General features: G+C 51.9%; 49 protein-coding genes (2 of these 49 only partly in view). 22 read left to right on the top strand and 27 right to left on the bottom strand.

Annotation, left to right across the window (positions count from 1 at the left end):
- From CA13_RS00865 to CA13_RS00855, 3 genes are all read right to left on the bottom strand, one after another.
- Positions 1 to 1,221: the beginning of a LamG-like jellyroll fold domain-containing protein gene (locus tag CA13_RS00865; protein ID WP_146393921.1), read on the bottom strand. 2,361 nt of this gene lie to the left of the window's left edge; 1,221 of the gene's 3,582 nt are visible here — the first part of the coding sequence; it begins with the start codon at positions 1,219 to 1,221; the stop codon falls past the left edge of the window.
- Between the two features lie 91 nt (positions 1,222 to 1,312).
- Positions 1,313 to 1,582: a hypothetical protein gene (locus tag CA13_RS00860; protein ID WP_146393919.1), complete on the bottom strand. Its 270-nt coding sequence runs from the start codon at positions 1,580 to 1,582 to the stop codon at positions 1,313 to 1,315.
- A 62-nt stretch (positions 1,583 to 1,644) separates the two neighbouring features.
- The gene (locus CA13_RS00855) at positions 1,645 to 2,946 is read right to left on the bottom strand and encodes a hypothetical protein (RefSeq protein WP_419193780.1); all 1,302 of its coding nucleotides are present in this window, start codon (positions 2,944 to 2,946) and stop codon (positions 1,645 to 1,647) included.
- A 370-nt stretch (positions 2,947 to 3,316) separates the two neighbouring features.
- Between CA13_RS00855 and CA13_RS00850 the strand changes: the two genes are divergently transcribed.
- The 3 genes from CA13_RS00850 to CA13_RS00840 all read left to right on the top strand — a co-directional run bounded on the left by CA13_RS00850 (position 3,317) and on the right by CA13_RS00840 (position 9,134).
- Positions 3,317 to 5,548 carry a GH92 family glycosyl hydrolase gene (locus CA13_RS00850; protein WP_146403274.1) on the top strand — a complete coding sequence of 744 codons (2,232 nt, stop codon included), beginning with the start codon at positions 3,317 to 3,319 and terminating at the stop codon, positions 5,546 to 5,548.
- A gap of 208 nt (positions 5,549 to 5,756) precedes the next feature.
- Entirely contained in the window at positions 5,757 to 6,473 is a 717-nt protein-coding gene (locus CA13_RS00845) for a carboxylesterase family protein (RefSeq protein WP_146403272.1), read from the top strand.
- A 54-nt stretch (positions 6,474 to 6,527) separates the two neighbouring features.
- Positions 6,528 to 9,134: a glycoside hydrolase family 38 C-terminal domain-containing protein gene (locus CA13_RS00840; protein ID WP_146393918.1), complete on the top strand. Its 2,607-nt coding sequence runs from the start codon at positions 6,528 to 6,530 to the stop codon at positions 9,132 to 9,134.
- A gap of 94 nt (positions 9,135 to 9,228) precedes the next feature.
- Here the strand turns inward: CA13_RS00840 and CA13_RS00835 are convergent, their stop codons facing one another.
- The 4 genes from CA13_RS00835 to CA13_RS00820 form a co-directional block, all read right to left on the bottom strand.
- On the bottom strand, positions 9,229 to 10,035 hold the full coding sequence (locus tag CA13_RS00835) for a DUF4198 domain-containing protein (RefSeq protein ID WP_146393916.1): 807 nt from the start codon (positions 10,033 to 10,035) through the stop codon (positions 9,229 to 9,231).
- A 109-nt stretch (positions 10,036 to 10,144) separates the two neighbouring features.
- Positions 10,145 to 10,669, bottom strand: a complete 525-nt coding sequence (locus CA13_RS00830) for a DUF2271 domain-containing protein (RefSeq protein WP_419193779.1) — start codon at positions 10,667 to 10,669, stop codon at positions 10,145 to 10,147.
- Positions 10,670 to 10,702: 33 nt separating this feature from the next.
- The gene (locus CA13_RS00825) at positions 10,703 to 11,359 is read right to left on the bottom strand and encodes a PepSY-associated TM helix domain-containing protein (protein WP_146393914.1); all 657 of its coding nucleotides are present in this window, start codon (positions 11,357 to 11,359) and stop codon (positions 10,703 to 10,705) included.
- Positions 11,360 to 11,383: 24 nt separating this feature from the next.
- Complete coding sequence (locus CA13_RS00820) at positions 11,384 to 12,529, bottom strand: DUF1559 domain-containing protein (RefSeq protein WP_146393912.1); 1,146 nt, start codon at positions 12,527 to 12,529, stop codon at positions 11,384 to 11,386.
- Positions 12,530 to 12,791: 262 nt separating this feature from the next.
- Between CA13_RS00820 and hemP the strand changes: the two genes are divergently transcribed.
- Positions 12,792 to 12,992 (top strand): hemin uptake protein HemP, encoded by a 201-nt coding sequence (gene hemP / locus CA13_RS00815; RefSeq protein ID WP_146393910.1) that lies wholly within the window; start codon positions 12,792 to 12,794, stop codon positions 12,990 to 12,992.
- 327 nt (positions 12,993 to 13,319) lie between these two features.
- On the opposite strand, the gene CA13_RS00810 is transcribed toward hemP, so the two are convergent.
- Positions 13,320 to 13,754, bottom strand: coding sequence for a DUF2752 domain-containing protein (locus CA13_RS00810; RefSeq protein ID WP_146393908.1), 435 nt, complete (start codon positions 13,752 to 13,754; stop codon positions 13,320 to 13,322).
- A 422-nt stretch (positions 13,755 to 14,176) separates the two neighbouring features.
- On the opposite strand from CA13_RS00810, the gene CA13_RS00805 reads away from it, so the two are divergent.
- Together CA13_RS00805 and CA13_RS00800 are read left to right on the top strand one after the other, a co-directional pair.
- The gene (locus tag CA13_RS00805) at positions 14,177 to 14,452 is read left to right on the top strand and encodes an endo-1,4-beta-xylanase (RefSeq protein ID WP_419193778.1); all 276 of its coding nucleotides are present in this window, start codon (positions 14,177 to 14,179) and stop codon (positions 14,450 to 14,452) included.
- A gap of 136 nt (positions 14,453 to 14,588) precedes the next feature.
- Complete coding sequence (locus CA13_RS00800; RefSeq protein WP_146393904.1) at positions 14,589 to 16,151, top strand: PQQ-binding-like beta-propeller repeat protein; 1,563 nt, start codon at positions 14,589 to 14,591, stop codon at positions 16,149 to 16,151.
- 920 nt (positions 16,152 to 17,071) lie between these two features.
- Here CA13_RS00800 and CA13_RS00795 read toward each other — a convergent pair.
- A complete protein-coding gene (locus CA13_RS00795) occupies positions 17,072 to 19,093 on the bottom strand; it encodes a sulfatase-like hydrolase/transferase (protein ID WP_419193777.1) in 2,022 nt (673 codons plus the stop codon).
- A gap of 459 nt (positions 19,094 to 19,552) precedes the next feature.
- Here CA13_RS00795 and CA13_RS00790 point away from each other — a divergent pair, with 459 nt between their 5' ends.
- Positions 19,553 to 21,121 carry a sulfatase family protein gene (locus CA13_RS00790; RefSeq protein WP_146393900.1) on the top strand — a complete coding sequence of 523 codons (1,569 nt, stop codon included), beginning with the start codon at positions 19,553 to 19,555 and terminating at the stop codon, positions 21,119 to 21,121.
- 82 nt (positions 21,122 to 21,203) lie between these two features.
- Positions 21,204 to 21,380 carry a hypothetical protein gene (locus tag CA13_RS34460; protein WP_419193776.1) on the top strand — a complete coding sequence of 59 codons (177 nt, stop codon included), beginning with the start codon at positions 21,204 to 21,206 and terminating at the stop codon, positions 21,378 to 21,380.
- Between the two features lie 548 nt (positions 21,381 to 21,928).
- Here CA13_RS34460 and CA13_RS00785 read toward each other — a convergent pair.
- Complete coding sequence (locus CA13_RS00785) at positions 21,929 to 23,968, bottom strand: alpha/beta hydrolase (protein WP_419193775.1); 2,040 nt, start codon at positions 23,966 to 23,968, stop codon at positions 21,929 to 21,931.
- Positions 23,969 to 24,178: 210 nt separating this feature from the next.
- Between CA13_RS00785 and CA13_RS00780 the strand changes: the two genes are divergently transcribed.
- A complete protein-coding gene (locus tag CA13_RS00780; RefSeq protein WP_146393896.1) occupies positions 24,179 to 24,400 on the top strand; it encodes a helix-turn-helix domain-containing protein in 222 nt (73 codons plus the stop codon).
- Positions 24,401 to 24,512: 112 nt separating this feature from the next.
- Here CA13_RS00780 and CA13_RS00775 read toward each other — a convergent pair whose 3' ends face one another.
- Positions 24,513 to 24,983, bottom strand: a complete 471-nt coding sequence (locus tag CA13_RS00775; protein WP_419195072.1) for an AAA family ATPase — start codon at positions 24,981 to 24,983, stop codon at positions 24,513 to 24,515.
- Positions 24,923 to 25,360 carry a hypothetical protein gene (locus CA13_RS34455; protein WP_419195179.1) on the bottom strand — a complete coding sequence of 146 codons (438 nt, stop codon included), beginning with the start codon at positions 25,358 to 25,360 and terminating at the stop codon, positions 24,923 to 24,925. The genes CA13_RS00775 and CA13_RS34455 overlap by 61 nt, the downstream gene beginning before the upstream one ends.
- Before the next feature lie 571 nt (positions 25,361 to 25,931).
- Here CA13_RS34455 and CA13_RS00770 point away from each other — a divergent pair.
- On the top strand, positions 25,932 to 26,780 hold the full coding sequence (locus CA13_RS00770) for a hypothetical protein (RefSeq protein WP_146393892.1): 849 nt from the start codon (positions 25,932 to 25,934) through the stop codon (positions 26,778 to 26,780).
- Positions 26,781 to 26,992: 212 nt separating this feature from the next.
- Positions 26,993 to 27,904, top strand: a complete 912-nt coding sequence (locus tag CA13_RS00765) for an HNH endonuclease (protein WP_146393890.1) — start codon at positions 26,993 to 26,995, stop codon at positions 27,902 to 27,904.
- A gap of 35 nt (positions 27,905 to 27,939) precedes the next feature.
- On the opposite strand, the gene CA13_RS00760 is transcribed toward CA13_RS00765, so the two are convergent.
- On the bottom strand, positions 27,940 to 28,143 hold the full coding sequence (locus CA13_RS00760) for a hypothetical protein (protein ID WP_146393888.1): 204 nt from the start codon (positions 28,141 to 28,143) through the stop codon (positions 27,940 to 27,942).
- A 90-nt stretch (positions 28,144 to 28,233) separates the two neighbouring features.
- Between CA13_RS00760 and CA13_RS00755 the strand changes: the two genes are divergently transcribed.
- Positions 28,234 to 28,842: a hypothetical protein gene (locus CA13_RS00755; RefSeq protein ID WP_146393886.1), complete on the top strand. Its 609-nt coding sequence runs from the start codon at positions 28,234 to 28,236 to the stop codon at positions 28,840 to 28,842.
- A gap of 143 nt (positions 28,843 to 28,985) precedes the next feature.
- Here CA13_RS00755 and CA13_RS34450 read toward each other — a convergent pair whose 3' ends face one another.
- Together CA13_RS34450 and CA13_RS36100 are read right to left on the bottom strand one after the other, a co-directional pair.
- Entirely contained in the window at positions 28,986 to 29,117 is a 132-nt protein-coding gene (locus CA13_RS34450; protein WP_419193774.1) for a hypothetical protein, read from the bottom strand.
- A 414-nt stretch (positions 29,118 to 29,531) separates the two neighbouring features.
- Positions 29,532 to 30,005 carry a DUF4357 domain-containing protein gene (locus CA13_RS36100; RefSeq protein WP_473087431.1) on the bottom strand — a complete coding sequence of 158 codons (474 nt, stop codon included), beginning with the start codon at positions 30,003 to 30,005 and terminating at the stop codon, positions 29,532 to 29,534.
- Here CA13_RS36100 and CA13_RS00745 point away from each other — a divergent pair.
- The gene (locus CA13_RS00745) at positions 29,964 to 30,569 is read left to right on the top strand and encodes a type I restriction endonuclease subunit R, EcoR124 family (protein ID WP_146393884.1); all 606 of its coding nucleotides are present in this window, start codon (positions 29,964 to 29,966) and stop codon (positions 30,567 to 30,569) included. The two genes, CA13_RS36100 and CA13_RS00745, sit on opposite strands and share 42 nt — an antisense overlap.
- A 113-nt stretch (positions 30,570 to 30,682) precedes the next feature.
- On the opposite strand, the gene CA13_RS00740 is transcribed toward CA13_RS00745, so the two are convergent.
- The 4 genes from CA13_RS00740 to CA13_RS00725 form a co-directional block, all read right to left on the bottom strand.
- On the bottom strand, positions 30,683 to 32,131 hold the full coding sequence (locus CA13_RS00740; protein WP_146393882.1) for a sulfatase family protein: 1,449 nt from the start codon (positions 32,129 to 32,131) through the stop codon (positions 30,683 to 30,685).
- 495 nt (positions 32,132 to 32,626) lie between these two features.
- Positions 32,627 to 33,754: a glycoside hydrolase family 117 protein gene (locus CA13_RS00735; RefSeq protein ID WP_419193772.1), complete on the bottom strand. Its 1,128-nt coding sequence runs from the start codon at positions 33,752 to 33,754 to the stop codon at positions 32,627 to 32,629.
- A gap of 119 nt (positions 33,755 to 33,873) precedes the next feature.
- Complete coding sequence (locus CA13_RS00730) at positions 33,874 to 35,118, bottom strand: family 16 glycosylhydrolase (protein WP_419193771.1); 1,245 nt, start codon at positions 35,116 to 35,118, stop codon at positions 33,874 to 33,876.
- 317 nt (positions 35,119 to 35,435) lie between these two features.
- Positions 35,436 to 37,277 carry a sulfatase-like hydrolase/transferase gene (locus CA13_RS00725; RefSeq protein ID WP_473087430.1) on the bottom strand — a complete coding sequence of 614 codons (1,842 nt, stop codon included), beginning with the start codon at positions 37,275 to 37,277 and terminating at the stop codon, positions 35,436 to 35,438.
- Between the two features lie 717 nt (positions 37,278 to 37,994).
- On the opposite strand from CA13_RS00725, the gene CA13_RS00720 reads away from it, so the two are divergent.
- A complete protein-coding gene (locus CA13_RS00720; protein WP_146393875.1) occupies positions 37,995 to 39,401 on the top strand; it encodes a Gfo/Idh/MocA family oxidoreductase in 1,407 nt (468 codons plus the stop codon).
- 142 nt (positions 39,402 to 39,543) lie between these two features.
- Here the strand turns inward: CA13_RS00720 and CA13_RS00715 are convergent, their stop codons facing one another.
- Positions 39,544 to 39,768 (bottom strand): hypothetical protein, encoded by a 225-nt coding sequence (locus tag CA13_RS00715; RefSeq protein WP_146393873.1) that lies wholly within the window; start codon positions 39,766 to 39,768, stop codon positions 39,544 to 39,546.
- 322 nt (positions 39,769 to 40,090) lie between these two features.
- On the opposite strand from CA13_RS00715, the gene CA13_RS00710 reads away from it, so the two are divergent.
- The 3 genes from CA13_RS00710 to CA13_RS00700 all read left to right on the top strand — a co-directional run bounded on the left by CA13_RS00710 (position 40,091) and on the right by CA13_RS00700 (position 42,747).
- Positions 40,091 to 41,065, top strand: a complete 975-nt coding sequence (locus CA13_RS00710) for an endonuclease/exonuclease/phosphatase family protein (protein WP_146393871.1) — start codon at positions 40,091 to 40,093, stop codon at positions 41,063 to 41,065.
- Between the two features lie 417 nt (positions 41,066 to 41,482).
- Complete coding sequence (locus tag CA13_RS00705; protein WP_146393869.1) at positions 41,483 to 42,133, top strand: hypothetical protein; 651 nt, start codon at positions 41,483 to 41,485, stop codon at positions 42,131 to 42,133.
- On the top strand, positions 42,130 to 42,747 hold the full coding sequence (locus CA13_RS00700; RefSeq protein WP_146393867.1) for a DedA family protein: 618 nt from the start codon (positions 42,130 to 42,132) through the stop codon (positions 42,745 to 42,747). Before CA13_RS00705 ends, CA13_RS00700 begins: the two co-directional genes overlap by 4 nt.
- Before the next feature lie 349 nt (positions 42,748 to 43,096).
- Here CA13_RS00700 and arsB read toward each other — a convergent pair whose 3' ends face one another.
- Positions 43,097 to 44,338: an ACR3 family arsenite efflux transporter gene (arsB, locus tag CA13_RS00695; protein ID WP_146393865.1), complete on the bottom strand. Its 1,242-nt coding sequence runs from the start codon at positions 44,336 to 44,338 to the stop codon at positions 43,097 to 43,099.
- 71 nt (positions 44,339 to 44,409) lie between these two features.
- Positions 44,410 to 44,694 carry an ArsR/SmtB family transcription factor gene (locus CA13_RS00690; RefSeq protein WP_146403250.1) on the bottom strand — a complete coding sequence of 95 codons (285 nt, stop codon included), beginning with the start codon at positions 44,692 to 44,694 and terminating at the stop codon, positions 44,410 to 44,412.
- Between the two features lie 443 nt (positions 44,695 to 45,137).
- On the opposite strand from CA13_RS00690, the gene CA13_RS00685 reads away from it, so the two are divergent.
- Together CA13_RS00685 and CA13_RS00680 are read left to right on the top strand one after the other, a co-directional pair.
- Positions 45,138 to 45,914, top strand: a complete 777-nt coding sequence (locus tag CA13_RS00685) for a C-GCAxxG-C-C family protein (protein WP_146393863.1) — start codon at positions 45,138 to 45,140, stop codon at positions 45,912 to 45,914.
- Between the two features lie 352 nt (positions 45,915 to 46,266).
- A complete protein-coding gene (locus CA13_RS00680; RefSeq protein ID WP_146393861.1) occupies positions 46,267 to 47,883 on the top strand; it encodes a beta-galactosidase in 1,617 nt (538 codons plus the stop codon).
- Positions 47,884 to 48,064: 181 nt separating this feature from the next.
- On the opposite strand, the gene CA13_RS00675 is transcribed toward CA13_RS00680, so the two are convergent.
- A complete protein-coding gene (locus tag CA13_RS00675; protein WP_146393859.1) occupies positions 48,065 to 49,531 on the bottom strand; it encodes an ISNCY family transposase in 1,467 nt (488 codons plus the stop codon).
- Positions 49,532 to 49,977: 446 nt separating this feature from the next.
- Here CA13_RS00675 and CA13_RS34445 point away from each other — a divergent pair, with 446 nt between their 5' ends.
- Complete coding sequence (locus CA13_RS34445; protein WP_419193770.1) at positions 49,978 to 50,136, top strand: hypothetical protein; 159 nt, start codon at positions 49,978 to 49,980, stop codon at positions 50,134 to 50,136.
- A 57-nt stretch (positions 50,137 to 50,193) separates the two neighbouring features.
- Here CA13_RS34445 and CA13_RS00670 read toward each other — a convergent pair whose 3' ends face one another.
- Complete coding sequence (locus CA13_RS00670; RefSeq protein WP_146393856.1) at positions 50,194 to 50,970, bottom strand: SGNH/GDSL hydrolase family protein; 777 nt, start codon at positions 50,968 to 50,970, stop codon at positions 50,194 to 50,196.
- A 10-nt stretch (positions 50,971 to 50,980) separates the two neighbouring features.
- The gene (locus CA13_RS00665) at positions 50,981 to 52,831 is read right to left on the bottom strand and encodes an arylsulfatase (protein ID WP_146393854.1); all 1,851 of its coding nucleotides are present in this window, start codon (positions 52,829 to 52,831) and stop codon (positions 50,981 to 50,983) included.
- A gap of 300 nt (positions 52,832 to 53,131) precedes the next feature.
- Here CA13_RS00665 and CA13_RS00660 point away from each other — a divergent pair, with 300 nt between their 5' ends.
- Positions 53,132 to 53,989 (top strand): alpha/beta hydrolase, encoded by an 858-nt coding sequence (locus tag CA13_RS00660; RefSeq protein ID WP_419193769.1) that lies wholly within the window; start codon positions 53,132 to 53,134, stop codon positions 53,987 to 53,989.
- Positions 53,990 to 54,434: 445 nt separating this feature from the next.
- On the opposite strand, the gene CA13_RS00655 is transcribed toward CA13_RS00660, so the two are convergent.
- A complete protein-coding gene (locus tag CA13_RS00655; protein WP_146393852.1) occupies positions 54,435 to 55,985 on the bottom strand; it encodes a sulfatase family protein in 1,551 nt (516 codons plus the stop codon).
- A gap of 372 nt (positions 55,986 to 56,357) precedes the next feature.
- Here CA13_RS00655 and CA13_RS00650 point away from each other — a divergent pair, with 372 nt between their 5' ends.
- Positions 56,358 to 57,575 carry an FG-GAP repeat domain-containing protein gene (locus CA13_RS00650; protein ID WP_146393850.1) on the top strand — a complete coding sequence of 406 codons (1,218 nt, stop codon included), beginning with the start codon at positions 56,358 to 56,360 and terminating at the stop codon, positions 57,573 to 57,575.
- A gap of 28 nt (positions 57,576 to 57,603) precedes the next feature.
- Here the strand turns inward: CA13_RS00650 and CA13_RS00645 are convergent, their stop codons facing one another.
- A protein-coding gene (locus tag CA13_RS00645) for a HEAT repeat domain-containing protein (RefSeq protein WP_419193768.1) crosses the window boundary here: on the bottom strand, positions 57,604 to 57,671 show its end. It continues 1,903 nt past the right edge of the window; 68 of the gene's 1,971 nt are visible here — the last part of the coding sequence; its start codon lies off the right edge, out of view — the gene reads right to left on this strand; its stop codon occupies positions 57,604 to 57,606.

The following is a 57,671-nucleotide window of genomic DNA, read 5'->3' as shown; positions in this document are numbered from 1 at the left end:
CTGGATATCGGTGCCACTGCCCAGCAGACGTATGCAACCGGGTTCCGCATCGATGCTTTCGTGCGAGACCCAGTAGGGCGCGGCAGTCAAGTTCCAATAAGTATTGGTGAAGCGGAAAGTAAGCCCCCTAATATGCACGTGGCTCATGCCTGGGCTATCTATCATGCGGATGCGCCGAGCCACTTCGACGCGGGTTTGGTTAGGGTCCTGATCACCGGGAAGGCGAAGGTACAGCCGGCCGCCGCCAGCCTTCTTGTCGAACCAGAACTCGCCGGGACTATCGAGATACTGCGGTTTGTCTTCTAGGTAGAAGCGGCAGCCGCGAATGACTTTATAGGAAGGTCCGCCACCCCATTGTCCAGGGAACGCGAGCGATCCCTTTTCACGGTCGACCGCCAAAACCCTGGCCGGAAAGGGGCTCCCCATGACCCATCCTTTGGTGGTCCAGACAATTGCCCCCTCGTAATAATCTTGTGGGTTGTTTTTGTTAATGTCGTCCTTGTCGAAGGCCAAATGCCGTTTTTGGCCGTTGATGGTCGCGTAGTTGTCGAAGGGTTTGTCGGGGTTCTTCCACGTCCACCATTGACTCTTGATGTCGTCCCGATCAGTGATAGTCCAGTTCGGTGTGCGGGCCAGAGCGATGCGGGTTACAGCGTCGTCTTTGCCGACCATCCATACGTTGCGTGGTGCCCAATCGAGGTCTACGTACCAAACGTTTTCAGACTCTGGTATCAGTTCGTTGTCGGCGTTTTTCTTCCACCCCCTCACGTCCTCCGAACCGCAAATGACGGCGGGCCCCTCGCCCCAGGACGGATCCCGAGTCAAGATTACAGGATCGTCCGAAGTGCCCGATTCGTCCGCGTTCATCTCGCCGCGGTAGTCCACACCCTGCTTGAAGATGTAGGTTCGCACCCCGTTACAGGCCATCGCCTTGCTGCTGGAATCGGGGTCCCAAGGGTGATGCTTCCACGGCGTCTGTTTCGAGAGACCGTCGTTCTCATCGTTGCCAGACTCGAAGTCAATGTAGCGGATCGATTTGCCTGTTTTGAGTTCGAACGGCTTTGGCGCCCACTCCAAATCGCCCGTCGGCATCGCCTTTGCCTGCGGCTCCTGCCACGACCACCGAGTTGTGTCCTGGGCATCCGACACGCTGTGCACCGCAAACAACAAAGCCAACGTGGCAATACAACTTTGCTTTCGATCAATTACGAGTAAACTCATGGTAGGTCTTGCCTCCCTGGCAAGAAAAGGCGGGATCGATCGGCACGATGTGCAAACCAGACCGAGTTTTGATTTTCAAGTATTTTGGTCATCAATGATCGGCGGGATCGCCGTATTGTTGATTTGTTGGTCGGGGCGAAGGTGTGATAGCGAGAGAAACTTTGCTCATCAAATCGTCATAGCGATCAAACTCCTCGTGCCAGCTCGTCTTTTCAACTTCGAACGAAACGTAGTCGCCAGCACTCAATGATTCGGCGGCGTGACAATCAACAGTGGTAAGCACGGCCAAGATAACAGCAACAACATGCAAACGCGTGCTGTGCCAGCGATTGAATTGGGATCGCGATATTGTCCGCGGCATTTGACTCCTCTTGGTACATGACGTGTTGAAGTGTATCAAAAAAACGAAGTGGCATTCACAATCTATTGACTCAGAAACAATGTCTTGATCGTTTCTTCCTGTGAGTAACCGACTGGACATTCTGCACTGCGTGTATTCGCCCGATAATTTCCACCCGACTGATTGGGACAGGTAATCATCCTGCTGACAGGCATCTGCAAATGGCCATTCGGATCCGTCTCGCGAATCCAATTGCGTGCATCGATAAGCCACTTGTTGCGGTCATCTTCACCTTGTTGCGCAAACCAGGATATTTCATCCCATCCCCAAACAAAAACCGAATTCAAATCCAACACATTGGGCGTCCTGCTGCGACCAAAATTATCAAATTCGACAAGGTAAGGAAGGCTCTCACAACTCCACCCGCTGGGCGATCGACAGCCTTTGCTGCGTCGATAAATCCCGTCAAGATGGCCAACCTGCAGCTCCCCTTCCAAAGGTCTTCCTTCGATCTCTTTGACCCGAAGTGGAAAGGAGTTGAAGTCCAATAGGCTTACACCATTGACCACCATGCCACCCGTTGGAACATGTGCGTCCAACAATACCATGTGCCGTCTCGCATGAATTTTTGCGTACTTGCGAATTCGAGAAACCAATGTCGACCATTCCGTTAAGTCCGGATCGTGCATTCCCATTAACTGCACTTGGCCAAGATGAAGCGCTTCGCAGCCGAGATGGATGTATCCGCCCGCCAAATAGAAGAACCAAAGTTGGGTTTCAAGTCGCGTAATGTCGGGCACGCTACTGCGTCCCCAATGGTTCACGAATTTTCCCTTTTGACTCAGCATGTCTTCGTACAAGAAGGTTCTCTCTTCCGGACGTAACCCGAACTCTTCGAAAACCCAACCCGGTATGGAAACATGATTGACATCAGGGCTGATCGTCTCAAATAGGCAACCTTGAAAGATGACTTCATCATCATGTGCATGGACGCGTGCAATCAGTTCCTCGGCTTCGCTCCAAAAATCAGAATCGTTTAGTCGCGATTCGCCGTTCCACCGATAGATTGCGCGGCCAATGAATTTGGGCTGGATATTATTTATCATCCGTAAGTCGTCCTCGCGGTAGTCATACTCCCGATTGCCTTCCGTTTTACCGGTTACGAGGAAGTAGGCCATCGTTACGCTGCGATCAAGATAGTTCTCAAGCACTTCGCGAGAAATTTTACCGTCGAAAGCAAATTCCTGTTTCGTTTGCTTGTCTTCCAAAGCAGACTGTGCAGCACTTGTCGCTGCCAGAACAATCCCAGCCACAAAAATCAAGTTCGCTGCAACAAGCCATGGGCGCTGAAGTCTGCGAATATCAAACTTGTTGTTTGTCAACATTTTCTTATCTGGGACAATCGCCACGAATCCTAAAATCAAGTACCAACATCATGACAAGACATGTTATACCTGCGTTGCATCCTGAGAAGCAATCATGCGCAACCGAAACGCAAACCCCCTGCACGCATCGACGAAGGAGTCGATTCAAAGCGTGTTATAAAGCGGACGAATTTTTCCTTCGCTCGCGAGCGTTCGATTTTGCTGTTATAGTCTGATCTTCGAAATCAAACGAGCGACTGCTACGCTTGCCTACCCCTCTGCCATACCGTCCCCCCACCGCAGTGACGTTCTGATCGCTCAAAACCAACCAATGAAAAAGTCAAACCTATCTAGTAGGACCCTCTTGGTAATACTCGCGTTGTTGTTCAAAATGCCAAGCCTCGTTGGTGTGGCAAACGAATCCGCTGAAGCTCCAAGCAAAGAAACGGTCGATTACATCAACCCCATGATCGGTGCGATCACGCTTGGTGGTTATGGTGGACACGGCTTGGGGAAAACTTTTCCTGGTCCGACGACTCCACTCGGAATGGTTCAGCTCAGTCCTGATACGATCACCGGCGGTGACAATGGCCCTGGGTACTCGTCTCACCATGAAACCATCGAAGGCTTCAGCTTTACGCACATGAGTGGAATTGGATGGTACGGTGAGCTTGGAAATTTCCAGGTCATGCCGACCACGGGCCCTCGCCAATTGAACCGTGATCTTGCTAAGTCAGCCTACTCGCACGACCGCGAAACGGCGAAAGCCGGGTACTATAGCGTGATGCTCGATCGCTACAACATTCAGGTCGAACTGACCGCTGCGCCGAGATCCGGCATGATTCGCATGACCTTTCCCGAATCGGGAAATAGCCGGATCCAAATCGACCTGGCACGCCGAATCGGCCAAAAAGAACGTTGGCTCAGCCACGGCAAACAACACGTCGAAGTTGTCGATGACCATACGATTCAGGGTTACATGTATTGCCCGAGAGAAGATGGCGGCTGGGGGCACGGTGACGGAAACGTGACTTACACCGAATACTTTTACGCCCAGTTGAGCAAACCGATAGAACAGTTTGGCGTTTTCGACAAAGACACCGTCTTTGAATCTAAACGCAGCTACGACGGCTCCAACACTGGGTTTTTTATCGATTTCGTCACCGAAAAAGACGAGCCCGTCTTACTCAAGACCGGTGTTTCCTACGTCAGTATCGACGGAGCCAAAGAGAACCTCACTCATGATATTCCCGGCTGGGACTTTGACAAAGTCTACCACGACGCCCGCTCGCTCTGGGCCGATGCCTTGGCGGGAGTTGCCATTGAAGGTGGCAGCGACAAAGAGAAAGAAATCTTCGCAACCGCTTTGTATCACTGTTTCATTGACCCCCGCAGCATATCCGACATCGATGGTTTTTATATCGGAGCGGACAACGAAAAGCACCAAGCGGATGGTTTTATCTATCGTTCGATCTTTAGTGGTTGGGATGTCTTCCGCAGCCAGTTCCCGCTACTGACGATCATTCGTCCCGACGTTGTCAATGATGAAATCAACTCACTGCTGCAAATGGGGATCCTCAGTAAACGCGAATACCTGCCACGCTGGGAACTGCTCAATTCCTATTCCGGTTGCATGCTCGGCAACCCCGCTGTCTCGGTGATTGCCGATGCGTACCACAAAGGAATTCGCAACTACGACATTGATGAAGCATATAAACAGTGCGTTAACTCGGTCGAGAAATTTTCCAACTTTGAAGAGGATCGCGGTTTTACACCCGACATGATTTCACACACTCTCGAATACGCCTACACCGATTGGTGCGTCGGTCGGATGGCGGAAACATTGGGCAAGACCGCAGATGCAAAAAAATACAATCAGCGTGCTCAGGCCTATCACAATATTTGGGATCCCAAGGTCAAATGGTTCCGTGCCAAGAAAGCCAACGGCGATTGGACCGAATGGAAGGGCAAAGAAGTCCATTGGCAAGGCACGATCGAAAGCAACCCTTATCAGCAAGGTTGGTTCGTCCCTCATGACGTCGCAGGCATGATCGAGTTGATGGGGCCAGAGTTCTTTGAACAAGAATTGGAAGCGTTTTTTGACAAGGTGCCCGACGACTTCCTTTGGAATGATTTCTACAACCATCCCAACGAACCATGTCACCATGTCGCATTCCTATTCAACTACATCGGCAAACCGTGGCTGACCCAAAAATGGACTCGCACGATTTGCGACCGAGCTTACGGCACCGGCGTTCGCGGCCTTTGTGGCAACGAAGACGTTGGTCAGATGTCGGCTTGGTATGTCTTCACTGCCATGGGTCTACACCCGGTTTGTCCTGGTGATAATATGTACCAACTTACGAGTCCGGTGTTTGACAAGGTTAGCATTCGGTTGGATCCAAGCTACTACAAGGGCGGCACATTCCATGTCATCGCTCACGACAATTCCCCCGAAAACATCTACATTCAATCGGCCAAACTCAACGGTCAACCGCTGAACCGTCCCTGGATCATGCACGATGAAATCGCCGCCGGCGGCACCCTTGAATTTCAAATGGGCAAGAATCCAAACAAAGCATGGGGCGCAGGCGATATCCCACCTACATCGGCCTCCGATTGAGAGCAACATTCGCGTGAATGCTCAAGACGCGTGAATGCTCATCGCGAGCTGAAATCCGGAAGCTATCCGCGCCTCAATGAATCTTTGGCGAACGCGACGGTGACCGCGATGAATTTTCCCTTCCCAAACCTTCCAATTCAGGATATTCAAACCTATGTTATCCACTTCGCTGCGCCGTTCCCTAATCCTATGCATTGCATCCATCGCTATGTGTTCCAATTCCGCTGCTGATGAGCCGAAGAAAGAAGTCCAAACGAATGGACGTTTTACCCGCACGATCGAAGTGAAACAGGACTTGAAATACCTGTTGTTCCTGCCAAAGGACTACGATCCCGAGCGAGCGGAAGGTTGGCCGATGATTCTTTTTCTGCACGGAGCAGGAGAACGTGGTAATGACCTGTCGCGCGTGAAAGTGCATGGCCCGCCCAAGCAGGCGGAAACCGATCGGGACTTTCCGTTTGTTTTGGTTTCACCTCAATGTCCCGAGGGAAAAACATGGGACGTCTCGGAGCTAAACGGGCTGCTGGATCAAGCGATCACAGAGCATAACATTGACACCAACCGGATCTACCTGACCGGTCTAAGCATGGGCGGTTACGGTACTTGGAGCCTAGGGATTGCCAACCCCGAACGGTTTGCCGCGATTGTTCCGATTTGTGGTGGCGGCGAGCGACTTTCAATTCTGCTTGCAGACGAGGCAAAGAAGGTGATTCTAATGAAGCTTCCCGTTTGGGCATTTCATGGCGGAAAAGATCCGGTAGTGCCAATGGAGGAAACCGAACGCATGATTGACGCACTGGAGCGAATGGGAACGAAAAATGCAAAGCTGACCATTCATCCCGATGCTGGACATGATTCATGGACGCAGACCTACGAGGACCCTGAGTTTTACCCTTGGCTTCTAAAGCAAACACGCTCGCGATGAATAAGGACGACGCTTCCATCGATCTCACATCTGAGATGAACAAAACCTCGCCACATGCCTTCCCCAATAAACATGCTGTCAACGTTTCCTAAACACACGCTGAATGTGTTGATCATGCTTGCGTGTGCCTCTGCTTGGTCCGCGGCCGACGAGCCGAAGACGGCCTACTTTGTGGATGGCTATCATGGTGGTGTCTATGGACACTATCCACCCGGCTACACTGGCTTTCTTGTCGATCAGCTAAAGGCGAATCCGAACTGGAAGATCAATCTTGAGATTGAACCTGAAACGTGGGACGTTGCGAAAGTGTATGAGCCGAAGGCTTATGAAGCTTTTAAGAAAATGATGGAGGATCAATCGGAGGCTGGTCAAATCGAGGTGGTAAATCCTTCTTATGCCCAGAGTTACTTTTTCCAAAGCTCTGGCGAGAGTGCGATTCGACAATTTGATTACGGCATCCGCAAAATGCGTGATCATTTTCCGGGCGTCCGTTACACGACCTACTCATCCGAAGAGCCTTGCTTTACCAGTTGCTTGCCACCCCTACTGAAATCGTTTGGCTTTGATTTCGCCGTACTCAAAAACCCAGACACCTGCTGGGGTGGCTACACGTCTGCCTACGGCGGCGAGCTAGTGAACTGGATCGGGCCCGACGGCACTTCGATCCTGACCGTGCCCCGTTACGCTTGTGAGGAACTTCAATCGGATTCGTCGTGGCAAACGACTGCATTTGAAAACTCACCAAAGTATATCGATGCTTGCTTGAAAGCTGGAATCGCAAACCCGGTCGGAATGTGTTTGCAGGATGCTGGTTGGCGCAACGGCCCTTGGCTTGGCTCAGGACGCAAAGGCGAGGTGACTTCGCACTATGTGAAATGGCGTGACTACATCCGCAATATCACTCAGGCGAAAACGGACGATGATTGGCACTTTTCGCAAGAGGATGTGAAGCCGGGATTGATGTGGGGTGCGCAGGTATTGCAGCGCATCGCACAACAAAGTCGCCGCGCAGAACAACGTCTTATCGTAGCTGAGAAAATGGCGGCGATGAACTTTATCGACCAGCGTCGTCCGCCGATGACGGCTGCCATTGACGAAGCTTGGCACAACGTCCTGCTATCCCAGCATCATGATTGCTGGATCGTGCCTTACAACGGACGGTTGGGAAATACTTGGGCGGATCAGGTTCGACGTTGGACGAATCTCTCGAACGCTGTCAGCAATTTATCGATCAGCCGCTCTCTTGAATCACTACTTGATACCGACGGAAAACGCAGCGGACGTTTTGTTCGGCTATTTAATCCAACCGCGGAATCGATCGATGCTGTCGTGCCTGTGCCAATCCAAAAAAACGACAAACGGTCACGCTTTGTCTCGCTCGCTGACGATGGACGACGATTTTCAACACAGGTCATCGCGTCGGGTTCGCCAAGTCAAAATGCGCTGCTTATCCGTGGCAAAGTGCCGCCGATGGGGTACACAACGGTTGAACTACGAGATGACGTCAAGGCCACCGAGAACGCCGTTACCACCCGAGCCAGCGATGATGCGGTTGTCATCGAGAGTGATTTGTACCGCATCGAGTTTGATCTTGCTCACGGCGGAACCATCCGTAGCCTGGTTGCAAAAACGCTTGCAGATCGCGAGTTTGTTGATACCAAGAACAAGCATCGCTTCAACGAACTAAGCGGTTACTTTTTTGAACAAGGTGAGTTTCAATCGAGTGCGGACCAGCCAGCACAGGTTCGGATTATTGAAGATGGCCCGCTACGAGCAGTGGTCGAATTTTCAGGGACCATCGCGGACAACCCTTTTGTGCAACGTGTATCGGTAACCCAAGGTTCGCCTACGATTGATTGCTCGGTTCGAATTGATTGGCTAGGAAATCCACGCATCGGGGAGTTCGAAGACAAAAACGGCTACAAGAATCGCCGTCGCGCCGCTTACGACGACCGGTTCAAATTGCTCACGCTCTTTCCAGTCAATCTCAATAATCAGAAAGTCGCTAAAAACGCAGCGTTCGATGTCTGTGAAAGCAAACTCACCGACACATTCTACAATTCATGGGAAGACATCAAGCACAACGTCATTCTCGATTGGGTCGATGTTGCCGACGGTTCAGGCGACTACGGTTTGGCAATGCTAAGCGATCACACCACCAGCTACACGCACGGACCGAATTTCCCGCTTGGGTTGACGATTCAATATGCGGGCAAAGGATTGTGGGGACGCGACTACCGAGTCGAAGGCCCCACGGAAGTGCGTTATGCTTTGATGCCCCACGCAGGCCATTGGGACAAGGCACGCGTGCCAGCGGTTGCTGCGAGTTGGCAGCAACCGGTGATCGGTGAAATGTCACGCGGTGCTGCGAAGCGCGTTCGCAGCTTGATCGATCCAGGCGACTCGGGCTGGGAAGTGCCAGCGATGTTCGTACGTGAAGGAACGCTAATTGTGCGATTGTTTAACGCCAGTGGCGATGACTCGCCGCAAGATTTGAAGATCGGTTTTCACGCTGAAAAAATTGAACTCGTCGAACTCGACGGCCGTGTCATTGAGCAGTTGGAACCTGAATTCGATTCTGCTAATCAACAATTGCTTCGCCTGCAAATCCCCCGATTTGGTATTCGCACAATTCAATTCAGCAAGGCACGGAAACGGTAGCCTTTGCTCGCATGACAGCAGCGTTCGATGAAAAGGTCGAATCGAAGATTGCTTCGTGTTCGGCACAACGCACAAAGGGGCCACTGCAACGTGATCACTGGGGCAGTACTTCCAGCGTCGCAGCGTAGCTCAGTCGACGAGTCTGTGCATCGGGGATCTTCGTCTCGTTGTCCTCGGTCCTGGTTTCAAGCCAGTACATCCCTGGCTCGGTCCACTGGACCGTGAACTCTCCGTTTTCATCCGTTGTAAACTGCATCTCCTCTTGTGTATCGCGGTAGCGAGTTCCGCCTCGAATGATCGTGATCTCTAAGCCTTGCATCGGCTTGCCATTGACTACGAAACGAAAGCCGCTTTTCTCGCCCGTGTACAGGTCATTCGGATGCGTTAGCGGAAAAAGCTCAACGCCCTTACCGGTTGGCTGAATTGATTCATTGGACGGTTCGCCGTTGGTTACAAAAGTCTCGACACGCCCCACGCTTTCGGTCACTTGCACATGCGTTGCATCCGACGGAATCTCGTGCTGCAACGACTCCGACGTACCGCGAAAACGTTTTCGTTCACCGCTCTGTTCCCAACTAGCGAAGACACCATGATTGACCACGGCGATACGGTAGGTTCCTTGCTGAGTGAGAGGCAAATCGAAAACACTTCGGTATTTTCCGACCGACTGATTTTGCGTTTCGACTTCGTTTCCATTAGGAGCAATGATTTGCAATCCATCTAGTTTTAAGGGAAAGTGGTTGAAGAAAAATAAATCGTTTGAGACAGCGGCGTCGACGGTCACCCACGGTTCGGAACCCGAGAGTGTGGTTTGTGAGGGACGTAGCCAAACCTTGTGCGCAGAACCTGTTTTAGGAACGAGGCAAACGAGTAGTAGTATTGATAGAGAGAAGCGAATCATGAGTGTCTTCGAGAAAGAGTGTGATAGTTAAATAGCGTAAACTTCCAGCCTGTGTGGCACGGAATTGCAGGCAGGAAGCTTATGCCACTGGTTGCCTGCATTGTGTAAATCATTTTGCGTTGAGCGTAACTTCGCCAAGCTCATTCTTGCCTTTGGCTTTCAGCGATTTACTTTGACCGAGGGGCCAGGTGAATGGAATTTCGACAAGTTCCCGTCCGCCCACTTCCCGAGCCGCCTCTACCACCAAGCTGTACTTTCCGGCGGGCAGATCGACCAAGCGTGAATCCGTGATTGCGAACGACAACTTGTGTGTGCCGGCCGGGCGTGTTGCCCCTGAAACACCGTCCACCGGCATTTCGAGACTTCGTCCTGTCCGACGCCACCACTGGCGAAGATCGGGAAGCCACTTGGTTCCGGCGTCCTTGCGCGATCCCGTTATCTGATACCAAACGGCCAAGCTCGCGACGGCATTTCGGTCCTCGTCCTGAATCCAAACCGCAACATACGGCCGGTGATATTCCGAGACGTCTAAGTGTCGTATCTCGATGGTTGTCTCAAGGGTGGAGGGTATATCCTCGGCCCATCCGACGCTGGATAGCGTGAGGCAAAGCATCGCGGTCGTTAGTGGTTTCATAGCTGGCTTTTTCCAATCTCAAAATTGTTGTGGTTAGTGAATTAGCAGGATGACCACTAGCAACGGGGCGACCAATCCGAGGGCCACCAATGGCCAAGTCATGTGGCGGCGTTTAGCATGCTTGGCCAATAACAGGAGACCAGTCAGGCAGAAGACCAATGTTGCTACTGCAAACAAATCAAGAAACCATTTCCAGGTCTCGCCCGTGTTGCGGCCCTTATGTAAGTCGTTGAGGTACGAAACCCATCCACGACGAGTTTGTTCATACTCGACGTTCCCGCTTTCAAGATCAATTGCAAGCCAAGCATCACTGCCTGGACCAGGAATCGAAACATACACCTCGTGCTCGGACCATTCGACATTTCTCGCGCCAATTGATCTTGAAAACTGAACGCGGAGCCAAGACGTCACGTCATCATGCAACGCCGCTGTGCCCTCGTGTTTCTGAGTACTGATAAGCGTTTGTAGCTCTTGCGGCAGCTCCGTAGTGAACGTTTCGGTCACAGGTTTCGACTCAATTTGCGACGCATGGTTGAGTGTGATTCCCGTGATTGCGAACAGTAGCATGCCAACAAGACTGATCGCGGAACTGATCCAGTGCCACGCGATGATCGTGCGCGTCCAAGACGCCCGCCGCTTGGGCTTGACCCTTGAATTTGTTGATAAATCGGCTGATCGCTCGTTGGTCATGACTACTAAGTTTGGGGATGAGGCCTACTTCGACGATACGGTTTCAACTTCACGTCCCATGCGCGTCCAGCTTGCATGCCAAACTTCACGGTCGATCGAATCCGTCACATTTCGTACGCTGCCGTCGGCCAATAGAACCTTCGCCGCACCGGTGTGATAGCTTCGTGCAGCGGTCACCTTGGACGACTTGTATTTCAAGTCAGGGATATGACTGTTGGGCGTTAAAAAACCGTTCATCACTGGGCCGTTGGGCACACTACCGCGAAGCCAAAAGTGATTACGATCGCCCGTCCAACCTGTCACAAATGATTCGACAGACAAATAGTCATTGGCTGAGACCGCAGAAATCACGGGTGCGCCCACCGATGACGCAGAGGCTCGATAGCCACGCACATCCATCTTCGGTGACACCGAGTTAACGTTGACGCCAAGACCAATCGTGCTTTCAGCAAATATGATCGTATTGCTGGTACCATCGAGTATGTCCCGGAACTTGACTGTCGCGCCGATCCAGCACAACCCATCTGATGGTCCTCGACCCGGATGAAATACTCCGTCCAAACCACTGCCTTGGTTCATAGCGTAGCTCGTGCCAGCAACCTGAATCGATGCACCCGATGGCATCGTTAGTGAATGCAATTCCGCACCAACGTCACTGGGGCATTCAAAAGTCGCGACCCGGGTTTGGGCAGCGTCGTGAAGTCCCACAGGCAAATCAGCAAATGCGGGATGCCCCATGTAGATATCGAAGTCAATCAGGTCTTGCAGTTGAGCCTGTTCAAGGAACGGCAAGATTTTTGCGTGGGGTGAATAGTCACTGGGGTATCCACCGGGCCATGAGTATCCATTGTTGGGAAATGACTCGTTATATGCCGACGCATAGTTATGTATCGCCAACCCGATTTGCTTCAGGTTGTTGCCGCACTGCATCGAACGCGCAGCTTCGCGTGCCGATTGGACTGCCGGTAAAAGAAGCCCGACCAGAACGCCGATGATCGCAATGACCACCAGCAGTTCGACGAGCGTAAACGCACGCCGACAAGCTTTGTTTGACCGCTCGGGTTTGTTCCACGGATCGGGTAACGTGCTGCGGTTCGCAGTGAAACGCCACCCGTTAGGCACGCGGTGACAAGAGGAAGGATCGGACAGACAGACAGACAATGGAAACATGGGAACTCTCCAGCCAAAGGCTCATGTGGAATGGATCACGCCCAAGAGCATCGTTGAGTCACCACCGTGGTAACTCTGTTTCTTGGGTGTGGATCGAGCGTGGCTGGCTAGAGGGCAATGAACAGCCCGTGGCTTGCTGCGTCGTCGAAATACTATCGCTACTGCGAATCGTTCTCAACAAGTATTGCGTCGGGACGTATTTTACGCAACAATACCTGCGTAAAAACACAGGAAGACGTAAGGTATTACTGAGCAAGGATTTATGCATCACCGAGACAACCGTTCCGTCGAAAAACTGAAAAAAAAAGGCAACTCGGAAGAGTCCGCCATACGTCGAATTGAATCGAAAATCGTCCATTTCAATGACTTGGCTCGATGTGGAGAGGAGGTTTGGATCGAGCACGAAGGCCAGCTCTACCGACTGCGTTTGACCCGCCAAGGCAAGCTGATCTTGACCAAGTGATCAGTTCGCACTTTTTCGCCATATGCCTTTCGCTGTGTCGGGGAACGATGCCTCAATCTAGCGGCGGAACTAACACGGCCGCGCATTCAACCGAAGCGTTCAGAGTTTAACGCGAAGTGCTCGCTCGGTTACTCGGGGCAGCTCTCGGCCATCGACTTGTGAGCGATCGTGCGAGTGTTTCAAACCAGCGTGACAAGAAGCCCGAACTCCGCTGCAAGTTCCGCGGACGGAGTGAACGGTGTCGGGGCGCCGCCCATCGATTACGCCAATCCGATGCTCCCCTCGTTCGCCAATTGCGACAAACAATCCGATTAAGGCTGGAAACACTTACCAAGGATAAAACATCAACTGGTAGGCCCAAGCAATCCCTAGCAAGGTCAGCCAAACAGGCAGGTAAAAATTCGGCAACCGAAATTGGTGGGGCGGTCTTTGACGACACACGACAACATGCACGGTTGTAGTCGCGGTCAAAGCGGTAATCGGAAGCGCGAACGGATTGAAGCGTAACGCGAGACCCAAATCGCCATGCAGCAACGCCAACATACTACGTGTGCCACCAGTGGTCGCACACGGCATCCCCGTGGCCGCGAAAAATATCGATCGAGGAATCTGGCCCCCAATCGCAATCTCCCAAACATTCCATCCGAGATAACCGGCTAGAGAGATGTAAGCAAGCCAGCGAAGCATTGCGTTGGCCCGAGCCTTCATCACATACCCTTTGGATTCCCCTTCATCGAATCGACGACGAACGGAATCCAACACAGAGGAAGGCAGAGTAGGACCAGAATTATGAATACGATCAATCCAGTCTGATTCAAACCTAGCGCGACAGCTTCACCTTGTGGCATCTCAATACTCCAATGCAACCGAGTGCGAGTTAAGAAACGAGTGTCATCATGTAAGCAGGCTGGTAACTTATCCCAAGCGGGCGCCAAAAACGCGAAAAAATGTATTAAAATGCCAACAATATCGAATTGAACCAGAGAAACTTGGCGAAAATCAGTTTTCGGAAAGACCACAGCGACGATTATCTGAGCACTTCTCAACGACTTTCATCGGAGATTTTGCTATTGCCACCCATGAATAACCCTCACTTGAAAGGCAGTAGGTGATACGGCCCACCGCTACTTGGATCGCACCGTTGATACAACCGTTGAAGGTCATTCGGGTCGATGGAGAGCGTCTTGCCATATCCATCCCGTATCCGTTCTCCCCGCGAGAATGGCTACAGCTTTGAGACGGCCGATGCATTGGTCGAGTTTGCGACCGGAAATGACATGGCTTTAGCGGGACATACATTGGTGTGGCACTCGCAGACTCCTAATTGGGTTCTTGATGGCACGCATCTACCGCCGGGAACATCCGATGCATTGGCAAACAATGAGGCCCAAGCCAGCTTGGGGATTAGACGGAACGCCGAGTGGAAACCGTTTTGGAGGCCAACGTGGATTTGGTGCTGACATTAGCTTGAATGTTCAAGCCAACTGGAACCCGATTTCCGTCGGACGGATCGCGTGAAGCGTTGCATTGGGTGGGGCATTGGAAGATGATATTGGCAAGTTCAATATTATCTCCAATTAGAATGGGCCCGGCGATATGCCAAACGCAAAGATCGAGATCCGTTGGCGAATAGTTGTTTGCTGTTTCGTTTTTGTCTCTCTTGCAACCTTCGCCAACGGTCAGCAATATCTGTCTGACTTTCGCATTTGGACGACCGCCCAGGGACGTTCCTCCGATGTAAGACTGCGACTTATCGAACGCACCGCGACGTTGGTCAAGCTACAACGTGAAGATGACTCGAAGATCGCGACCTTGGCGATCAAGACTTTGAGCAAGGAAGACCAAGCGTTCTTAAAATCGTTGAGCATGGCGGATTCAGTGAGCTCGCCCAAATCAACGACGCCGAAATCAGAATCCATGCAATCGGCAAGTGGGCTAGATTCGGATTCAAAGCTCGAAGAGTGGCCGGGATGGCGAGGTGTTGCCCGTGATGGAATGAGTCTTTGCACGGGGCTGTTGAAACAGTGGCCTGATGGGGGGCCAAAATTGTTGTGGACCATCCAAGGATTAGGCGAGGGCTATTCGAGTCCATCGGTGGTGGAGGATCAAATTTTTGTTTTGGGAACCAAGGGCAATCAAGAAGTTCTGTTCTGCCTACAACGTGAAGACGGAGAACCACTTTGGCAAGCCACGATGGGCCAAAACTCCGGTGGCGGTGGATACCCCGGTCCACGCAGCACACCCACAATTGATGAAAACCTCGCTTACGCCATCGGTAGCGACGGAACTTTGGTTTGCGTCGATATCAAGAACGGCTCAACTCGGTGGAGGAAAAATTTGCATCAAGATTTTGGTGGACGGTGTGGACATTGGTCCTATGCTGAATCGCCCCTGGTCGATGCGAATCGTTTGATTTTCACGCCAGGTGGAAACCGTAGCACGGTTGCAGCGGTCAACAAACTAAATGGCAACACACTATGGATCGGTTCTGCTGCGGAATTGAGCAACGGCGACGATTCAGACAACAGCTATACGACCGCCGCGTACTCCTCACCGATTGTCGAAGAAGTCGACTCGGTCCGACAATCGATCCACTTTTTACGCGGCGGTTTGGTCGCTTTTTCCGTCGAAGATGGAACGCCACTATGGCATTACGACGCGCCCGCGAATGATACTGCGAATTGCCCAACGCCCGTGTTTGCAGACCGTTCCGTCTTTGCTGCCAGCGGTTACGGAACCGGAGGAGGAAAAGCCACCGTTACCCGTCGAGGGCGAGTTTGGAATGTGGAAGAGCAGTTTTTTGTTTCAAGGTTCACGAATCACCATGGCGGCTTTGTTCTCTACAACGGGTTCCTCTATGGTGCAAACGACTCGACGCTGTTGTGTGTCGATTGGGACTCAGGCGAAATCCGTTGGCAACATCGCTGTGTCGGCAAAGGTTCCGTCTCATTGGCCGACGGCATGCTCTATGTACGCAGTGAGCGCGGACCAATAGCACTTGTGGAGGCTACCCCCGAAGCATATCGATTATTAGGCCAATTTGATCAGCCCCAGCGAAGTGACAAACAGGCTTGGCCGCACCCTGTAATTGCTCACGGAAAACTCTATCTGCGCGACTGGGACCGGATGTTTTGCTATGACTTAAAATCGGACGATTGAACTCGTTCAGCTACCGTTGCATGCTCCCCGAACAAACCATACTCGACAATTGGTCATTGTTGGGAAAGCGATGAAGCAAAACCGAATACGATGTTCGTCTAGGCGTGCAGTTGTGTCTTGCTCGCAATGAATCCCTTTGGCCTCGCAGTGTTAGCAGAGAAATAGAACCGATCGACTACGCCGACTTACGCAGAAACCATGGCCACACGGATTTACAGAGGCATCAACGTGGCTGTCTCTCAGCCTGAGGGAGGCTCGCCAGCGTGGGTGTGGTATGATCCCGCTCAGGATGACGCCATCAAAGCAGCGAGGTCTCCAAAGCATTCGCTTCTTCATCGGCGCCGGACGAGACGGCACGACTTACAGGGCCTTCATTCAGGGTGCGTTCGCTCGAGATCTCGCTGATGGCTACCATCGAAACGGCAAGCCTAGTTTGTTGGCTAAACTCTGAACGTACGCAGGAAGTCGGACGAGAACGGATTCGAACCGAACGACGGTGTGTCGTATGACGAAACGCTCGCCGATCTGTACAAGCCCCCGGTTGCATCGGTTTTCATCTCTGCGGCGTCTCCCAACGCAACAAGGCTCGGCGGCGCGGGCTGCTTGATGAAACGGAAAAACCCGATGCGAAACAAGTAAACCTGATGAAGGCCGCCAACGAAACAATCAGCGGATGGATGAATGAGCAGTTTGACGAGGATTAGCAGAACAAATGCCGAAAAGAGTCTTGGCTGACAGAGAGTCTCGGCTGACAAGGAACCTGTCAATCATGTAGATCTTGCCTGACCTTCAGAAAGTCGCGACAAGCCGTTTAACCTCCGACGAATCGAAAGGTGAAGAGCATTTACCCCGGATGCTCTGACGCACTTGGGGGTGAATGTCGCTACGCCGACTAGTATTATCGGCCAGTCGGTTTCGAGTCACCAACCTTGGATTTCGCCGATACGCCCTAGGATACCGATGCCGTAACGTCCCTGACGGTTGCCGCCTTGGTCTAAGTATTTCTTAATCAGAGGCAATGCGGGTTCGCCCATCCAATCCAGCACGTTATGCAACATTGTTTCGTTCGTGCTACCTTGAAACAACAGATTGTTCAAACACGCTAACGCTTCGGTGTCGTCGCCCAAGTTCACTAGCGTCCAGGCCGCAATCATACGCACCTCGTGTGATTCATCCTGAAGCGATTGCTTTAACTCCGCTTTCGCTGATGATGCATCCGGTCCGAGTAGATGCATTCCCACGACCGCCCACCATCGCATGCCCTCGTCGGAATCGGAAAGCTGTTTGGTAAAGGTAGCAAGATTCGATTTGTCTCGGGCGAGAGCCAAATCAGACGCGTCCAAGTACCTTTCAAGCGGATAAAGAGCTTTGTCGCGAACCATTTCATAAATTGTCACATTGTTCGCTGCAGCACGCCGTTCACGCATTTTTTCCGGCAGCAAACCACTGTCATGCAATTCCAGTTGCTTCGCGCGTAGCGCCGCTTTCAAATCTGCGATTTTGCTTTGCTGCTCAGGTGCATCGATCAAATTGTGGACGTTGTCGAAATCGGCTTCGTTGTCGTAAAACTCCTCCGAAACACGTGGCCGGAAAAAACGGCCGGTGATCTCGTTCGTTTTTCCTTCACGATGATGCTGCTCCCACGCGGCGGTTGCTTGAGCCTTCCATAAATACGCCAAATGCTGACCGGCCGGAGCGTACGGCATGTAGTTCTTGTGATAGGCATATCGCTCGTCACGAATCATGCGGACATTATCAAGACGTTCGTCAGCCCGTTCGCGGAAACTGAGGTGATACTGCGGCGCAAGTTTCGCGTCGCTGCCCAAAAAGATCGTTCCTTGGAACGTCTCAGGAATGTTCGCTCCCGCCAAGCTAAGCCAAGTCTTGGGCATATCAACAAAACTGACGATCCGGTCAACCGTCATGCCAGGTTCGGCTGCTGGATAAAGCTCTTTGTACTTTTCGGGAATTCGAATCACTAGCGGACAATGCACGCCACTGGCGTAAACAAATCGCTTACTACGCGCCATCACGCCGCCATGATCCGAGTTGTAAATGATGATCGTGTCGTCATACAAACCGTCGGCTTTCAAGGCGTCGAGAGTCTCCTTGACTTTGCCGTCCATTCGCTCAACTGCCTCTGCATACTTTGCATAGTTCTTTCGGATGATCGGCAAATCGGGATGATACGAAAACAGTTTCATCGTTGCGGGATCTTTGGTCACTTCGTCCAGCGAACCATGAGCGCGGCTTTCGTGACTATCGACGATGTTCACGATCGAAAAGAAGGGTTGGTTCGGCTTTCTAAGCCGCCAACCAAATTTTTTCTTGCCTCCTGGATAGTCCCAACATTCTTTGTCTTCGCGACCACCAATGTTGTAGTCCGTCTTACTTTCGTTTGAAGTGTAGTAACCGGCTGCCTTGAGCAGATCGGGGTAGTACTTGATTTTGTCGTGCGGAATATCATTCCGGCTTCGCATCGGCTGAGTGCCATTGGAGATGCCGTACATACCGGTGATCCAACATGATCGCGTCGGAGCACACACAGCAGCATTGTCAAAACAGTGCAAGTAACGAAAGCCTTCATCTGCCAGCTGGTCAATCGCCGGTGTTTGAGCATTTGTGCCACCGTAGCAACTGACCCAAGAAACACCATTATCCTCGCTGGTGATCCATAGGATATTGGGTTGAATCTCAGAGGCGCTTGATTTATGGCGTGCCGTAAACGCCAAAGCGACGACGAGCAGAAAACGAAACAAATTTCGAAAGGTGTAACGCATAGTAGGTTGGACGAAGCAGAAAGGAAGTGAAAAACCAGCATCGGTTGGCTGAATCAAGACCATTGTAGCAGCAGTCAAACCAGCGATGGTGAATCGAGTCAATAAGAAACAGAAACCAATCAGGTGCTGAATTGAATCTCTACCGCGGTGTTTTTTCGCCACTCTATTTGGCAAAGGCCAGTAACGGTTGCCGTTGATCGTCGGCGTGTTTGACAGGTTTTGCCATATTGGATTTGGCAAACCGTTTGATGCCCATGCGATCCTTCTCAAGCAACGCTTGGATTTCTGATGAACCCGATGGTAGTGGCAACCCGTTAGGCGTCGTGAAAGAACGAATCGTGCCGGAAAAAGAACATCTCGCACAGAGAACTCCGTTGCAATTCACTTTGAAAAGCGCAAACAAGTCAACGTGGCGACTCTTTGGTATAGTCCTGTTTGAACATTCGGCACCATTGGCGCAAATCCACGCAACGCGTTTGTTACAACTATTTTGAAACGCCCCTAAATGGAGAGGCCCTGCACCGTGAAGGAGCGTTTCTGGCTACCGGCGGGTGACGGGATTATTTCATTTCGACACATCCTGCGGTCCGCTATCTTAGAAATTTCGAAGCGAGGTAACTTATGAACCAAGTCACAGCACAACTCATTGGCCTTGTCGCCAGCATCGCCCTATCCCTTTCAGCATGCGCAGACGTTGTCCCTGTTCCCGAGTCTGTCGATGCAGAAAAGATCGAGGGAGCGAAGCCTCGGAACGTTGTTTTTATTCTCTCGGACGATCATCGCTACGATGCGATGAGTTTCATGGGCCACCCCTTCGCGAAGACGCCACACATGGATGCGATGGCTCGTCATGGCGCGCATCTAAAAAATGCGTTTGTTACCACTTCACTCTGCTCGCCCAGCCGTGCTTCGATCTTGACCGGCCTGTACACATTTCGTCACCGAGTGATCGACAATCAGCGTTTGGTTCCTGAGGGCACGTTGTTCTTCCCGCAATATCTACAAAAGGCTGGATACACCACCGGGTTCATCGGTAAGTGGCACATGGGGGCGGCAAGCGATGATCCTCGCCCTGGCTTCGACTACTGGGTTAGCTTCAAAGGTCAGGGACAGTACTATCCGCCGAACGACAAGTACACGATTAACGATAACGGCAAGCGAGTGCCGCAGGATGATTACATCACCACGCTTCTGACACGACGAGCGATCGATTTTCTTGAGCAACAAACCGACCGCGAGAAACCTTTCTTTCTCTATCTTTCCCACAAAGCGGTGCACGGTCCCTTTACACCGGAGCCTAAATACAAAGGCACGCTGACGGACTATCCGTACGAATTTCCGTCATCGAGCAAATTGCTAACCAACAATCACCTCAATCGGCCTCGTTGGTTGCTCGACCAACGTAATAGTTGGCACGGCATGGACTTTCCATTGCACACCGATACAAGTGCCGAGACGTTCTACAAGAGTTACTGCGAAGCTTTGCGCAGTGTCGATGACAGCATCGGCGCGGTGATGGATCAGCTACGAAAAATGGGGATCGATGATGACACGCTAGTCATCTACATGGGCGACAACGGCTACATGTTTGGTGAGCACGGATTGATCGACAAACGGGTGGCGTACGAAACATCAAGTCGAGTGCCGATGCTGATGCAGTGTCCCGCGATTGTGCAAGGCGGAACGGTGGTGGACCAAGTCGTGGCCAACATCGACATCGCTCCGACGGTGATGGAGGCGATGGGACTGAAGAAACCGCCGCACATGGACGGACAGAGCTTCCTTCCGCTGGCTCAGGGCACGTCAATTCCATGGCGAAACTATTTCCTCTACGTCTACTACTGGGAACAAAACTATCCGCAAACGCCGACACACTTTTCATTGCGGGGTGACAAGTACAAGTACACCACCTATTACGGACTTTGGGATACGGATGAGTTGTTCGACATCCAAGCGGATCCAATGGAGCAAAACAATCTTATTCACGACCCGGCGTTTGCAAAGACAAAGAAACAAATGCAGAATCAGCTTTATGCGATGATGGAGGAGCTGGGCGGCATGGAGATTCCCTTGAATCCACCACGTGGCCGTCAGCAAAACAAACGACTGCGCGATCGTGGCGGCGTGAAGGCGACCGATTTCCCCGAAGCATTGATCGTCGACGAACCACTTCGGAAGGAACTCAAGTAAACGAGGTGCGCCGGTTCCCACCGGTATCGGTAACGACTTGTGGTCGCACGGAACCAACCGTACTTTAAGAGAAGCAGCACAAATGAGGCAATCGACGACGACGATGAGTTACCTGCTTCTCACCAAGATCTTGGCGTTGAATTCCATCGTGGCTTCGGCAGAATCAAGCGTGCCGTTTCGTAGCCAGATTGCGTTGGTTCCCTCGACGACGTCTACTCAAATAGAAATCGCCAAAATTGACATTTCTCGTGTCGTGTAAATCCCTAGCCAAGTTGGGCAAGTTCTTTCCAAACTTGCCTGCTTAAGTGGTTATTAGGGAATGGTCATCACTCGCGTCTTAAGCCGTCACAGCCCCCTTTTCCTGCTGACTCGTTCCAACCGAATATCGCTAGTTGTCATCTCGCAACTAGCTAGTAGGCGCAAGCTGTCACCGAGGCGGATCGTACCGCGTTGGAAGCGGTATTTGCGTGGTCCACCGTCGGTCCAATAGAGCGTGATGTCTTGGTAGCGGTGGTGGTTTTCTTCGTAGCCATGTTTGTGTTCCCGTAGTTGGGCGTTTCGGTTTTTCCGCGTTGGCCACCGTGGCGGGCGGGGCCACACAGTTACCTCTGTCTCGAAAACACATCCAGCGCTGTTCCGGAGTAATTCAGAAACCTTTTTAGTGTGCCTAAAAACGCGGGGACCGTTGGCCAACGGTTAAAAGAAATGCCCGCAACAAGGCCGCACAAAGGCGACGTCGCGGGCGTGTTGGCTGCCTGGGCAGGTCGATGGGTTGGCGTGGCGAACAACGCGTCGAAGGCCAAAGTGCTAGGCAAGCGGCAATGACCAAAACGGCAAATTGGTTTTCGAGTCTGTCTCACGAATTGTTCTCGGTCGTTCGTCTGGGTTGCTGCCATAACGAATCAAGTTAAACAAATCGGAGAGCAGTGGTGAAGCCTCAGTAACGTAGTCGTGCCCCAACAACTCCGAGATTGCAAATCCTTCAGCCAGTACGGTATCGACGCCATCGAAACATTGAATAGGTGGAGCTAAGCCAAGCCGTGGATAGTCGTGAATACGTGCAGAGAGGTGAACGGCTAGATCGCCGCGAGACGTATAAGCCGTTAGTCGTTGTCCGAGGGTCTCAATCGATGGAAGCGACTGAGCAAAGAGATCAACATCGATGTCTGCAGCTGCAAAAACGAGCTGTCCAAGCTGCCCTGGCGGTTTCTCCATGAGAGCCAATTTTTCAAAGACCCGAACGGCCAGCCGGTTTCCCATGCTGTGCGATACGATGTGCAACGGTATGTCTGGGAACGTTTCTAGAAGTTCAATGACGAACGACAGGCAGTACGTCACACTTGTTTCAATTGTTGCCTCGTCTGCGGGATAGCCTTTCAGTGAACCCTTGGCGGGCCAACTGTAGAAGAACGTGGCACCTGGCAACTTAAGATCGAACCCGAGCTGCGCAGATCGCAGAGCGGCATCTTCAAACGAGTTCTTGAAACCATGCAAGAACAGTAGGTTGTGCTTATCTTGTTCAAATTTCTTCGTCAGCTGCCTAGCGAACAATCGCATTTCTTCAGCATTCAATGGTTGCGTTGTGACGATCCGTTTCTCGTCGCTGGCTGCCTTCTTGAAGAACGGGATCCAGCCTCGTCCGACGGATCCGAATTTGTGTGTCGCAGGAATCTCGACTAAGCAGTGTCCACGGTGGAGTTCGTAGTCTCGTTCGTTTGTAAACCCTTTCGACAAATCAGCAGCGTCTACTGGCTTGCGATTCGTGCCAAAGAAAACCGTGTACTGCCTTGGATCACGCAGTGGCTGTTCATCTCTCGGCCGAAGCTTTTCAAGAATCGACTCCGGACGAACAGGTTTCCAATTGCGAGGGGGCGGTGGCGGTGCATTCGCTATGCCGAACATCGACGCCCACCGCACGTCCGCGTCAACTAAGTTGACGCCAAACATTCTTGCAACGGCTGACGCACCATCTATTGCGTAGTCCTCGGTGTCGGCGAAACTAACAACTAAGCGAACCTCAAGCTTTGTTTGATGACTCAGACGCTGGACAAGCCGGCAGAGTTCTATCGCATAACCCTTGCCGCGTGCCTCAGGGCGTACAAAGAATTCGTCAACATCAAGGAAACCGTTCCTCCGAATACAAAATGCCCATGCCAAGTATTCATCGTTATCGGCGTCGACGATCTCTACACAATGAACACCCTCTCCATATCGATCCCCCAGTTTCCAGCCTCGTGAAACAACACCCGTATCACCGTTAGCAGGAACAGACACCGCATGTGTCGTAATATTCCAAGCGGAAACGATGGATCGATCCCAATTCTCGATAGGGAGAGATCCTAATCCATCATCGCCCCACTCGTGTCCCCAAGAGTTCGGGAAGACGAACCGACGACTCGCGGGATCATAATGCAGCAACGGAAATGCATGAGAAGTTGAAAAGTCAGGGCTTGGACCAAGCACGGGTATCTCGCCTTTCGGCGGATCATACCAATCTTCGTTGATCTCGCATGCAAATCGCACTTCTCGCATGCGTTGCAATTGCTGGATCGCATGAGTCGAAGACTCGATTCGATGGTATGAGAGGAGTCGGAACCATCGTGCCTCCTTCCAGACCGCTTCTTCGACCTCCGCATAAGGTTTGCCGGTTGGATGCAAGTCTCGCGTGACATTGCCGAACATTCGTTCGCTACGCCAATGTGAAATCCCCCAAACTCCGCTAATCGAATCTGGACTGCGTTGCTCTAGCATATGAGCGTGCTGGTAAGGCAAATTGCTCAAATGGCTATCTGTGTCGTGTCGGCTAAACAACTCAGGTGCGATTGTCAGATCGACGTTGCGACGCACAGTACCGGGGTTCCCAAATACTGGACAACTCCAAAGATACTGAAGCGTATGTGATGCGACTCCCTTTTTCCGACGTCTCAATTTTCACCCTGCTGTGTGAACACTCGGTTAGACAAAACTGTTCCCGAACAGAGTATATCGCAGGACTGCAGACTTTGATAGACTTACGCCTGTGGGCATGAAACGAGTTTGAGATACCGGAGCGGTTCAATGCCGAAGTTGAGTGAGTACGTGAAAATTGCGGACGCCGCTGAGATTCTGGGTGTTGCGCAGACCACGTTGCGGAAGCGGCCGGAGGACGGGCAAATCCCAATGCAACGAAACCCGGCAAATGGGTATCGACTATTTAAACGTTCGGATCTCGAAGGTTTCCTGACGAGGACATCTATTCCGGTGAACACAAAGAATCAACCAAGCGTGCAAAGTGATTAGGTACCGCCTGTCATTCCGAGCACAAGGTTTCTGAAAAGCGTGCAAAGGCCGAAGGCATCTACGTTTGCCCTGATGGCGTTCAACGCGAATACACACACAAGCCGAACGCGTTCTACGGCTGGGAAGTCGAGGAACGCATTCGTACGTCTGCCATCCTTTCCAACCGGCTGAATACTCGTCGCGCTATTCGGGATTTGGTACCAGCGCCCGCACCGACGTCGGTCACAGACTTGAACGATTGGTTGCCCTTGCTGGTGTGATGGATCAACACGAAAGCCGAACCGAGCATCTCGGCGTAGCGATCAATCGTGTTGTAAACGCTCGCCATCGCCGCGTTATCGTTTTCGTCGGACTCGGCCGGAAGCATTCGATAGAACGCATCGATGACGATCATCTTGAAACGGTTTTCAAAGACGTGATCGAAGTACTGCCCGAGCGAACGGATCTCCTTGAGGTTGCCGCGAAGGTTCGAGACGAACAAATGGTCGGCGACGTCGTCGGGCGTGATCCCGCGACCGTCCCTCACTGTCGGGATCCGGTTCGCCGAAGTCGTCGGGTGGAGTTCGTTGTCAATGATGAGCACGTCGCCCGGTTCGGTTTCGTACTGACCGAGCCACGGACGTCCAGTAGCCACAGCCAATGCATGTCGCTGGCCAACCAAGACTTGCCGACCTTCGGTGGCGCGATGACGTTCATCGTTTCGCCGGCACGAAGTAGCCCGTGAATGATTGGCGGTTTGAGCAGCGGAAAACGGTCGAGCGATCGACGTAGGCTCCGCGGCCGGATGTCTGCAGCGCGAGGAAGCGAGTCGTAGGTCAGTTCCCATGATTGGCGTATCTCATCGAGTTTCTCTTGCGTCGCGGTGTCGATGCCTTCGTGCGGCAATGGTGGCATAACGATCTTGTCCGGACGAAGGATGGCATTCGACCAACGTTGAACGCGGAGGTTCCATGCTCGCATGACGATCGAGCGAATCGTTTCGGCGTCGTAACCTGCCGATGCGAAATGTTGCCAACCTTCGATAGCACCCCAAACCGCCTGGGCTCGCCCGCGAGCTTTGGATGCCTCGATCTAGTGTCGTAACCGGAACAAACACACGCCCGCGTCCTCGCCCACGACGGCGAGGTTACGAACCGTCTGTCTGGTCCGCATGAGGTCGTCGAACACCGAGCGGTTCGGCTTGGCGCATTTAGGAACACCCTCAGCAGTCCGAGCAAACCAACGCCGGTACGCTTTCTCGGATTCGGCATTGAGCGGCGAATTGGGGAAGCAAGGTCCGTCGTTGTAGATTCGTGTTGACTGGCTTGATCCATCAATCGCCATTGTTATGTATTAACTCCGTTCCAACTATCGGGCATAACTTCTGGCAATGGGTCTGTGCTAGAATCATTTGATCGCACCGTTCTGCGAGGCGACACTCCCCCATGATGTGACTTGGCCGAATGTCCTGCAGTAAAATGCATGGCGGAACCGTTGAGGGTTATCAGTTGACATTCCCCCCCAAAAAGAAAAGGAATTAGCAGCTACCACGATGGACGAACACTCCGACATTTTGGATTTCAAGCCAAACTATGTTGCAACATCGTGTTTGGACTGCACGAAGACGCTGCAATACGCTCTATGTTCCTCGCTTGCATTCATCCTTCGAGAAAAATGGCCGTATTGGCTAGACGAGAATGGGTTGGACATCACAGGTTTGGGTGATCCAAAAGGTCTGACTAATATCGACGACGTTCAAGCCGACGCGATTCGCAATTTATGTTCTTGCTTTAAGATAGAGATGCATCGGCATCTGCAATATCCAATGGAATCGGATGGTCTTCGTGATGTGCTCACCCATTCGTATGCTCGTCATGCACAGGGTATTGGTGGCCAACGAATTGGTAATTTTTCGTACGGTATGTATGGTCTAAATGGTATTGCCAGCTTTGTTGTGGCGTCGACCTTTGTGCGTCTTCTGGGCGCGTGGGAGCAGTTTGAAGTTGATGCGTTACGCTGTCTTGTGTATCACCGACCGCATGGGATGGTTGGGCCTACATGCGACAATGAGCTGATTGCGATTGACGAGGAACTGCATTTGCGAACTTTCGGCAGCGAGATATCTAACGAGGGGATTTGGAGTTGGATGAAAACGCCTGCTGAGAATCGGGTTGAACGACGAAAAATCCTAAGCCGCATTTACGGCATCGACATGAAGTCATTGAAGAAAGGCGATAGCAAAAAGGTTGATGGTTGGTATGAAACCCGAAATCGAATCGCACATGGACGGGGCGACGCTAACGTCTTGTTTGCAACTTACATTGAGGCGGATGCTTTTATCTTTCAGCAAATTCTCCGTCTCAGCAAGCAATGCAAAGAGAAGCAACTTGTTTGGCTGTGACGGTCCCGTGCATGCTTTGTCTGCTGTTTTTGTTTTCTTCTGTTTTGCAGCATGGTTTCCAACGCCCAGCGTTTCCCGCTAGAAGCAAGGTCCGTCGTTGTAGATGCGGGTTGGTGTCATCTCATCCATGAGCGAGCCAGTTCTTACTGGGGCTATTGCAACTGACTAGAATATCCTAACAACGAATCAATACCTCGGAACCAATCAGCACTATGAAAACCTCATGGAAGATCGCTCCTGGAGACAACGCCAACGACTGGGACGTTTTTAGAAACAATCATTGCATCGGCATTGGCTGGCTCCCTGATTCGGATTACCGAGTCTTTGCCCACGAGTCAGATGCCTTGGCTGCCCTCGAAAACGTTCACGGCCCAAAAGCCAAAGGCAATGGCAAAGGCGCCGCAAAGATGATTTGCGAATTTGTAGATGCTATTGGAGTTGGCGACGTTATCATTGAAAACAATGCTTACAACGAGGTGGTAGGTATCGGAGTTGTTGAAAGCGATTATTTGCCACCAACTGCACGGAAGAATCCGTTGCGAACCGATACCAACACTCATCGTCATCACGTTCGGATCGTGGATTGGCTGGTTACTCGCACTGCGTATGTTCCAGGGAAACCACCGAACAAGCATTTCTTTGTTCAGCAGACATTGAAAGGGCTCAACGACGAAGACGTTAGTTGTGTTGTCGATGCCTATGTGAACGCTTACCCAACGGACAAGCCTTTTGCGAAACGACTGAAAGCGATCTTTGCTCTTTCATCGGTGCCAAGGCCTAGCGAGGTATTGGAGAACATCGATGTTGACATGACAACGTCAATTAAAGGCGAAGGTCGAAAACGTCTTGTGAGACACCTTGTTCGTGAACGTGACAGGAAACTCGTAGCGGGAAAAAAGAAGTCAGCGAAGTCATTGGCTTGCGAGGTTTGCGGGTTTGATTCCCAGAACGTCTATGGCGTAGCTTACTGCGAAGTTCATCACCTCACGCCACTTGCGGATTTAGCCGATGGAACGAAAACTACCATCAAAGACCTTGCGATTGTATGCGCCAACTGCCATCGAATTATGCATTCCAAATATCCACCTATCGAAATCAAATCACTCCGCAACATGCTTTCTTGAATTAGAAAGGATGCACCCAAAGGAGCGACTTTCCCCTAATGTTCAGCAACTGAATCTTTCTGCATCGCTTCACGGCGTTCGCAGACTTCCATCAATAGCCGTGCTGTATCCTCAGCCGCAGCAGTGTTTGCCTGATCTTTCGTCTTCTCGTACACGTCGATCAAAACCGCAGCCCAAGCATCGGCGACGTCGTCGGGCAATTTGCCTTCGTCGTCATTCGGCGTATCGTTGCGATCCAAGGCGAGCCTCCGTGCTCAAGAGAAAGACCTGCTAGAATGCGGAATACGCGACACCAATAACCAAGTGAAAATCAACAGAGGCTCACGTCAATGAAATTTACATGCGTTTACAAAAGTGGAACTGAGTATGGCACTGGGGAGCGAGCCTGGAATTACATTGCACACGTAACATCAGAGGGCGATAAAGTCGCCGTGCGATTCAGTTTTGTAGTTCCACCCAAAGGCAAATCACAGTCCGGTGTAACGGACGCAAGCATTAAATCACTCACGCTCGATCTTGACAAAGACGAAGCGTTCAAACTTGCCGCTTCGATTATTGCTCAGGCTCATCATCCCATTCTTCATGATTTCAGTGCTTCGTGGATGGATCCTCTATTCATGCAGAGCTTGCCAACGAACCAGTGGTCACGAAAAATCAGGGTTTTGGTCGACAACTACAAAAACGTAATAACAGTCAACAACAAAACTAAATTCCACATTGGCGAGATTGAATTCGAGATTGGCTATTACGCAAAGGATGATGAAAGTAATAGCACGAATCACACAACGTCCGTTTTGCTGTTGGTAGATCTTCCACCTGGTCGTTCTCGCAAAATCAACATTGATGAAGACGACATTCCATCACGGCACCAAAATTCTTTTCGAATACAAAGTGCAGTCGCAAAAGCCGTTACTGGAGTTGTACTTGGTCAAGCTTAAGAAATAGATCGAGTTGACTTCGTGACGCATCTGATCCTGCGATTTTTGCCGGAAGCCAACCCTTCCGCGGTACGCAGATCAACAGCCCTAGTTGCCCAGCTCGATGTAAATGCGTTTTTACCGTTCCGTAGTTTCTTCCCAAACTAGCTGCCACTTCCAACGTTCGAACCAGCCTCTTTCCACCAAACATCTCTCGAACCGTCACTGCCATCTTCTCCGGTTCGGTCAACGGCCGAGTCCAGATCCGCGTTGGTGAACTCAAGCACATACTGCATAGTTCTGCTCGGACAACTTGCCAGTAGGCGCAAGCTGTCACCGAGGCGGATCGTTCCGCGTCGAAGCGGTATTTGCGGGGTCCGCCGTCGGTCCAATAAAGCGTGATATCTTGGTAGCGGACGTGGTTTTCTTCGTAGCCATGTTTGTGTTCCCGTTGTTGGGCGTTTCGGTTTTTCCGCGTTGGCCACCGTGGCGGGCGGGACCACACAGTTACCTCTGTCTCGAAAACACATCCAGCGTTGTTCCGGAGTTATTCCGAAAACTTTTTCGCGTGCCGAATAACGAGGGGAAACGTTGGCCAACGGTCAAAAGAAATGCCCGCGACAAGGCCGCACAAAGGCGACGTCGCGGGCGTGTTGGCTGGTTGGGTAGATAGATGGGTCGGAACTATTGCAGAGCCGGTGTCCCCTGATCTATTGCAATTCGTCGTCGGACGGGTCGCTACTTTCATTCGAATCGCGATGCACTTCGCTGAGCGTTGCTCCGTTTTTGTCTTTCCATTCAACCCAACCGTTCGCGCTTCGTCCTAGGACGACCGCTGCTGCGGTACTGGGCGATCCAAACAGATAGTCTTGTGTGAAGTAGTAGTGGCCATCGCGTTGTTCCATCACGCCAGCTGAAATCAAGCTCTCGCGTTTTGGAGTTACTGAAGCCATCGCGGACGCTACGACTTCCATCCTCGCCTTGCTTCCCTCGTGTACTACAAAACCGTCCTCAACCAATTCACCTTCGCCCTCGCTTCCTCCACCGCGACAGAAAAACGTGATTGACGATGGACTTTGCTTTGCTGTTTGGCGAGTTTGCGGGTTGAAAACATCCTGCAGAATTTCGATGAGTTCGCGAGCATGAAAGCCCTGCAAAGCATCGACGTGAACGATCCTGAGCAAGTCGAAGCTTTCAAGGAAGAGCATTACCTAAGCGACGAAGAACTGGAGGCATTGCAGGGCATCGACGTGCCGCCTGATCGCAAGGTGCAAGATTACCGATCGACGTACGACGACATTCGAGATTGGCTGCGGCGTGAAAAGGCCAGCAACGAAACTGAGGAATCCACCATCGATTGGACTGATGTGGTTTTTGAGGTGGATCTGCTGAAGTCTCAAGAGATCAATCTGGACTACATTCTGGAACTGATTTTCGAGCACAACAAGAAAACCAAAGACAAAGCAAGCTTAGTTGAGGAAGTGCGCCGACTAATTCGCGCTAGCGTTGGCAATCGCGCTAAAGAGAGCTTGGTCGTAGATTTCATTAATCAGGCGGAGCTGGAGGGGCTTGGCTACAGATTTGGCGAAACGATGCGGCGACAAGTGCCCGAGCTTCGGGCTCGAGCGTCTCGGCGTATTCCATCGCGGCCGACATGCCGAACCGCTCGGGGCTGTAGACTTCGTCCGCTCGGATGTCGTAGCCGAGCCCCCGGGCCCGGAAGTAAAGGTGATAGGCGATCCGAATGAACCGCGCTTCATGCGTCGTCCACGGTGGCGTCGTTCTGTCGCCCTCCTCGTCGCGAGAAACGGCTTCGGCGACACGGATTGCTTCGCCGCGTCACCAACAAGGCCTGGTCATACTATTTCGGTTTCTTGGTTGTCTTCTTACTGCTTTTATCGTTGAGTCTCTTCGCATATTCGGGGCGTTTCTTCCATTGTTCAAAGAAGGGCTGATAGCGATCATCTTCCGTCCAGAGATGTGATTCCGGCTCCCCCGGATTCAGGTGGCCTTCGGGATAGTCTTTACCAGCAATGCTAGCGTCAACCGAGTCGCTCCATTGCCGAAACGTGGATTTCATCTTTGCAAAGACCTCTGGGTTTGCTGCTGCGATATTTTTGGATTCCGTCGGGTCACGCTTCAAATCAAACAGCTGGAAATTGTCTGTCCGCCTATCCAACGTGACTAGTTTGAAATGGTTATCCAAAAGTGCTCCTTGATCGCCAAATCGAAAGGGTAGCGGCTTTTCCCGTTTGGCCGAATCTTGGCTCAGCAGCGGGACCAGACTGATTCCATCAATCGGTTCAAGCATTGAGGCGTCTGGCAGTTCCAAGATTTCAACGATCGTTGGGAAGATGTCCATCGTAGCCGCCGGGTAGCTGGTGATGCGTGGCTTAATCGTGGATGGCCACTCAACGATACAAGGGACACGCAATCCGCCTTCAAAGACAGATCCTTTGTGGCCGCGCAACCCACCCACGGTCCCCGGTTTGATTCCGGCGAGTCCGCCGTTATCGCTGCAGAACCACACAAGCGTATTGTCCGCAACATCCAAATCACGCAGTCCTTTGCGCAATACTCCCACGCTCCGGTCAAACGCTGCCAACTCGCCATAATGATGCTGGCTATTCGAATCAAGTTTTTTGAAAGGGTCCCGGTCCTCGTCCTTGGCCAACCAAGGTCCGTGTGGGGATCCCGCCCAAATAACAGCTAGGAAGGGCTTTTCCTTCATCGCAGCAGCAGCAATGAACTTCAACGACTCGTTCACAATGATTTCAGACGAGTCACCTTGCAACTCCACGAATGTGCCATTGCGACTCATCACAGGATTCATGTCAAAGAAGTTGCTTACCGTCAACCATTCATCAAAACCAAACGCGCCGGGACTATGCGTGTCGTCTCCCAACACAGGCACACCTGGTCCACGAAGTCCATTCAGGTGCCATTTTCCGAAGTGGCCCGTTGCATAGCCAACCTTCTTCAGCGCAGCGGAGAGGGTTCTCTCCTGCAGGCGTAGAGCGTGTCCGTGCGAGGGCACCCCCGTCCTGTCGTTGGTTCGGCCCGTTAAAACACTAGCCCGAGTAGGCGAACAGACGGGCGCACCTGCATAAAACCGGTCGAACCGCAATCCGCCTGCAGCCATCTCATCCAAGTGGGGTGTCTGAAGGACGGGGTGGTTGTAGTATCCGGTTTGCCCCCAACCTTGGTCATCGGTCATGATCAGGATGATATTGGGCTTTTCCGCCGCCGCAGCGGTGACACTTGCGATTGCACAAAGAAAGAAAAATCGTCGAACGTCTAAAGCAGTCATGTTGCGTTCTTGCTCCTTCGAGTAATGCGTCGGCCGATGTAACGTACGGTTACGCTGTCGCCGGCTTTGATTTTCGGAATCATCATTATGCCAGTCCTATAGCGTGGTTGTTGTATCCACGTCGCATACGGCATGTAGTTGCGGATCTAGCGGTATCGTTTGTCGCTCAGCGCACGGGCATTGTCATAACGAACTTCGGCACGCCCACGAAACTGACAAGCCGGTCGATTTGAGTGCCGGGGTTGCCAACAGGGCGAGAAGTCTGAACGTCCTTCTGCGCGTCATGTCGACATTTTTTTTCGCCGTGTTTTCATTGATCATTACCCCAATCGTGCTTGCTTTCAGCATCATCGCCCGGGAACGGTTGGGGCGACCGGACCTCACGATGTCCTTGAACCTCCTTGAACATGCGGTCGGCAACTATTTGGATTTTGTGTTTTTCAGCTGCCTTTGATCTTCTACTCATCAAAGCAACAACTCTCGAATACCGATCGACTATCGGCCTTCGGGGTGCTCCCGAAGCGTATTCATCCCTTGCTCAAAATAGAATTCGGGCCTATGCCAGACTCCTGTTTTCTTGAATGCTGGTTCGTCGTAGTCACGGCTTAAATCACAGTCAAAACGCGCCATGATGGAATAGCTTTTTCGGGGAGTGCCGGCATTGACGAAATGACATAGCCCCCACGTGAAACCGCGACCGTCTTTTGTGTTTGTAAAGGCATCTGGAACGTAGGGAGCTGCGGCGGTTGGTGTCAGAGACAAACACGAGGCGATTTGAAAGTTCACGCCATCCTTGGAATACTGCATCGTATCCCGCTCGTTTCCGTCTTTGACGGCCAGTGCAGCAACGCCTTCTTTGAATGGGAAGTAAGTCGTCTCGTGCCCCGAATTCAGGACTGGATTGAGCGGATGCTTTTCGAATGGCCCGAGCGGATCGTCAGCCATAACGAGGCCATGGGCAACCGCATATTTGTCTCGTTTTTCAGGCCACTTGTTGTAGGCCGCTTTGTAATAAATATAAATTTTGCCCCTGAAAACAATCGGATGAGGATCGTGCGTCGCATTTTGATCCCATTCACCATTCTTTCCAAACGGAATCACTGCATCGCCGCCGTGTTTCCAGGGTCCGGATGGTGAGTCAGCGTAGGATACTGAGACCGGACACAGGTCCCCGCGAAGCCCGCTGGGCTCGTCAAACGCTTGGTAGTACAGATAGTACTTTCCTTTCCACACCAGAATGTCAGGTGTACAGACCGAACGCCATCCAGGCGAAGGCTTCTCCGGTCGTGATACGGCGACACCTTGTTCTTCCCATATGACACCATCCTCACTGGTTGCATGCCAGATGTCACAAAGATCCCAGTCGGTCGATGGAACAACTTCAGTCGCTTCCCGGGCGCGGTCCCAGCCAATCGGCGGAACTTTTGTGTGCCGCCGGGTATACCAGATATGATACTTGCCGTTCACCCGGATCGGTCTTGATGGGTCACGGCGAGAGATCGTTCCATCCCCGTTGCTATAGTCAAATCCTTTCAGCCGAGTGTATTTGAACTGAGAAAAAAGTTCATTGTCTTGAACACGTGGCGCTGGATACTGAAACATCCGCTCTGTCGCAGAACTCATCGGTATGCCTGGCTTCTCCGTTGGCATCTCGTGCGGAAACACAGGTTCATTGCTTATGCTGGGATGGGCTAAGAACGAAGCGAGAAGAAGGATGACGAGGATACGGATTCCATGCTTCATCACTGACTATCTCCCTTTTGGTAGTAGCGCACCCAGTCAACTTTCATACTCGTTCCGTCGATCTGGTCCGAAACCGAACCAGCCCAGCGGATAATCGCCTCACTCAGCCAAATGGGGCTTTCGCTTTTGCAGAACTCGTTGGCGACTCGTCGGAGTTCTTTCCGGTCTTGATAGAACACGATTTCATCCTCCGTCCAAAGCATCCCGTAGGTGTGGTAGTTTGCGCCAAAGTCAGCAGCGTCCTTGGAGTCCATCGTGGCAATTTCTTTCCACACGCGTCCATCATGAGCTTGAATTCGGTAGTTGCTGACTTGCCCCCATCCTGTCCACTCTCCTTTGGACTGCCAGCCGTTGATAAATTGAATACATCCGACGGTGATCGGTCGAGGCCAGCGGAACTCCAACCATTTTTCACCATCATCGTGAGAGATCCAACTAGTGTTCCAAGTGCCGTCGGCCGCATGCTCCGGCTTCGTCTTGTCGTTAAAGACGCCACTGGCTTCGATCTGCACGCTCGGGTCTCTGGCGTGATTCACCAAGCCTTTGAGATCACGATCCGCCGTCTCCGACAGAGCGTCCGGGTACTGATTGCTGACGCCAAAAATGCGAAATTCACGGATGTGGAAATGAGGGCTTGTGGTTGAGGTCAGCCGGAGTCGTTTCGTTGTTACCGGAATCTCGAGGGGCAAAGAGTAGTCGGGCCGCATCCCATAAGCGAATCCTTCGTGTGCAGACGGGTGTGTCTTGGTTCCATCAGCGTGAGTGACCACGTCGGTCCAGTTGTGGATGTTCGTGTTGACCTCGTTGGGATAGTGCCCCTCGTTGATATCGATCTCGAAACGTTTACCAACGGCTGGATCGGAGCCGCGCGTCATCAACCAAAACGAGTTGTTCGTTCCCGTCGCCTCGGCATAGCGGTAGCGGCATTCGAAGTAACCATATTTGAACTTCTTCTTGCTCCAGACGCTCCCCGAGGTCCACTCTTGTCCGCCACGGTTCTCTTTCTTATTGATTAGATGCAAAATGCCATTTTTCACCACAGCGTTCTCACGCCAACGACTGCAAAGAATATGATGACTCGGGCTGTTCTGGGATTCCCAATTTTCATCTAACCTTTCATTGGGATAGTCAAACTCGTCTTGCCATACGAGCTCCCAGTCGGTGAGGTCCATTCGCTTCTCAGTGTTGCCGTGTTTTGGCGTCTTGGGTGAGTCCGCAGTAGACTCAAGGCAAACAGAAATCATCAAGCATAAGAACGTTAAAAGAGCACACAAGCGAACACATTGATTAGACAGTGTCATGGTGTTGGGATTGGTTGAATGTGAATCAGGGCCATGCAAACCGATTGTCTGCAAATGAAACGTTAACAGTACCCAAAACCATTTGCATAGCATACGTTCAGATGCGACAAAGTTCTTCGCAAATGCGACGCTCCTGCGTCCGAGGGCGACGCCAGAGTGACGAACGGAATAGACACCATCAACATTGGAAAATTAATCCAACTTGAAGTCCTTCTCGATTGTTGGCATTTGAAAGACGTCTTGTATTGGATACGGATGCGTTAACGCTGTAGATCGAGTTTCTTGTCATCAGAGCCGGGAGCAAAATTGCTGCGAAAGATGGTTGTTCCCAGTGCCTTATTGCCACCCCAATCCACCTCAACGCGGTTGTCGCCAAGCACAATGTTGAGCAGTTTGTTCTGCATCGTTTTTGCGATCTTCTGATATTCCGGGTTGAACGCCAAGTTTTTCAGTTCCTGCGGATCAGACGCCATGTGATACAGAGCGGGATCGAGTTCCTTATAGGATGCGTTTTGCGCCCATTGCATGTCCTTGCCGCGGTTTTTGTCTGGGCGAGTTTGCATGGAGAACACATACTCCTTGGTGCGGATGAATGCGCGAGGGCCGATCACGGCATGGCTTTCACCGATCACATAGTCGCGGGCAGGAATCGTGCCGGAAACGACCCCAGCCATGTTGTGACCATCAAGATACTGGTACTTCTCGTCGCTAAGTTTAGCTCCACCAGCAGCAAGAATCGTCGGTGCAATGTCGACAAACTCCGTGAAGTCGGTGACGACCTTATCAGCAGGGAACGCCTGCTTATCCGACGACACCACGATGATGGGGTTGTGAGTGTCGACTTCCCAAGGCGTGAATTTGGACACAGAACCATGATCGTTTAACTTCCATCCATGATCGCCGCATACGTACACGATCATCCAAGCTTGGTTTTGCGTTTCACTATATTCAACAAATGCGTCAGCAGCTTGCCCGACCAGAACATCACCGTACGCGCAGAACGCATAGTAGTCTTGGATCATTGCCTGTTTCTCGTCATCGCTGAAATGATCTGAGAATCCATGGGCCACCTGTTTCTTCAACTGCGCCGGCATGGTTTCGAGTTCCTTCTGATCGAAGACAGGAACCTTGTAGGTGTGTTCTTGAAAACGCTTTCGGAAGTCGGCGGGCGGCAGCACGGGAGTATGCGGAAAGTCGAAGCCAATATGACAGAAAAGCGGCTTGGACGTATCCACTCCGTCATAGTCCTTCGTGCCAACTTTGAACTTTCGATTCGTATTATTCAGATAATCCACGAAGATTGAGGAGTAGTACCCATCACGGGTCTTTCCTGCTTCCCGTGCACTGACGCCGGCAAGAATCATGCCGCTATCGATGTACTTGCCCTTCTTCTCGTTGTAGTGACGCAGCAGGTCGTATTTATCCATTGTGTTGGCGGCGGTGCCAGCGAATTCCGGCATGACCTTTTCCAGCTCTCCTGAGCAGTATTCGCGTTTGCCCTCTGGCGTGACAAAGAACTCGAGACTCTGGAAGGGCTTGTCAAACTTCACTCCGTTGATTTGCGAAATCCAGTCCTTGCCCCAAGCGCATAGTCCGTCTTTGGCGAGGTCTTTGAAATAGAAACTCTGCTGGTAGATCGGATGCGGCGCGGCCCAGTTTCCTTTGATGGTTTTGATGCGTACACCCAACTTTCCAACATGCGTGGTTTGGTACCCAAGCTCTGCCATGGTTTCCGGCAGCGTCGGCCGACAGTGCTCCGCGTCGTTGTTATGGTATTCGAACTCATAGATGCCTGTGCGGAATGGATAGCGGCCATAATGCATTGAAGCACGTGACGGTGCGCAGCCCTGGGCCTGGCAATAGGTGTTGATGAACGTCGTACCCATTTTTGCCAAACGATCGGTGTTCGGCGACTCAACATAACCGAGCTCGCTCATTTCCCGGCCATGTAACATTTTGTTAAACGCACGGATCGAGTCGTAGCGATGATCGTCCGTCAAAACCCACAGCACGTTTGGCTTGGAAATTTCCTGTTCCGCCGCTACTCCGCTCTTCGAGAAGCACGCCAACGCGATCATCGCGACGATAAAAACTTTCGACATATTCATGCTCATTGGTGTCTTGGTAAAAACGAAGGTAACTCAACCTCGGAAATCTGCGTTTCCCTCGGCTTTGACTAGTAGCGGATTGGGAATCCCCGAAGCTTCGTCCTGTTCATCGGTTCGGTCAAGTCCTGGCATTGTTTCCCGAGGCACTCACTTCTGTTTTGACAGGTCCTGCGGATCTGTACTCCAATCCATGATTTACGGATCGGCGGTCGGGTTGGCGGCCTCCCCATGACGTCACACCATTTTGGTGGCCATCGCGGAGTATCGTGGCTAAGCGGATAATCTGCTGGGGGCAGCGATTAACTTGCCGCGATTGGATTCCCGCCAAGGTCAGGACTGAGTTGTAGATTCGATAGCCGATCACGGACCACAACACGATCTGCTGTTGTTCCTGATGCCGCCCCAGCGGATCACCTGCCGCAAATTCTCCCCCGATTTTTGGAATTCTAAGCGAGGGAGTTGGCTGCGCTGGCGAAAAATGTAGATTTCCGGAATATCGAACAAGATTTCGCGGCAGGTACCATGAGGTTCCAGCATTAGAAAAGACGCCTCATCACAAATTGTTACTGGGAAAACGCTGGCGAACATGATTCGTAAACGTTACCGTCGACAGAGTGCTGCGTCATCGCCTCACGAGCCCACCAGGGTGTTTGGCGCGTCTGCTCGCATAAGTTTACTCGCCTCTAAGTTACTCGCCTGTTAGGAAATCACATGCATAAATCAACACGCCGCGAACACCTCAAACGATCCGCGCTCGCCTTTGGTGCGACCATTCTGCCTTCTTACCTGACGTCAGCGCGGGCTGCTGGCGATCGATTGCCGCCAAGCGAGCGAATCAATCTGGCTTGCGTTGGTGTTGGCGGCCGAGCCAGCAAAGTGATTCCCTCACTTTGCAGAGACGGTGTTGCCGAACCGGTGGCGTTTTGTGATGTCGATTTTGAATTGCCCAAAGGGACCGCCGACATTCTGAAAAAATACCCCAGCGTTCCGCGTTTCAATGACTTCCGCGAGATGTTTGACAAGATGGGCGACGACATCGACGCGGTAAGTGTGGTTGTGCCGGATCACTCGCACTTTTGCGCAACGATCTTGGCGATGTCGATGGGTAAACATGTTTACGTCGAAAAGCCACTGACCCGAACGTTTCACGAATCGGAGTTGCTCAAACGTGCAGAGAAGAAATACGGTGTCGTCACGCAAATGGGCAATCAAGGCCACACGGGAACCGGTTTTGACACCTTCTCAAAAATGGTGAAGCTTGGACTTTGCAACAACATCACCAAAATGGACGCCTGGAAAAGCCCTGGCTTGTGGTTCATGAAGCAAGAAGAAAGACTCAAAGGCAAGCCGACTGTTGATCCGATTCCACCGTCGCTGAACGACTACGACTTGTGGTGCGGCCCCCGGAAAATGTTGCCGTTCAACAAGCTTTACCACCCATTCAGCTGGCGTGGATTCTATGAATACGGCATGGGGATGCTGGGTGATTGGGGCGCCCACATTGTCGACTACGCGCATGACAAGTTGAATCTTGGTCTTCCGACACAACTAAAGTCGCTTTACATGGAAGATCACAATGACATCTTCTATCCGCTCAGCTCTCATCTTTCAATGCAATTCCCGGCGCGTGGTGAGATGCCAGGCTTGAATCTTACGTGGCGCGATGGTGGAGACTTCCGTCCAAAGGCGTTAGAACGATTCCTGAAGGGCAACGCATCCGGCAACCCGCGTTCTCGTGGCGGCGGTACACTGCTATACAGCGATAACAGTGACTTTGCGATCCTGCGCGGCCATCACGGCGATGCGCCGGAGATCATTCCATCCGCGACGCAAAAAGAGTACGCGGATAGACTTAAGCTCGATGACGCCGCCAGCACTCAGCCAGATCATTTCCAAAGCTTTCTGAATGCCTGCAAAGGCGAAGGCAAAACGAACTCGCCATTCAGTTCTGCCGCGACGTTGACCCAAGTTTTGGCGTTGGGAACGATCACCCAATATTTAAATACCGATCTAACTTTCGATCCAAACCAGAAGAAGTTTGTCGGTAACGACGATGCCAATGTGCTGCTCAACCCGCCCGTCCGCAGCGACTGGGAAGAGTTCTACAGAATGGCTTAGCAAAATGACTTAGCAAAATGACTTAGCAGGCACCCACAACATGCACGCAATCGTGCATCCGCTGTCGGCAAGTCGACTACACCACGAATCAACGTGAAACCATTCTCGCGAATCTCGTGCAATTTCTCTTCGTTCATCGTTTCTAACCCTGCCACGGAACAAACGGGCGTCGAAGTACGAGTGTAGCCAGTATTGCCGTGAGCAGCATTCCGCCGAGAAACAGGAACCAACGGACCCACGACCGATTGTAGCCAAGCCAAAGAACATAGGTCTCCAATATAGGCCCAGCGAAGTAGCACACGTTTGCAGCAATCGCTGCTTTGACAATGATTCCTAACGTGCGGCCTTGCAGCAAATTTTCTCTCACAAGCAATATCGTCAATAGTCCCAAATCGTCAATAGTCCCAATACAAGGAGACACACAACGCGTAGTTATTCCCACGCCAAAAACGTGCTGCGTGCAATCTCGTTGAGCGTAGTCGTATTCGCCGACGCGGTTCCATTTGGAATCGGCGATTCGGAAGCTGCGCCAGACGATGGAGTGGCCTAAGGATTCGGCATGATGTTTTCGATTTGGGATCCGCTATATTAGTGTCACCAAACGCGAGTTATAGCAGCACTGTCGCGATTTGTTTGCTCGTGACGCAAAGGTGAGCACCTCGCTGTGATCTACAAACGACAAGCACCGAATGACAACACGCCCGCGCCGCCGATATATTCCAAGCCGCAACATCGCTCGCCTCCTGCTTGTCACCTTCGTTGTTGTCGTCGGGCCGTACACCGTCAGCAGACTTATGTCGCCCGGGCGGCGTGTATCGGTCCATCACAATAGCTCCGGAGCTTCGCACGTACCGGAGCGCAAGGACACCTTTTCGATCGCAACCTATAACATTGCGCACGGCCGCGGTCTTTCCGAAAGCAATTGGAACGGAGAATCAAAAGACCAGCGATCGAAACGGCTAACCGAGATCGCAACGACATTGCGGACGATCAATGCCGATTGGGTCGTTTTGAATGAAGTGGACTTTGACGCCAGTTGGAGTCACGGGGTGAATCAAGCCGAATCGCTAGCCATCGCTGCGGACTATCCGTATTGGGTCGAGCAGCGGAACATCGATTTCCGAATTTTGTTCTGGACTTGGCGGTTCGGTAATGCAGTTTTGTCGAAGTATCCAATCAAAGACGCAAAGCTAGTCGAACTACCGGATTTCGCTGCTTGGGAAACCTGGTTAGGCGGAAAGAAACGCGGCGTCGTTTGCGAGATTGCAACTGGTGACTCCATCCTTACCGTTGCTGGGGTACATTTGTCATCGCGGAGCGAAGCGTTGCGAGTTGCTTCGGCCCAAGTGCTCTGCGACATCGCTGGATCCAGCGAAACTGCCTTTTTCATCGCTGGTGATTTGAACTCAACACCAACGACTTTTCCCGTCAGCGACGTTGACGAAAAAGGCGGTAATGCAATCGAACTGTTTGACAAGAGCGGCTTGTTTCAACGTCATCCAACCGAAATCCCCACGAAGTCCTCGATGACGTTCGAGTCAAACGATCCCACGCGAGTCATCGATTGGATCCTGATTCCCAAATTAACGCAGTTCGCCGACTACCAAGTCATCAACACGGAACAATCTGACCACCGCCCCGTCGTTGCCCGCGTCCACGAATGAGCGCATGGAAGAGAACCATTTCAGACTTCATGCAGGGCCGGTTCTTCGCGGGCACGTAACGACAAGTTTTTGGTTCGGGCCGTTGCGAAACTCGTCAAGAGTCTCCTCGTCAAGAGTCTCGGAGGGTCCGATAAATCGTCGTAACTTTTGCCAGCCCTCGCTACAATCCCCACCCGAAGTTTCAATTGGAACGAACCGCTAACTCGTTGCGGAGCACCGCTAGACGAAACGAACACAAATCAGTTAACGATTGCCAACCTGTCCCATTGTTCAAGAACGGTACGGCGGTGCAGAACTCAGCTGGGTTCAGGCGGAATGACTTGGAATCCATTTGCAGTACAATGTCCATCAGGGGCGATAATATCCACCCCCAGGGACGGTATTCGCATTAACAAACAGACATCAGAAGACACAATTATGGTGATCGCGCGTCGCCGAGTTTTAACAATCTGCCTGCTTGCTATCGGGATTGGGCTGATCCTCTACTATGGCAATCGCACTCGGAAGTCCTATCATCAGTTCCGATACACCAAACAACAGGGATTGGACACCGGAGACGCCAATGTGGATGCAATTCGTCCTTGGATGACGATTCATTTTGTTGCTGCCGCCTACGCAGTTCCTCAGGAATATCTTTTCGCAGAGTTGGGCGTCGAATTGGAGGACCGTCGCCGTAACATTGACATCCGGCACTTAAATGAGGAGCTTGAACTGGGGCAATCCTCGCTGGGTCGATATCCTGCGGTGATTGATCAGCTTAGAAAAACAATTTTAGCCTATCGCGAAAACCCTGTGGTGACCGGTTTGGTTGATGTCCGCGGTTGGATGACCCTGCAATATGTTGCCAACAGTTCTGGTGTGTCGGCAACAACGATTATTGACGAGTTAGGGCTAGCTGATTTGGCACAGCAGGCCACGCACGGGCCTGACGAGAACGGGGACGGTGAAGTCAATGTCCATTTGCCGTTTGACGAACTGGCGGGGCGTCTACGTTTCCCCGGGGGGCCACATCGGTTGTGCGAAGAAATTGCGACAGTGCTTCGTCGACAATCGGAGGACGCGCCGTGAATCCTCCTGCGATCATGCTTGTCGAACGATTCCTGTCTTGGATTGCAGCCTATGGCGAGCCCATGTTGGCTCTTGCTGTCTTCTTGGTTGCAGTAGGCGTACCGATGCCAAGTACGCTTTTCGTAATCGCAGGTGGAGCGTTCGTTCGAACTGGCGTGATGGAGATGACATCGACGTTTATCCTGTTATTGGTCGCAGTTGTACTGGGCGATACGGTTTCGTATGGGATGGGACGATTGGCACGGCGCAACTTGCAGGACCGATTTCAAGACAACACGGCATGGCAACGCGCTCAATTGACTTTTCAAAAACGAGGCGGAATCGCAGTCTACCTCACGCGTTGGATACTCACGCCATTTGCCATTCCGACAAACTTGGCCGCTGGAAGTGGTGGATATCCCTTGATCCGCTTTCTGTTTTGCGACATCGCCGGCGAACTGACATGGATCATCGTCTTTGGCGGTCTCGGCTATGCCTTTGGTAGTCAGTGGGAAGTGATCGCGGAATTGGTTAGCAATTGTAGTGGACTGTTAGCAGGGATCGTATTCTTGGTGATTGGCGTCTATCTATATTGGAAGCGTTTACGACCTAACCGCGCATTACCAAAACCTTGAGCCACGCTTTGCAGAATCCGTTTCGATCGGCCAATCTGGTAGCAGCAATGGGGGCCGGGGGCCGGTTTGTTTCAAGACTGCATTGACTTTTGCCGCGATGATAAGCAGCAAACGGCATCGTCGGTGCTTTGCCGGCAGGCAACACGTTTTCCCATTTGGACCAAAACCGCACGCTTTGTTGCCGAACAAAGTTACGTAAACGGACAGCTCACCAAAGGAATCAATCGCATTGCACAATCGCATTGCACAATCGCATTGCACAATCGCAACCAGCGATCCTCGATTCACGCCTAATCCAAGATGCTTGGGAAAATTTCGTCTAAGTGAACTTAGCGTTCCATTGCATGCATCAAACAGAGTCCTGAACCGATGGGGCGGCGTTTTTTGTTTTTTCATTATCGGAAACTTCGCTGGAAAACCAACTTTGTGTCCTCAGGCAAAACTTGACCAATCCCAACATCAACGGCACTTCTATCAATACACCGACAACGGTCGCTAATGCTGCACCAGACGACAATCCGTACAACATCGTAGCCGTGGCAATCGCCACCTCAAAGTGATTCGACGCACCAATCATCGCGGTTGGAGCAGCGGACTCGTAAGTGAATCCCAACGCTTTGCTGAGGCAATAGCCAAACGCAAAGATCACCAACGTCTGAATCGTCAAGGGAATAGCGATCCAGAGTATCGTTAGCGGGTTTTCAACGATCGTTTCGCCTTTGAAGGAAAACAATAATACGAGCGTTGCGAGAAGTGCCGTGATCGTAACAGGCGTCAGGAAATGCAAGAACTTATCACGAAACCAAACTTCTCCCTTGTTAGCGATCAACCATTTGCGTGACAAAAAACCGGCTGCCAAAGGCAAAGCGACATAGACGCCGATTGACAACAACAACGCCTGCCAGGGAACGGGAAGCTGGCCGACTCCAAGCAGGAACCCGCCCAAGACTCCGTACAATACAAGCATCGCCAACGAGTTGATCGCGACCATCACTAGCGTATGTCCGTCGTTGCCTTTTGCCAAAAAACCCCAAACTAAGACCATTGCAGTGCAGGGGGCAATGCCAAGCAAGATGCACCCAGCCAAATAACTTCGCCACAGTGGAACTTGGAGCATCTTCACGCCTTCAACCAATACCACTTCACCCGCACCATAGGTTGCCCCGACTTCCAGATTGGAACCCAGTGGCGCCTTGACGTAATCGACTGCATCCGGCCCAATGAAACCAAGGAACAGAGTGCCGAGAAAGAAACTGGCGATTGCGTACATCGTGAAGGGCTTGATGGCCCAATTGATAAACAACGTCAATCCAACAGGCCGAATCGCCTTGCCTGCCTTGACGACTTCGCCAAAATCGATCTTGACCATGATTGGGTACATCATGAAGAACAGGCAAACTGCGATCGGAATCGAAATCACCGGCGCGCCATTAACATAGATCGCCATTCCATCGAGTGACTGGGCAATCCCGGGAGCGATCTTGCCAAGAACGATTCCCGCGACGATGCAGAGGCCAACCCAAAGGGTCAAGTAGCGTTCAAAAAAACCAATACCCTTTTTGTCGTTCGGGCATGCGTTGGGTTGATTCATATCCGTGTCATCCAATGAGTGAGCTACAATCGTTTATCGCCGCTAAACGATAGACACAAGTAAAAAAACGGTCACAATCCAGCAACGAACGTCTTGAGTTGTTCAAGCCGCTCTGGATTTATGCAGTAACAGACCTTCGGCCCGTCCACTTCCCCTTGGATCAAGCCCGATTCTTTCAGTATTTTTAGATGTTGAGAAACGGTCGATTGGGCCAATGGCAAACAGTCAACGATCTCTCCGCAAACACAAGTTTCGCGACCAATCAGCAACCGTACGATTTGTACTCGCGCTGGATGAGCGATTGCCCAAGCAAGACGCGCAACGTCCTCCGCCATGGGATCAGCCTGTAGCTTCACCGGCGTGGAGTCACATCGTTTTTTGGTTGCCTTTTTCAATTTCACCGATCACTTTATCGTTAATCGATCCCCTTTATCGTTAATCCACGATAAACGATAAGCAAACCGGTTGTCCCAGTCAATAGACGCCAAGCAAACGTCGACACCCGTTGGCAACGTCATTGAATCCAAAGGAAACCTTCGCATATTGACTCTCCGTGCGTATTTGGCTAACATGCCAAATACGCATTGGCATTCACGTAGCATCGGTCCACAGCGGCGCGTGGTTGCGACGTCAGCGTTCTAAATTGCAAATTTGGTTCTCAATACCCTGCTGGACGAAGTGGATTGGTGGCCACACACGGGCACAGCACGAAAGACCGGATCGCCGACGAATCTGCTCAGTGCGTATTTCGGTTCGGCTTCAAGTTTCGACACTTCTTTCCATTGGGACAAATTCAATCATGATCCAAATTAATCGACGCAAAGCGTTCTCCTCTTTGGGGTTGATTGGCGGGACTGCTTTGTTAACCGGATGTAGCGAAACAGGAATGAATATCGCCACCGCTGAGTTCCCATCGGAGCCTTCGTGGAGTTACCGACGACTTGATCCGGCCGATGTTGCCGAGCGAACCTACCGAATTTATCCAGAAGGAGGTTGCATGTACGGTGTCGTGGGCGGTGTCATCGGTACATTGGCCAATAAGGTCGGGGAACCGTTTCGGTCATTTCCGATTGACATGATGCGATTTGGCGATGGCGGCGTCGGTGGATGTGGTTCGCTATGTGGAGTGATCAATGGCGGGTCTGCGTTGATTGGTATGTTTCACAGTGAGAAGCCGAAGGAAAAACGCGAAGCCATGATTGCGGAACTTGTTGTCTGGTACGAGACAACGCCGCTGCCACAGTATGAACCGGAGAAACCGGCATGGGCAGACGACACACCTTCGAGTGTTTCAGGTTCCGTGTTGTGCCATCTTTCGACCGGTCGATGGTGCGAGACGACCGGATGCGAAGCGTTCAGTATGGAAAAGAAAGAACGTTGCCGGCGACTTGCTGCTGATGGGGCAGGTAAAATTGTCGAGCTACTCAATCGTGACCTCGACGGCGAACGTATTCTGGGCAAGTTGACTCCGCAGGTTCAATCGTGCATCGATTGCCACGGCAAAGAGGATATGGGCAACGCCATGGTCAAAATGAACTGTGGGACCTGCCATCAATTCGACGGAGAACATCCGTGAATCAGAAGCTGCAAGCGGACGGTCAATCACTGCTTGCGCCAAAAGACGCGTGCCTGAACCCCACTGGTCCAAGTGGTTTCTCTTTCTCTACCAATGTTTTGATGTCGTGGGGGCCATTAAGAAAACCGTTTCATTCGTCCGGTCGACCAAATCCGTTTAATTTTAGGTGCGTGTACCCGTAGCGATCCGGAGTTCGCCGCGAAGTCGCTAAGCCGAAAAAGTTTTTTCTCACCAATGAGAAACTGTTTGTAGGTGTTATGCATAAGCATGTTAAACGCCGCGGTATCTGCGGTACAATGACTTTCGATTGATTTATCAGCCGGCGGCGACCTCCAACATCGGGCACAGACAAATGCAGCATCACGCACTTATCATTCTGATCCTTGTCATCGCCGAAGTTGCTTGTTGCCCTGACGTTTCGCTTGCCGCCGAGCGAGACTCTAAGAGCGGACTGTATGCGATCTGGTACTCGGCCAGTTCTGAAAAGTACTTATCGCAGCCCTACATCAAAGGGGGACAAATTGTTCTTCAATGGGCTGATATTGAGACGTCAAAAGGCAAGTACGACTTTTCGCAAGTTGAAGAGAAATTGGCTGAACTGCATCAACAAGGTTTGTTCGCAACGATCCAGATCAACGGCAACCAAAAACCAGCGTGGCTATTCGATCAGGTTCCCTATCTTGAGGAGAGGCTGTCGGTACAAGTCCGCGATTCAAAAGGCACGCTGATGTTCTGGCATCCAACGCATCGCATCGCGTACCAGAGAATGCTGCGGGCGTTTGCAGACCATCTGCGAAACTCGCAACACGGAAACACGTTACTCGGATTGCGGATGAACCTGAATGCCATCGGCACCGAACATCATTATATCGAGCCGAAGCACCGGGCGCTCGACCAATGGATCGTGCCAGATGGAGTGAATCGTATGGAACTGGCGGCCTGGAGTCGGGAACTGACGGACCATTACATCGAGGCGGTAATGGATACTTACATCGACGCATTCCAAGGTGCGATTCGGGTTTTTGTACGTAATGGCATTTCAGATGAGCTGGAGGAAAAGTATCGAGACGCATTTGAAAATGGCACGCTCAGCTGGTTCCATACATCGAGTGAGGCGGAACCTCGCTCGTCCGGAACGGAAAGGAGATACCAACGGTTTGTCGAGGATTGCCGTTCAGGAAAGACGACCGCCTATGCCGAGCCTTGGGCGTCGACCTGGGGACATCATGGTGGCAAGAGAGATGACCGTTGGTGCAGCCCGCCGCAATGGGGTTACTGGCGTCTTTTGTTGGATCTTCACTGCGGGGTCTCGTACATCGCACTCTATGCGACGGATATGCGAGTCGCGATCGACGGATCGTACAGCAGCGGCGGGATCCACTACCACGAACCCGGTGGAGCCTACCAGCGTGAATTCGAGGCAGCTTTTCGGTTCGCCGACAAATACGTTGGATACCACGCGTGCCCCGATAAGTCACCTGGCGCATGGGTTGCCTTTCGACAGAACAACACGATTCGTGCTGCGAATGGGATCTCCGAAGCAAAGCGACACTTGAGTGTTTTTAATGATGACTACGACTTTCTGATGCGGCGACTGCCGGGCGATTCGAGTCATGGAGAAAACGTTGTGAACGTGGGACCCGATGATCAGCGGTTTGGGGCATGGGCGCGTGTTTTGCCGGCGGGCGAATCCGTTCGATTGAAAGTTAACCAAGTGTTCGTCGACAGCCTACCAGACCGGGGATCACGAATGAACGTAACGTACCTCGACCAAGACGTTGGCAGACTTCATGTTTCAGTGGGCGACCAATCGATGGATGTCGTGTGCAGAGGAACAAACCGCTGGCAAACGGCTTCGCTAGAGGTTCCGTCCGGCAAGCTGAACGCCGATCACGATGGCTCGCATCTTCGATTGACGGCAACAGAAAGTCCTATCTATCTTCACATGGTCGAAGTTGAACGTCTGTAATTAGTGTCCGTCCGGAAATTGCTCGAGTGGCTGATTTTAGCGGATTTCACGTCCGCTGAGTACTTCGAAGATTTAGCTCTGGGGCGGTTTTAGTGGCGAACAACGCTCGTTTTCTACGCCGTTTTCGCCTGGCGCGCAGACCGATAGCCTTCCGTTGCTCCGATTCCAAAGGAGTATTTGCCTACGCCGCTTGGCGATCACTCTGTGCCGAGGCGCTAATGGCATGATGCTTGGCAAGTAACAACTTGCCAAGCGTATGTAGGTTGCGACCAAGTACCGCCAAACCAAAGTAGCGCTCAAAGCCGATCTCACTACGATCACGACAACGTTTCAGCCCGTTGCCTCGCTGTAAAGCACCGATCGCTGATTCCACACCGCTGTGACGTAGACGTGTTTGATGAAACTTCACGCTTCCGTTTTTCAATCGTTCGGCGTACTGATCGGGAGCACGTGGTAAAACACAAACGTCATCAACGATCTCTTGCAATGCCGTCTCATTTTCATCGCTGTGAAAGCCTCGGTCAAACGACGCCGTTTCGATCTGACCCGAATGTTTTCGCTGAGCAATTCGTGTCTGCTCAACGACAACATCTTGGTCTTTGCTGGTGCGGTCCATCAAATGATAGTGACTGATGAATCCTGCGGCGTCTTCGTAGACCAAGACCAAGCGTCCATACTGATTCGGTTGCCCAGCTTTACCGCGACGGTACAACTGCGTGTGAGTTTCAAAAAGACTGAACAGCTTCTCGCTATTGGGAACTCTTTCGCCAAGGAGCACGCGACGACGAGCGGTGTCGCAGACCTGCCGAGTTAGTTGGATCCATCGCTCGATTGCCGCGATTTTGGAGACAATCGCCGTCGAGAACAACTCCGATTTCGCCGTTTTTACCAACTCGTCGGCTCGCGTGAGCAACTGCTCGGTTCGGACAAGCAGATCCATGTAGAGCGATTGCAATGCGTCTTTCTTGACCTGACTCTTGCTCGCGGCGATGCGTCCCATGTTCTGTTTGAGCTTCTTGATCTTCCTCGTCAAGTGATCGGACTGACGCCAGCCATCAATCTCAAGCATGCCAGCCAAGTCAGCGCAGAGCGGAACAAACTTGCGTACCCCATCGAAGATCAAACTACTTTCGGTCGGATGATGAATGTTGGTTTCGACAACGAACGAATCGGCACGAACCGAAGCGGCAGCCTCAGGTGCAATCTCCTGTCCGGAGGTGACGATGACTTGATTAAGCTTCTCGATCGTTGCAGGCTTGAGTTTGCACAACGTGTCGCGAATGCGTCTGAAGGTGAATTCGTCGGCGTCCTGCCAATCGCCAATTCCCATGATGCCTCTGAGCGAGCGATGGTTCTCGACTTGGTCTTGGAGTTTGTCGTAATCGAAGTTGCACCCCAACCGAACAGCCGCCAAAACAACGACGTGCCAGTCATCCATGCCGGGCCTGCCGATATCTCGACGAGAGTCTTCGTTGAGATCGGCTGCGACTAACTTGACAGCTTTGTGACGAAGCTTGTTGTTGGTATAAAGGAACTGCAGACCCGCGAGGATCGGAACGATTTCGTCGCGGCATTCCAAGTTGAGTTGTACTTGTGCGACAGGGCTGCAATCGAAGCGATGCTGAGATTGATAGTGCTTTCGGACCACGTTCACTCCTCGAAGATTTGCGTTTGAAATTGCTTTTAGTCAACAATTCCAACGCCCGAACCTGCTTGCGGGTTCGATCTTCGGGGAGCTTTTTCTCAAAAAACATCGCAGTTTATGCGGCCATTCAATTTTTGGACGGACACTAATTAGAGGAACCAACTGATTCGGGGTGAGCTTCCACGTCGGCAAAGTACATGCGTCTGTTCTTAACGGAACGACCGCAAGCTCTGCTCGACCGCAAGATTATGCATCGACCTACACTAGGTGTGGGGCCGTATAATTTTGATGTCGCCGTCTGCGCGTCCCCAAACGGATGAGCAATATTGAAAGCGATTCGTTCAAGGCCAAACTGGCCATTCCGCACTGGCCTCACGTGGGCGCCTTGGCTCTTTAAAGCGGGCACACTTGATCGCTTAGCCGCCGTTTCACTTCACAGGTTGTTTCTGATGCCCCACAATCTTCGTTGTTTGCCATTTGCCGTCTATTGTTTGGCTGCTGGTATTATTCACGCACAACAACGAAGCCCCGAAGGCGTGATTCGCGCCGATGCGCATCGTTTTCTTGTCAAGGACTTCATCGCCCGCCGCGAAACCGCAGGCCGCTGATCCGTTTGGCTTTGAGAAACTAGAGCCCACATTTTCTATCCGTGCGGTGCCAGGTTGTTAAACCTTGGGCCAACGTGCACTGACTTCTTGAATCCAATGTCTGGCGATCAGTTCGTGTCCTTGTGGAAGCGGGTGAATTCCGTCCCAGATCCAATGCTCGGGGGAAACATCCTCGGCTGCGGCATCAAATATCCTCTGCGTTTTGATGTGCACAGCGTCATAGTCCCTTGCCAGACGAGCTACGACCGAACCGAGTTTGTCAGTGGCAGCACGACGAGTTGCCCAAGCTATTTCGTCCTTCAACTTTCCCGACTGAAGTACAAATGGGTCAAGAAGGACGATCCTCAGTTCAGGATTCGCTTTTCGACTGGCATCGAGTATGTGGCGGTAATCGAATTCAAACGCGTCCGCCTGTACACCGTGACCGACATCATTCGTACCGATCAGAATGCTCAGCAGGTCAGGCTTCATAGCAATTGCATCTTTTTGCCAACGCTTGCGAAGATCTGCAACCGTATGTCCGCTCATTCCACGATTGTAGAGGTCAAGCTGTGCGTCAGCTAATTCAACGCCAAGGCGGGCAGCCAACAGATAGACGTAGCTGTGTCCCAAATAATGATTTCGGTCCGTCTGGTTTCGCCCCCACTTCATGTCAGTAATCGAGTCACCTTGAAAAAGCAGACGACTGCCTTTCTTGAACTCAGGAAGTCGATAGTGGTAGCCGTCGATTTTGTATTGACCGGCAAAATGTTGTTCGGCTTTGGTGATGCCACAAAGGGCAGCGGTGCCAACAACCGCGATGCTGTTTGATAAAAATGTGCGTCTATCTGGCATGATCGTTTTGCTACTTCACTTTGATGATTTCAACGTAATAGGCACCACATTGCACCTGATGTTCACGATTCAAAAAGTCGATTTGAAGACGTTGCTTTCCAGTTTCCAATTTACGTTCAAAGCTGATTGACTTATCACTTTGTTTTACGGGCTTAAAGGTTGAGGATTCGCCGATCGAACATCGTGCGTTTGAAATGTCGATCGCCTTACCGGCTGGATAGATGCCGCCTGTCGACAAATCATCCCAACGATGGTGCTCGTCCAAAGAAGGGGGTAGAATGTTTCCGGCCTGCTTCGCGTATTCACTGACAAAGGGCGGCAGCGAGGCGGTGATCGCCGAATCCGCTTCGCGTGGCCACCTTCTTGCCGTAAAGCGATAGACGCCCTTTTCATGAACATGAAGATTCCAAAATCCGTGCATGTCCATCCCCTGGCGAATGTCGTATTGCTGTGATGGGTTTCCCTTTCCCTCCAGTTCGAGCCAGTCGAAGCACGTCAAATCGATACGTTCAAAGCCGGAGTAGCCGATGTCAATCGACGTATACTTGTCAAGTGAAGGCTGAACCGACTCCTTCCAATCCTGGTAGAACGCCAACATTGCATCGCGGATCTCGGCATGCTCATCGGCGATGTCATGTATTTGCTGCGGATCGTCTTGGAGGTGATATAGCTTTCCATCGCTCATCAGTCTCCATTTTCCCCAAAGAACCGCGTAAGGATTTAGTCCCCGCCGCTTTGTTGAAAACTGGACAACTGACATGCGTTGCGATAAGTCTTGACTTCTCTGCAAAATCGTTGGCGCAACATTCAAACCGTCGATCTCGTCGGACCACGGATCGTCGAGATCACACAAATCGATCAATGTGGGAAGAATATCTTGAACGATCACGAGTTCATGAATATCTCTTCCCGCATTCGGAATCCCGTCGGGCCATCGCAAGAAGCAGGGAACTCGATGACCACCATCCAAAGGGCTCCCCTTTCGGCCCTGCATTCCAGCATTAAATTGTTGAACACCAAACGTGCCACCATTGTCGGACATGTAGGTAACAATGGTGCTTTTTTTTAGGCCGTTTGCTTCGAGGAATCTATCGAGCCTCCCAAAGTTCATGTCGAAATTCGCGATCATGCCATAAAACTGTTCCGTCAGTTCTGGTTGATCCTTATAGGGTTGGTTGTACACCTCAGGGGCAAACAGCGGAGTGTGCATCGCACTGGTCGCTAGGTAAACAAAAAAGGGCTGTTCGCTTTGATGAGCCTGACGGATGAATCGAATCGTTTCATCAAACCACAAATCATTGCAATAGCCAGTGCAATTTTCAATTTTGCCATCGCGATAGTAATAGTCATCAAATCCATCGTTGTTCCAGTAGTTAGATGACTGCCAAATGGATGCGGACGGAAACGTCAGTGCCGTGTCGAATCCGCGGTCGATCGATCGAGAGGGGTAATGGTCGCCCAAATGCCATTTGCCAAAGTGCCCCGTCACATATCCGTTGGCCTTGAAGTACTCCGGCATAAGATGAACTTTTCTTTGCCTACCGTCATCATTCGGAATCGTTTCAAAAATGCTCGTTTTACCATAGCCAAAGTTGTAAGCACCGTTTCGAACCGCGTCGATTCCTGTCAACAATTGCGATCGTGTCGGTGTGCAAATCGATGAAGCATGAAAGTCGGTAAAGCGAATCGATTCCTGGAATAGTCGATCCAGATTCGGCGTCTTCACGTACGGGTTGCCGTGGCACGACAGATCACCATACCCTTGGTCATCAGTCAGAACGACAACTACGTTGGGTTTATTTGCTCTCGCTGAAACAACAGCAGTCAACAGGAATGCCAAGCACAGTATTTGGGACTTCATTGAATCCACCTCTCGCAGCGAGTTCACGGAAAAAAGATATTGAGCGGTTGAATAACACCCGAATGATCAAGAAACTAAGCAGAGCATTAGACACCGCGAAAACAAACCATTCAAGCAATCCGCCGGTGTTGAATGTCATCACAGGTATCAGGGCAATTCGGCATATGGCGAGAAAACGGGGTTGCATATTTGGTCGAAAAGCATCGGTAGCGACTCGAACAGCAACAAACTTGTCGCGAGACTCAGTAACATGAACGCGGTAATTCTCCAAGAACAAAAAGACACATCAAGGCTACCGCAATGAAGATAGACTTAATGATCCACCAACAAATTCGTCGCATGCCATTGCTTGTGGCGTGTGCGCTCGTCGCGTTTTTGTTTGCGGGTCCGACACAGGTTTGTGGGCAACGGACGCGTGATCAGCGCCCGCCGGTTTCCTGGGTCAACCCTGACTTGCCAAATGGACCAGGACTGACACACAAAGTGTTAAGCAGCAAAGCAATGGGGCACGACGTTGGCTATGTTGTGTTCACTCCTGCGGATTACGATGCAAGCGGCAATACTCGGTACCCGGTCATCTATTTTCTGCACGGCATGGGAGGCACAGAAGCCAGCGACTCGGCAGGCTTCGCAAGCCATATCGCGCGAGGTGTCCGTGATGACAGTATCCCTCCAGTCATCTGTGTTTTTCCTAACGGAGGACGAAGCGGCTATCGCGGCAGCGTCGAGACAATGATATTGACGGAGCTGATACCGCTGATCGACGAGAGCTATCCGACGAAGGCAGAAGCTAAGTCGCGGGTGGTGGCGGGATTTTCCATGGGTGGCGCCGGAGCCGTGCAATTGTCCGTCATGCACCCCGAACTCTTTTGTGCCGCGGGAAGCTGGGGAGGAGGAATGTGGCGCGATGCCGATGCAACTCTCGCCGCCGCAGTGAGCGGCGCCGAAACACTTCGAGGCAATGGGTACGCGGCACTGCTCGTCAATGGTGATCAAGATCGTCCGCAGGCATTCAAGCCACTCGCCGAAAAGTTCAAAGAATTGGAAATCCCACACGAAGTCGTCGTCCTGCCAGACACGCCTCACAACTTGGGGATGTATTATCAGCGTGCTGGTGCGAAGATGATTCAGTTTCTTGGAAAACGACTGCAACACTAACGCGATATTCGCATGAATCCGCTCGTGATAATTGGCAAACTTCGTGACGGCTTCTACTTTTCAGTGCGGCGTTCGTCCGTCGCCGAAGCAAACGCCCAACCGTGACCGCTAGGAATCATTCTAAGCGCCATCGACCACCATGAGTGCTGGCTGATATTGCCGTGCAAGCGGACATCCGAATCTTGGCCAAGTCTTATTTCTTAGTGAGGGCATGCGGATCGTCTTGTGCGATGTCCAACCCGACTTGCGACTGCCTTGCATGTTTCGAAAGTCGCGGCGAAGCCGAAAATCGAGGGGCTTCCCTGAGGAGGATAACCGTTCGGCGGTTGCTTTAGCGTTTCAACCACCGTCCCGTTTTCATCCGCGGTTTCTTCCGTGCAAGCTTGTCAAATCCACACCGTTTCATCGTGATGCGACCTGTTTGAATGCATATTGATTACGTCTATCAACGTTTCGCTTTGGACTTTTTCGTCTGTGGGACAGGTGGCGTTGTTGGTCGCGGATCGATTGGATCAAAGAACCGCATGTTGTTTCCAACTTGGTTGTAATCGCCGAGGTCGAGCCGCATCTGCTCGGCAAGCGACAGTAATCGTTGAACGACTTCGGGATGTTGGTCCGAGACGTTCGTCGTTTCGCCAAGATCGTTGTCTAAGTCCACCAGAAATGGCTCGGCGAAACCTACACGATCATCCGGCGCGATGTGACTGTTACGGCTGAATGGGGCAACGCCGATCGGTTGCTCGTCACGCGGCAGGTGTAGTTTCCATTTCCCTTGACGCACAGCCTGTAGTTGTACGCGGAGATAGTAGAAAAACGTTTTGTTTGGATCGGCCTTTTCGAACTCTCCGTGGAACAAATGCCCGATGTCGGTACCGTCGACCACTCGATCCTTGGGCATTTCGGCAGCTGAGAGCGCGGCGAACGTGGGCAGTAGATCGAGCGTGCTGGCCAGCTTGCCGCAGGTCAGTCCGCCCGGTACGCGGCCTGGTCCCCACAGCACCGCAGGCACGCGCACGCCACCTTCGAAACTGGAGACCTTTCCGCTACGAAGTGTCGCCGCCGACCCGCCATGGTCGCTGGGCAAGTGCCCGTTGGCATGGTTTTTGTTTTTGATCAGCCACGGTCCGTTGTCGCTGATGAAAAGCACATATGTGCTCATCTCCAAGCCCATCGATCCGACCGCGTCCAGTATGCGACCAACATTGAAATCAAGCTCTTCAACCACATCGCCGTACAAACCACGTTTGCTTTTGCCCCGAAATGGCTCCGAGGCGGCCAGTCGCGTGTGAGGCATGGTGTGCGGCAGATAGACGAAGAACGGCTCATCGCGGTGCCGCTCCATGAACGCGATCGCTTCGTCCGTGTATCGCTGTGTCAGCGTTGACATTTTGGCATTGGTCTGAATCCGTTCGTCGTTGCGATACAGGTCCACCGTGCGATCGTTGCTGCTGGGCGTCCCAAAGAAAAAGTCGAATCCTTGGCGAGTCGGCAGCAGATCGGCGTGAAATTGCGTCTGCGAGTGACCGGCCAAGTCCCATTTTCCGAAACAGCCGCAGGCATATCCAGCTTGGCCGAGTACCTCGGCGATCGTCATTTCGCCGTCGTGGAGCACGGGATGGACGTTCTTGATATTGCCGCGTTCGGCGACCCGCAGCGGGTAACAGCCAGTCATGATTGCGGCTCGCGAGGGACCGCAAATCGGTTGAGCATAAAAATCGGTAAAACGCACGCCTTCGCGAGCCATTGCGTCGATCCGCGGCGTAGCGATTGCCTTCGCGCCGAAGCACCCAAGGTCCTGATAGCCGAGATCGTCAGCGAAGATTACGACAAAATTAGGAGGTCGGACGTCGGGCGACTGGTGCTGGCCGTGAGTTGCAGGTTTTGCCTGAGACGTTTTCTCGTCGGGAGTCGCACCGTGGGTGGGAACAGCCCAAAAACTGAACCCGATCAAGCCGCTCGTCGCCAGGATGTAGCAGAGGGCCGCACTTCGAATCATGGATTACTCCAATCGTGGTTCGCTGGTTCGTATGACGGATGTGATGCGTAGTCAGCGCATCGGTGGAACAATGCCTTTCTACCTGAGCCATGATTGCAACGGAACATCTCACGTATGCCTGAAGTGACAAACTAGTGAATCATAATACTGGATATCGACGGTCAATGTTGGCTTGTCACTGTCTCGCCTGCCCACGAGCATCTAATCCAGATCGATGCGACTGATGGTGGCTCACCTAATGGCGAGCGGACTTCCGCTTCGTTATCAATGCGATCCGGCGTAGATTGGTCGACCGCTGTCAAATCGGTGTATACTAGCCGGCCACCGAACTTCGTAATCTTAAAAGCAGAATTTGGGGGGGAGTGTTGAATCATGGCGATTGCGAGCGTGCTACGAATGACGGGCCGAAAAAGAAGTTGCATCTGCTTCCTGTTGATCATCGGATTGCTAGCCACAATTCAAGCGACTCTCGTGTCGACAGCGAAGGCGGAAGAACCGTGGAAGCGACACGCGATTGACAATACTCTCCAAGGCGCCGACGGTGTAAAACTTGGTGATTTCGATGGGGATGGACTGCAAGACGTCGTGACAGGATGGGAAGAATCCGGCGTCGTTCGACTTTACCTCAACCCGGGCGTCACGACCGCAACCAAACCATGGCCGTCCGTGACGGTTGGGATAGGAAAATCCCCTGAAGATGCACTGCCCTTCGACGTTGACGGTGATGGCCAATTGGACGTAATCAGTTGCCATGAAGGTAGGCTGAAACAGGTACTGGTTCATCGCTTCGACGGAAGCAGCGTTTCGAAACAGGAATTGCTTAAACAATCGAACTGGAAAACGTCCCCGCTATCCATTCTTGATGGCCAGCAGTGGATGTTCGCTTCAACCGTTCTGCTGCGCGGTGGCAAGTCTGCACTTGTTTTTGGTTCGAAGAATTCAAACGCGACACTGACCATCTTGTTTCCACCAACTCAACATTCGGACCAAATCGAAGACTGGCAGCCCCGTACACTGCGAGCTTGCGGCTGGATCATGTCCATTCAAACGATGGACATGGACGATGACAGCGACAATGACATCGTATTCAGCGATCGCACCTCAAAACATCGATGTGTAGCATGGTTGGAACAACCCGACGAGAATCCTGAAACCGCTAGTTGGACTGAACACACGATCGGGGCAACTGGTACGGACCCACTTTTCATTGACGCGGCTCCCGATCGAGTCCTTGTCACAACTCGTCAGAAGAAGTTCTTTGATTTTAAGAAGAGTGGGTACGACAAATGGGATGCGACATCACATGCCAATCCAGCCGACGTTCCTTTTGGCAAAGCAATTCGATTGTTGACGCCGGATACAATTATTTTCACGGCAAACACGCACGCCGATTCTGCCAACACAAAACAGCCTGGCATGTGGCTCAAACAATCCGGAAAAGATTGGCAAGTGGTCGACCCCACGAATGAGTGCAAGTTCGACCGCATGGAGTTGATCGATCTCGATGGTGACGGCGATTTGGACGTGATGACTTGCGAAGAGCGTCAATCACTTGGTGTTGTATGGTACGAAAACCCTGGCATCAAATGAGTGGGCGTTTGGGAACGCCGCAAAGTGATCAGCCTTCATGAGCGGCCTGGATGTACCGCCTCGCATTCTCAAGAGTTCCCTGGTTTTGATTGGTCT

The sequence above is a fragment of the Novipirellula herctigrandis genome, from assembly GCA_007859835.1.
Classification (GTDB): Bacteria; Planctomycetota; Planctomycetia; order Pirellulales; family Pirellulaceae; genus Novipirellula_A; species Novipirellula_A herctigrandis.
The sequence above is the reverse complement of the archived record's forward strand: the minus strand, read 5'-3'. Positions and strand labels throughout refer to the sequence as shown.

Excerpts from the sequence above, each read along its gene's own strand:
- CA13_RS34450 (WP_419193774.1), bottom strand. The coding sequence starts at position 29,117 with ATGCAGTATGTGCTTGAGTTCACCAACGCGGATCTGGACTCGGCCGTT.
- CA13_RS00820 (WP_146393912.1), bottom strand. The coding sequence starts at position 12,529 with ATGTTTCCATTGTCTGTCTGTCTGTCCGATCCTTCCTCTTGTCACCGC.
- CA13_RS34460 (WP_419193776.1), top strand. The coding sequence starts at position 21,204 with ATGAGGCAATCGACGACGACGATGAGTTACCTGCTTCTCACCAAGATC.
- CA13_RS00720 (WP_146393875.1), top strand. The coding sequence starts at position 37,995 with ATGCATAAATCAACACGCCGCGAACACCTCAAACGATCCGCGCTCGCC.
- CA13_RS00850 (WP_146403274.1), top strand. The coding sequence starts at position 3,317 with ATGCCAAGCCTCGTTGGTGTGGCAAACGAATCCGCTGAAGCTCCAAGC.
- arsB (WP_146393865.1), bottom strand. The coding sequence starts at position 44,338 with ATGAATCAACCCAACGCATGCCCGAACGACAAAAAGGGTATTGGTTTT.
- CA13_RS00835 (WP_146393916.1), bottom strand. The coding sequence starts at position 10,035 with ATGATTCGCTTCTCTCTATCAATACTACTACTCGTTTGCCTCGTTCCT.
- CA13_RS00650 (WP_146393850.1), top strand. The coding sequence starts at position 56,358 with ATGGCGATTGCGAGCGTGCTACGAATGACGGGCCGAAAAAGAAGTTGC.
- CA13_RS00730 (WP_419193771.1), bottom strand. The coding sequence starts at position 35,118 with ATGATTTCTGTTTGCCTTGAGTCTACTGCGGACTCACCCAAGACGCCA.
- hemP (WP_146393910.1), top strand. The coding sequence starts at position 12,792 with ATGCATCACCGAGACAACCGTTCCGTCGAAAAACTGAAAAAAAAAGGC.
- CA13_RS34445 (WP_419193770.1), top strand. The coding sequence starts at position 49,978 with ATGCCCCACAATCTTCGTTGTTTGCCATTTGCCGTCTATTGTTTGGCT.
- CA13_RS00685 (WP_146393863.1), top strand. The coding sequence starts at position 45,138 with ATGATCCAAATTAATCGACGCAAAGCGTTCTCCTCTTTGGGGTTGATT.
- CA13_RS00840 (WP_146393918.1), top strand. The coding sequence starts at position 6,528 with ATGCCTTCCCCAATAAACATGCTGTCAACGTTTCCTAAACACACGCTG.
- CA13_RS00665 (WP_146393854.1), bottom strand. The coding sequence starts at position 52,831 with ATGAAGTCCCAAATACTGTGCTTGGCATTCCTGTTGACTGCTGTTGTT.
- CA13_RS00660 (WP_419193769.1), top strand. The coding sequence starts at position 53,132 with ATGAAGATAGACTTAATGATCCACCAACAAATTCGTCGCATGCCATTG.
- CA13_RS00855 (WP_419193780.1), bottom strand. The coding sequence starts at position 2,946 with ATGTTGACAAACAACAAGTTTGATATTCGCAGACTTCAGCGCCCATGG.
- CA13_RS00800 (WP_146393904.1), top strand. The coding sequence starts at position 14,589 with ATGCCAAACGCAAAGATCGAGATCCGTTGGCGAATAGTTGTTTGCTGT.
- CA13_RS00705 (WP_146393869.1), top strand. The coding sequence starts at position 41,483 with ATGGTGATCGCGCGTCGCCGAGTTTTAACAATCTGCCTGCTTGCTATC.
- CA13_RS00845 (WP_146403272.1), top strand. The coding sequence starts at position 5,757 with ATGTGTTCCAATTCCGCTGCTGATGAGCCGAAGAAAGAAGTCCAAACG.
- CA13_RS00860 (WP_146393919.1), bottom strand. The coding sequence starts at position 1,582 with ATGCCGCGGACAATATCGCGATCCCAATTCAATCGCTGGCACAGCACG.
- CA13_RS00655 (WP_146393852.1), bottom strand. The coding sequence starts at position 55,985 with ATGATTCGAAGTGCGGCCCTCTGCTACATCCTGGCGACGAGCGGCTTG.
- CA13_RS00825 (WP_146393914.1), bottom strand. The coding sequence starts at position 11,359 with ATGACCAACGAGCGATCAGCCGATTTATCAACAAATTCAAGGGTCAAG.
- CA13_RS00790 (WP_146393900.1), top strand. The coding sequence starts at position 19,553 with ATGAACCAAGTCACAGCACAACTCATTGGCCTTGTCGCCAGCATCGCC.
- CA13_RS00670 (WP_146393856.1), bottom strand. The coding sequence starts at position 50,970 with ATGCCAGATAGACGCACATTTTTATCAAACAGCATCGCGGTTGTTGGC.
- CA13_RS00680 (WP_146393861.1), top strand. The coding sequence starts at position 46,267 with ATGCAGCATCACGCACTTATCATTCTGATCCTTGTCATCGCCGAAGTT.
- CA13_RS00755 (WP_146393886.1), top strand. The coding sequence starts at position 28,234 with ATGAAATTTACATGCGTTTACAAAAGTGGAACTGAGTATGGCACTGGG.
- CA13_RS00745 (WP_146393884.1), top strand. The coding sequence starts at position 29,964 with ATGAAAGCCCTGCAAAGCATCGACGTGAACGATCCTGAGCAAGTCGAA.
- CA13_RS00725 (WP_473087430.1), bottom strand. The coding sequence starts at position 37,277 with ATGTCGAAAGTTTTTATCGTCGCGATGATCGCGTTGGCGTGCTTCTCG.
- CA13_RS00780 (WP_146393896.1), top strand. The coding sequence starts at position 24,179 with ATGCCGAAGTTGAGTGAGTACGTGAAAATTGCGGACGCCGCTGAGATT.
- CA13_RS00710 (WP_146393871.1), top strand. The coding sequence starts at position 40,091 with ATGACAACACGCCCGCGCCGCCGATATATTCCAAGCCGCAACATCGCT.
- CA13_RS34455 (WP_419195179.1), bottom strand. The coding sequence starts at position 25,360 with ATGCGAGCATGGAACCTCCGCGTTCAACGTTGGTCGAATGCCATCCTT.
- CA13_RS00735 (WP_419193772.1), bottom strand. The coding sequence starts at position 33,754 with ATGAGTTCTGCGACAGAGCGGATGTTTCAGTATCCAGCGCCACGTGTT.
- CA13_RS00765 (WP_146393890.1), top strand. The coding sequence starts at position 26,993 with ATGAAAACCTCATGGAAGATCGCTCCTGGAGACAACGCCAACGACTGG.
- CA13_RS00770 (WP_146393892.1), top strand. The coding sequence starts at position 25,932 with ATGGACGAACACTCCGACATTTTGGATTTCAAGCCAAACTATGTTGCA.
- CA13_RS00830 (WP_419193779.1), bottom strand. The coding sequence starts at position 10,669 with ATGAAACCACTAACGACCGCGATGCTTTGCCTCACGCTATCCAGCGTC.
- CA13_RS00740 (WP_146393882.1), bottom strand. The coding sequence starts at position 32,131 with ATGACTGCTTTAGACGTTCGACGATTTTTCTTTCTTTGTGCAATCGCA.